The organism is Paenibacillus sp. FSL H3-0457, from assembly GCF_037981725.1.
Classification (GTDB): Bacteria; Bacillota; Bacilli; order Paenibacillales; family Paenibacillaceae; genus Paenibacillus; species Paenibacillus amylolyticus.
Map to the genome: position 1 here is coordinate 2191518 of NZ_CP150283.1, position 57671 is coordinate 2249188.

Consider the following 57671-nt stretch of genomic DNA (forward strand, 5'->3'; position numbering starts at 1 on the left):
CTCGCAAAACAGACCCGTGAGGTTGCGGGGAACATGTCTTCATTGCTAGAGAATATTGGTGGACTGACCCTTCAGACTGTTGAGCTGGTTAAGGCAAGCGGAGCGGAGATTGACGACAGTTCGGTGCATGTCACCGCAGGGGGAGCAACGTTCCGACAACTGAACAGTGCGGTGAGAGATTTGTCTCGTATAGCAGAGGAGATCGCCATGGAAGGCGGGAAAGCAGGAGAAGTTGCAGAGCACATTCGTACGAAGCTGGATGAGATGGTTTCGAATGGAGAGTAAACTATAAGGTAGTCAATAAAGCAGGCATCAGCAATCAGATTGATCCATCAAGCAGATCATGAAGGTTAAGGATGTCTTTTTTACATTCCGTTAACATGAAAGTGATACTGTTTTTACAATGAAAGGGTAGGATATTAAAGATGGCCGAGCAGCGATGAAAGATTATCAGTATCGGTCTCAACGTAAAGGGAGTTTCCGTGTCCCTGCAGCGAAGGAGAAGTGAACATCCATGAAGGACCTCATTCACATTGAAAATCTTAATTTATATTATGATACGCATCACGCGCTTAAAAATATATCGATGGATCTGCCGGAAAAAACCGTTACTGCGTTCATCGGGCCGTCAGGTTGTGGTAAATCGACATTGCTTCGCACGTTAAACCGGATGAATGACATGATTCCGGGTGTTCGTGTGGAAGGACAGGTTATGCTGAATGGCTCTGACATTTACAGTAATGAGATTGAAGTGGAGACATTGCGCAAACGAGTTGGCATGGTGTTCCAACAACCGAACCCTTTTCCAAAATCCATATACGATAACGTGGCTTATGGACCTCGCTTGCACGGGGTAACCCAAAAGGCTGAACTGGATCAGTTGGTGGAACAAAGTCTTGTCCATGCTGCCCTATGGGATGAAGTGAAGGATGTATTGAAAAAGTCGGCACTTAGTTTGTCTGGCGGACAACAACAGCGTCTCTGTATTGCACGGGCGCTGGCTGTACAGCCTGACGTTCTGCTGATGGATGAAGCAACGTCTGCACTCGACCCGATCTCCACATTGAAGATTGAGGAGCTAGTGAAAGAATTGCATCACAAGTACACGATCGTTATGGTTACCCACAATATGCACCAGGCGGCACGGGTATCTGGACGCACGGTATTTTTCCTGAATGGTGAAGTGGTGGAGGCAGCTGATACGGAGACGTTATTCTCCACACCGCAAGATTCCCGGACCGAGGATTATATATCTGGAAGGTTCGGTTAAGCGAGCTGAATTGGAATGATCCCGGCATACCCGGAGATGATGGATAAGGAGGACATGAAATCTATGATTCGCAGAAAAGAATTTGATCAGGAGCTTGAAGAGCTGCGTACCTTGCTCAAACAAATGGGTGAACATGTAGGAGCAGCATTGGATGGTGCTATTGAGAGTTTACAAACGATGAACGCGGAGAAAGCTCAGGTCATCATCAAGAATGATGCGAATCTGAATGCCCTTGAAGACAAAATTATGGAACTTGGCTCCAAACTGATCATCACACAACAACCGGTGGCAAAGGATCTCAGACGTATTATCGTGGCATTCAAAATCTCCAGTGATCTGGAGCGTATGGGAGATCTTGCGCTCGACGTGGCGAAGGTGACACTCCGTATGGATGGACAGAAGCTGATTAAACCTTTGGTGGATATCCCGCAAATGGCAGAAATCGTGAAATCCATGATTGATGAATCCATCGAATCTTTCCTGAAAGAAAACACAGACCTGGCCTACAAAATGGCTCAGACAGACGATCAGGTCGATCAACTGTACAGCCACATGATCAGTGATCTCTACACGTTAATGTCAGAGCATCCTAATCAGGCTTCTCAGGCTATGCTGCTGATGATGGTTGGACGTTACATTGAACGGATTGGCGATCATGCAACCAACATTGGTGAGAGCACGGTATACCTGGTGACAGGTAAACGTCCGGATCTGAATCAATAGAAGAGCATTGCTTTGGAATTGGGGAATCAGTACTGATTAAGTAATGCAATCATATGAATGGAAAAGGACTTTCTCTCAGGTAGGCTGTGTACAGCTGTCTGTGGAGAAGGTTCTTTTTTGTGATTAAATGTGAAGTGAAAGAGGCTATTCTTTTTGATGTGACAGGTGGGTATGGTATCATGAGAGTAGATGTAATTTGAAGAGGTTGACCATATAATACGCGAGGTGCTGGAATGGACAAGTTTATTCTCATAGATGGAAATAGCATTATTTACAGGGCGTTTTTTGCAATGCCGCCTCTGACCAACTCGAAAGGTCTGCATACCAATGCGGTATATGGCTTCACTACGATGCTGCTGAGATTGCTTGAAGAGCATAAACCTACACATGTCATGGTTGCATTTGATGCAGGCAAAATCACGTTCCGCCACGAAGGGTATCAGGAATACAAGGGTGGACGGGAGAAAACACCACCAGAGTTGTCAGAGCAATTCCCTTTGCTCAAAGAACTGCTGAAAGGACTTGGCATTGCTCAGTTTGAGCTGGCTGGATTTGAAGCGGATGACATCATCGGAACGTTAACCAAACGCGCAGATGAAGCGGGTAGACAGGTGCTCGTTGTATCGGGTGACAAAGATATGCTGCAGCTTGCTTCCGAACATGTACATATCGGGCTGACGCGTAAAGGGGTAACCGATATTGAGCTGTATGATCCTGCTCAGATTAAGGAGCGTTATGGCCTGACGCCGTTGCAAATCATTGATCTCAAGGGTCTGATGGGCGATGCGTCCGATAACATTCCGGGGATTCCAGGGGTTGGAGAGAAAACAGCGTTGAAGCTGCTGCACCAGTTCGGATCGGTAGAGAATGTGCTGAACGGCACAAGTGAACTGAAAGGCAAGATGAAAGAAAAGATCGAGGCCCATGCCGAAGATGCCCGGATGAGCAAACAACTCGCGACGATTCACCGGGAAGTTCCGCTGGAGCAGACGTGGGAGGATATGCAATTCGCTGGATTAAAAGAAGAAAATGCGGGCCCTGCATTGGCCAAGCTGGAATTCAAATCCTTGCTCGAACGCCTGTCGTTCAGTGGCAGCATCGGTTCTGAACAGGAAGCGGTCCCTGCTGCCGAAGTTGAATCCTCCATTGCAACAGAGGGCAACATCAGTGAGCTGTTCAGTTCACTGGATTCCATTGATGTCCTCCACGTGGAGACACATGGGGATAACCCGCACCAAGCGAAATTGATTGGACTTGCTGTAGGTTCCGCTGGAACGTATACGTTCATATCTCCCGAATTGCTTCATTCCGAGGCTGCGGCTCCAGTGCGGGCATGGCTTGGTGATTCAGAGCAGCCGAAGCGCGGTTATGATCTTCATCGTGTGGACCTGGCCCTGCATGCGCATGACATTGAATTCGCTGGTGCGTCATTTGATGTACAACTGGCAGCGTATTTGCTTGATCCAACGGAATCCAATCAGACGATTAGTGGACTCACGACCAAGTATGGTCTGCCGTCGCTCGTAGAGGATGACACGGTTATGGGCAAAGGGGCCAAGTACAAGGTACCGGAAGTGGAGATCTTGGGTGATTTCCTATGTCGGAAGGCTGCTGCAGTAGCAGCCATTATTCCACTTCAGGAGCAGGTGCTGGAAACCGATGAGATGAATTCACTGTTCCATGAACTGGAGATGCCGTTGTCACGTATATTGGCGGACATGGAGAAACAGGGCATCAAGGCCAATACAGCCGATCTACAGGCTTTGGGCAGTGAGTTTGAAGAACAGATCAGCAGGTTGATGGCTGAGATCTACAAGCTGTCAGGAACGGAATTTAATCTGAATTCACCAAAGCAACTGGGTGAGATTTTATTTGATAGACTGGGCTTGCCAGTGGTGAAGAAAACAAAAACGGGTTATTCCACAGATGCGGAAGTATTGGAGAAATTGGCTCCTTATAATGATGTGGTCAAGCATATTCTGCAATATCGTCAGCTTGCCAAGCTGCAATCCACTTATGTGGAAGGATTGCTCAAAGAGATATCCAATCGGGATGGCAAGGTGCATACGTATTATCGTCAGACCATTGCTGCAACGGGACGACTTAGCAGTCAATTCCCGAACTTGCAGAACATTCCGATTCGGATGGAAGAAGGTCGCAAAATCCGGAAGGTATTTGTTCCTTCCGAGCCAGGATGGTCCATTTTGGCAGCAGACTATTCCCAGATTGAACTGCGAGTACTGGCCCACATTTCGGACGATGAGCGCTTGAAGGAAGCGTTTGTCAACGATATGGATATTCATACAAAGACCGCTTCGGATGTATTTGGCGTGAATCCTGAGGATGTGGATGGGGATATGCGTCGTTCCGCCAAGGCAGTTAACTTTGGTATCGTGTATGGAATAAGTGATTATGGCTTATCACAGAACCTGCATATTACACGTAAAGAGGCTGCGCAGTTTATAGATCAGTATTTTGAAGTATTCCAGGGTGTCCGCCGATATATGGATGACATTGTGAAGGAAGCTCGTCAGGATGGTTACGTCAAAACGCTGTTGGAACGTCGTCGCTACCTGCCAGAGATTAATGCCAGTAACTTCAATCTGCGTTCCTTCGCAGAGCGTACGGCGATGAATACACCGATTCAGGGAACAGCGGCAGATATCATCAAGCTGGCCATGGTACAGATGGATGAAGCGCTGCGGGAACGCAAGTTGAAGAGCCGTATGTTGCTTCAGGTGCACGATGAACTTGTATTCGAAGTGCCTGCGGATGAATTGGAACTGATGAAAGAGTTAGTCCCTTCTGTTATGGAAAAAGCATTGGAACTGTCGGTTCCGCTGAAAGCCGAAGTCAGCTTTGGTGATAACTGGTACGAAGCGAAATAAATCAAGTGCTGCGCGGTTTTTCCGGTATTTTACAATAGGCCCTTCCATGTTTGAGATATAAGAAAAGGGTCCCGCTGAGCGCCATCTTCCGTTATAATATAGGGGAGGTGAGAACATCATGCCGGAATTACCGGAAGTCGAAACAGTCAGAAGAACATTGAATCAACTTATTGTGGGCAAAACGATTGATCATGTTACCGTTAGCTTGCCGCGGATTATTCAGCGGCCGGACGACATAGATGCATTTGCAATGGAACTCGCGGGACATACCGTCATTGGGGTGGAGCGCCGCGGCAAGTTTTTGCGTATTTTGCTGGACGGGCTGGTGCTTGTCTCCCATCTGCGGATGGAAGGAAGGTACGGTGTGTACGAGCAGCATGAAGATGTGGAGAAACATACACATGTGATCTTCCATTTTAATGATGGTACGGAATTGCGTTATAAGGATGTGCGTCAATTTGGTACGATGCATCTGTTTAATGCAGGTGAGGAACTGGTGTCCAAACCTCTGCTGAAGCTGGGACTGGAGCCGCTTGATCCAGCCTTTACGGTAACTGCATTCCGCGAGGCGGTTGGCAAGCGTACAACCAAAATCAAGGCTGTACTTTTAAATCAGGCATATGTGGTTGGTATCGGGAATATTTATGTGGACGAGGCTCTATTTCGCGCAGGTATCCATCCCGAGACCATCGCCAAGACACTGACCGAAGCTCAGTTAACGGTGCTTCATGAAGCGATTGTGGCTACGTTGCAAGATGCAGTGAATGCAGGTGGATCTTCCATCAAGTCCTATGTGAATGGACAGGGTGAGATGGGGATGTTCCAGCATCAACTGAAAATCTATGGACGCAAATCAGAACCTTGTACAACTTGTGGTACGTTAATTGAAAAAACGGTGGTTGGTGGCCGTGGCACGCATTTTTGTCCGAACTGTCAGCTGCTGTAACATGAACTGAATGAACGAAATGATGAAAACATAGCACCCTTGGATTCCTCCCTCCATATACTGATATGGCAGAAATAAGCGGGCGTATACCCATACTGGCATCTTCAGTTGGCACGAGTACCGCACAGAGGAGGAGTCCGGGGTGCTGCATCATTTTATTTCATTGCTGGCGCTTGCTTTGGCGCTTAGTTTAGATGGTTTTGGAGTCGGGATTACATATGGGTTACGGAGGACTAAGATTCCCCTGTTATCTATCGCTGTTATTTCGATCTGTTCGGGATTGGTTATTGCCTTGTCGATGCAAGTAGGTGTGTTGTTGTCCCATGTGGTGTCACCGGATATCGCTTCGATCGTGGGAGCCGTTATATTGATAGGTATTGGTGCATGGTCACTGTTGCAACTAATTCGAAAGCAAGGCAAAGAACAGCTGGAAACAGACACTGGAATGGGTGAGGCAGCAGAAGCAAAGGTAACTGGAGTGGGAGAAGCACAAGAGAGACTGTCGGCTTCAAAGGGCAGGAATCAGGTGCTCGCACTGGATCTGGAGCAGTCGGCTTCAAATGGATCACTGGAACGAATGGTATTTACACTGGAGCTACGCAAGCTGGGCGTTGTCATTCAGATCCTTCGCAGTCCCTCCAAGGCGGATATGGATAACTCGGGGAGTATATCTGCTCAAGAAGCGATGTGGCTGGGTATTGCCCTGTCTCTGGATGCGTTTGGAGCAGGTTTGGGAGCGGCACTTCTGGGATTCCCTACACTATGGACAGCACTCATTATTGCACTGTTTAGTGGGGCTTTTCTGTCACTCGGCATGAAGGTTGGCCTACGATTCTCAGCTCTGCGCTGGATGCGAAGACTGTCTGTATTGCCAGCGCTATTGTTAATGATTATGGGAATAATGAAGTTGTTATGAGGTGAAACGATGAATATAGGCTTAACCGGCGGGATCGCGACAGGCAAAAGCAGTGTTTCCGCCTATCTCGCCAGTAAGGGAGCGTTGCTCATCGATGCAGACGTTATTGCCCGGGAAGTTATGATGCCCGGGCATCCCGTGTTGGCCGCCGCTGTTAAGCGGTTTGGACAAGCCATACTGAACGAAGATGGAACACTGGATCGGAAAAAGCTCGGAAGTATTGTTTTCGAACAACCAGAGGAACGAAAGGCATTGGAGGCTATCACACATCCGGCGATCCGAAGAGAGATGCGCGAACGGGCTGCTGCATACGCGTTGCAACATCCGGATAAACTTGTGGTATCTGATATTCCTTTGCTCTACGAATCAGGTCTGGAGGACGGTTTCGAGGAAGTCATGCTTGTATATGTCCCGAGATCGGTGCAACGAGATCGCTTGATGAGTCGGGATGGAATGACTGCAGCACAGGCTGAGGCTCGAATGGATGTACAGATGGATATTGAGCGCAAAAAACAGCTGGCTGACATTGTCATCGATAACAGCGGCTTATGGCCTGAGACGGAACAGCAAATTGACTCATATCTACAGCGTAAGGGTTTGTTATGAGAATATTGCGTAAGAAACGTGTATTGCTGTTGATGTTTGTTTCCTTTGTACTGGTGTTATTTCTGAATACAAACTGGATGGCATGGTTCTATCCCATACATTATAAGGAAGAGATCCGTGCCCAATCTCAGAGCTATGAGGTTGATCCGTTTCTAATTGCTTCCATTATCAAGGTGGAGACCAATTTCAAGACAAGCAAGGAATCCAAACGAGGTGCCATTGGGCTCATGCAACTGATGCCGGACACGGCGAACTGGATACTGGAACAAGCCAAAATTCCCGACACTTCGCTGGAGGAATTAAAGCACGAGCCAGAACGAAATATTCAGTTAGGCACATGGTATCTGCGGAATCTGTCCGATCAATTCGATGGCAATGAAGCAGTTATGATCGCTGCCTATAATGCGGGTCCAGGCAAAGTGAACAGTTGGCTTAGAGATGGTGTATGGGATGGCTCGTTCGATACAGTGAAAGATATTCCGTTTGGTGAGACGCGTCACTATGTACAAAGAGTCATTTACTATTATAATCAGTATGTAAAGATCTATAATACGTTCTAAGTATATAAGTAGAAGCACAGAGCAGGCCGGTTGTTCACCGGCCGCTCCATGCTCCTCTGTGTAGCGTATTACGATGCAGATATTATTGGTATTGACCTGCCAATTGCTGTTCTGCAATTGTTACCAGACGCTTCGTGATGTATCCACCGATCGAACCGTTCTCGTAAGAAGTCATGTTACCTTGGTATCCGTCTTGTGGGATGCTGATTCCGAGTTCTTGAGCAACTTCATATTTCATTTGCTCGAGTGCTGCGGAAGCTTTAGTTACCACCAAGTTGTTGGAGTTACCATTGCTTTGTGCCATTGCTGTTCACCTCCTCGCGGGTTGGTAAAAGTATTATGTGTCGGCAATGCGTTTTTCATTACAAAATCAGTACAGGGAATATGTGGTAAAAAGTAAAACGTGGGAAGTGATCTGTTTTGAAGTGTCCTTATTGCGGTTATATGGGTACCAAAGTGCTTGATTCGCGTCCGGCCAACGAAGCAAAATCCATTCGTCGTCGCCGTGAGTGTGAGCAGTGTGCCCGAAGATTTACAACGTTTGAGATGATTGAGGAGACTCCACTGATCGTCATTAAGAAAGATGGCAGTCGTGAAGAGTTCAGCCGGGACAAAATTCTCCGTGGGCTTATTCGTGCCTGTGAGAAACGTCCAGTCTCCGTAGAGACCCTGGAGATGATGGTATCTGAAGTGGAGAAATCTCTGCGTAATACAGCCGATGCTGAAGTTGAGAGTCGCCAGATTGGTGAGTTATTGATGGAACAGTTGTTTCCGGTCGATGAAGTGGCGTATGTCCGTTTTGCGTCGGTATACCGCCAGTTCAAAGATATCAATATGTTCATGAAAGAACTGAAATCCCTGTTGTCCAAAGACGATCTGGAGGATTAGTGAAGTTGGTAAAGGGAGAAGAGCAGTCTGGAGTTCCAGTCCGTGTGTACCAGAGAAATCGGTTGTTCTTCTCCAATCACTTTGGATCTTAAAAAGTGATTGACAGCGAAAGCTGGATTTTATATGATATAGGAGTCGCCTGTGGAACATAGCAGTGTTGGACAAGTTATCTATTTCATATCCTGGGGCCTTAGCTCAGCTGGGAGAGCGCATCGCTGGCAGCGATGAGGTCAGGGGTTCGATCCCCCTAGGCTCCATAATCAAGAATGCCATCACATTATTGTGATGGCGTTTTTTTGTGCGTGAAATAAATCAGAACATGCATTAATTAATTAATTAATTAATTAATTAATTAGAATTTTTTGGACTTGGGGATGAATATTCTAGATGCAAAAATAGAGGGTTTAAAGTCCTGACTGTGGAGTTGTCAAAAAAAGTACAGTTTGAAAACAAGCAGCCCCTTCCGGCTGGAAATTGACCAACCGGAAGGGGCTGCATTTATCTGTATACGCTTTCATTTAGCCAGATATTCGACGAATCTTACAAAGATCGTGGCTACTTCGGCGCGGGTGGCGGTGGCTTTGGGAGCAAAAAAGTTGCCCGGTTTGCCTAATACAATGCCGTTGCCTTGCAGCGCCTGAACGGCTTCCAACGCCCAGGAGCTGATCTCACTCTGATCCGTGAAGGACTTAGCGTGGCTTTCAGGTATCTCATAGCCCTTGTACTTCATATAGTTGTACAGTATCACCAGCATTTGCTCGCGTGTCATCGGTGAATTGGGGTCAAACAGGTCTGCGTTTGTACCGTTGACTATGCCTTTTTCGGCCGCCCACTCGGTTGCCGCCGTGTACCACTGTCCGTCCGTCACGTCGTTAAAGCGGGAGCTCGTGTAGCTGGAGAGGTTTACGTTCTCAAGATTGGCCAGTACCTGCACGAACATTGCACGCGTCATTGCGGTGCGGGGTGAGAACGTCGTGGACGTCGTGCCGTTGAAAAGATCGTATGTGTAGGCGAAATTTATATCGTTGTAGAACCAGTCGTCCATGTTGGCATCCCTGAAAGGATTGCCCGATAGCACGAGGAAGCCCAGTGGGGTGGCGTCATCAAACGCCAGCTCCGTACCCTCACGGATGTTCAGCGACATGCCGTTATCTAAGCTAACTTTTGCGCCGCTCGGTCCTACCACAACCGCTCCGCCGCTCCGTATCTTCGATCCGCCGTGGATATCCACACGGTTGCCGTTGGGCAGGTTCACATGCGCGTCTTTGCCGCCTACTGTAACCGTACCGTCGCTCGCTATCGTCGAGCCTCCCGAAATGGTCACTGTGCTGTTGCCGCCGGGGAGTGTCACTTCGGCGCTCTTGCCTGCCGGAATGGTTACCTTACCGTTTGAGTCTATCGTTGTGCCTTCGGGCACCTTAATCTTCGTCCCGCCTTTGGTCGCAATCTCGCCGCCACCGGGAAGGGTGGTGTTGCCGTTTTTGTCTGTGATCGCGGGTTTATCCTTCGGTGTATTCACTGTGTAGGTCGACTTTAACGTTCCAGCGTCTGTCCCGGTGCCCGTATTGTCGGTGTTGCCCGTATTACCGGTGTTGCCGGTATTTCCGGTGTTGCCCGTATTGCCGCCAGAATCAGGCACAGTGGGAGTCGTCGTCTTCATCGGCGTCGTCGTTGCACTGATCTCCGCGCCGTCGCCCTTTGCATTCACCGCGATGATGGTGAAGTTGTAGCCTTGGCCGTTTGTCAGGTTCTTAAAGGTATATTTGGTCTCCGTCGCATCCAGTGTGACCGGCGTCACGTTGCCATACCATACCTTGTAGCCCAATATCGCACTGCCACCGTCGTCAGCAGGGGCGGTCCAGCTCAATGTGACCTGTCCGTCACCCGCTGTCGCCTTGAAGCCGCTCGGAGCACCGGGGACGACCGGTTTTCTCTGCGAGAACATCCAATCAAAGACGTCTGTGTAGTCATTGTTCCAAACCGGCAAGTTAGAGGACTGCGCCGTGGGAGCTATGCTCCAATCCCCCATAGTTATCTCGTTGTAAAGAACCGCCGCTTCAACTTCGTGCGCTATGTAATCAGCCAGAACAGGTGTGTTGGCCGGATTAGGCCTCAGATTTGGCTGATCAAATTGATTGTAGGGCCATGTAAGGACCTCATTACTCTCAAAGCGCGAAGCCCTCGCGTTGATCATTTTCGGCATATTGTTATTGATGAAGTTATTGAGGTTAGTCTGGTAGCCTCCAGCATTATGAGCATTTAAAAACATCCAATAGGCCAGGTTGTTGTGAGCGTCGTTGTCCTTAGCATTCGGTGAACCGCTTACCGGGGCCATAGGTGCGGCGGCGGCGAAGAAGCCAGGGTGGCTGTTAACTAAGTTGTTTGTATACTGGCCGCCCCATGAGAAGCCCGCCGCGTAAACACGATTAGGGTCTACTTCGCCGCTGGCAATCAGGGCGTCTATGACCTTCTTAACATTCTCTGTTGAGGGAACAGATACGCCATTATAGGAAATATTCAGTACATGGCTGGCGTACTTGTCAGGATTTTTCTCCATTTTTTTCATTAGAGCGACCGAGCCGTTGGCGGATTTCATGGCCGCTTTTTGGTCTGTCGCAGCGTTTGTGCCGCCGCGTGACATGCCGTGGGTATAAACATACAGCGGCAATCCTTTGATCACTTTACCGTCTTCATCCTTGTGAAGGTAGAGCGAGTGATTGACCGAATTGTCCGTGAATGTTGTAAACTTGTCAAGGATCGGATTCACAACTTTTTCCTGTTCAAAAACCACGTTGCGAAGTGGACTCCCTTCTGTCAGTACGATCTCTCCGTTTGGGACGATGTTGTAAACCTGCTTTGTCGAGTTACTGCTGCCATCCAGCGTTGTTTTGCCGCCGCTCGCTGAATAAAACTCAGACTCAACTACGATGTAACGGCCACTTGCCAGTCCGTCCTGATAATCCGGTGAATTGCTTACCGGCCCCAGATAGCCGCGTACCTTCGGTTCGTCATTAGCGTATACCCTTGTGATCTTGCGCGTCCCTTCAAAGGTCACCGCTTCGCCGTTCAGGGTTGTGTTCCTGGCTGACAAGGTAAACAAGCCCGAATTAAGCTCGGAGCCTAACGCTGCCTTCCCCTCGCCTAAGTCGATGATGACAGCCGTTGTGTACTCGCCACTGGCGAAGTTGTCATCCCATACGATAAAGGGAAGTATCCCCGCGTCCGGATCGTTTTTGAATGTTACGTGAATTGTATGGTCAGCCTCAATATTCGAAAAGGTATAAGTGCCAGCAGATAGAGTCGCGGTCTCGCCGTCTACCGTTACGGTATCCACCATTTTGCCGGAATCGGGGGCAAACGTAAATTCTTTGTTAGAGTCCCGATCTACTCTCAGAACATCGCCGGGTGGGTTCGGCGTTATTCGGCCGCCCGGTCCCGCAGTGGCGGTGATTGAGAATCTGGTGTCCACTTCATTGGCTAAAGAGAGCTGCAGGCTGTCTGTAAATGAATCAGAGCTGTTATAAGCTGCGTCTGGAACTCCAAAACTGGAAACGACTTCATAGCGGTCACCGCCTTTTTCCGTTGAGTTATTAATATAAACCTCAAAGGTAAGCTTGCCCTCCTCCAAGGTCAAGGTTCTTTTGGGTATTCTCATCTCCACGATATATCCTGTTTCCGTGATCTGGGTCCATGCAGCTCTGCCCGGAGCGGCCTGCCCTGAGAACACGCCCGTCGCGCTGACGCGCCATTGGTTTGAGCCTCCGGTTCCGGTGCCGACATAAAACTCCAGGCTGTCGTACTGGTGATCTCCGCCAGCTCCCTGATATAGATTACTGTCATTCACAACTACTCTGGAATACAGGTAGTCATAGTCCCAAAGGATTCTGGCTGTGCCCGTGGCATGGGGTCTGGGATCGGCGGGCACAGTGCTTTTGTTGATGTGATGCTCCATGGTCTGGCCCCAGAGTGGATCGTTTGACCCGAGTTCGGGAGTTCCAAAAATGGCGGTGGGTGTTTCATTCGCTTCTGCGTTCTCGATGTTGTCAGTGGCGGCTGCATAGCTCGTAGGCATTAGCGACGCCACCATTACCAAGCAACAGAGGAACGCGAGCATTCTGCTAAATCGTTTTGGCATAAATGAAAATCCTCCTTATTTTTCGATGCGGTGCGCCATGGCTTACCGCATCGTATTCGGACACGTTGTCCATATAACAAGCGCCCAACTATATATATTATGTTTATCAGGCGTTCAATCCTTTAATTTACCTATAGAGTATATTAAGAATGAAAACGATTACTTCGAAGCATAGGGATAGTGTTGAAGTTTGCGGGAATTGCAATAAAAAAATCCACCTTATGAACAAGATACTACATTGAATTGGAAGTGTTGAAGACGTAATATGAGAAGAAATGTAAGCGCATTCTTTTTTTAAAACGTATCTCTATTTCCTTGAGCGAGGTGGTCTGGTTTTAAAGGTGAGAGATATGGGTTGTATGCTTCTGAAAATTAATCGAAGGGAAGAATGCTATGCGGAAGCAAATTACAATCCTAATGTTAGTTTTACTTATGACCTTCAGTAGCTGGTTTAATCTTGTTCTGCCATTTAGCAATCAAGCTTCAGCGGACACGATAACACCAACGATGTTGGCACATTATCCATTGCTTGAGGATGTACAGGATATATCAGGTAATGAAAAGCATGGAACGGCCGTAGGAGACATTACGTACACCGATGGTCTCACTCTGCCTGGGGGAACAGATAGTAATACAAACTACGTTCAGCTTCCTACTGGTTTGTTTGATAATCAAGAAAATACAACGATATCTGTATGGATCAAGAGCAACACTGGAAGTGGGAACTACTCAGCATTATTCTACGGCACTCCAGCAGCTGGCAATAACTTGCCAACGAATTACTGGATGTTTAATCCATCGAATCCAGGTGGTGATTTTAAGTCAGTATTTACGAATAACAATAATGTTGACCAGCCTTGGACGACTGAGGTAGGGGTATCAGGCACTTCAACGACACCGTACGAAGGTCAATGGGTGCACTATACGACGGTCATTACAGAACGCTCTATTACAGGTTACATTAACGGTGTAAGTATAGGCACGACCGCCAAAGAGAAAACAACAGCAAGTTTTGGTACTGATTTGCATGCTTACATCGGTCGCTCCAATTATTTAGGGGATGCTACTTTTGCAGGCAGCTTTCAAGATTTAAGAATTTACGGAGAGGCACTAAATAATGAAGATATCGCTGTAGTATATGAACAATCGTTTAATGAAAAGCAAATACAACAAGGCAAAATAGAGCTAACGTTAGGTGATATATCGGCAGTTACAGAATCTCTTGAACTGCCTACTCAAGATAAGAATGGCGCAATGATCTCATGGACTTCTAGTGATGAGAGTGCGATTAGTCCAACCGGGGAAGTGTTCTTACGAGAAATGGAGCAACAAGTGACGTTAACTGCAACCATTTCTTTGGGTGGAAGCCAGGCAACGAAGGAGTTTATTGTTACCTTACTACCTAAGGATGACTCTATTGAGCAGATTGCCGTTAAGAGTGTCTTGCTTAATGAATCTACATTTATTTTATCAGTGGGGGACAGCGAGACATTAGTAGCTACTATTTCACCTTCAAATGCAACGAATAAAAGAGTTATCTGGACATCTAGTGACTCCAGTGTAGCGATTGTCAATTCAACGGGTAAAGTTACAGCTGTTAGTGAAGGTACAGCCACAATTACGGTACAGACGGAAGATGGAGAGTTTACAGCTACATCAGCCCTTACCGTTAAGGGAAAATCGCTAAAAGATGATCTTATTCTTCATTACAACATGAAGACGACTGAAGAAGTAGACGGTCAACTCGTACTGAAGGATGTTGCCAATAAGGCAGTTACATTTGACGGAATATTTAGAAATCCAAACAATGGACAATTCATTTCAAACAGTGAGGTTGGCTTTGTTTCCTTCAATGGTGGAAGCTCTACATCTAATAGTGGGCATGTTGAGATTCCTAAGGGCTCAAATGGACTAGATCTACTACACGGTCTGAATGAGATTACAGTATCTTCAATCGTGAACTGGACGAATGATGGGACGAATCGCTGGATCTTCGGTTTCGGTACTGTATTAACACCAGAAACGAACAAATATTTCTTCGTAACACCACGTCACGGTAGTGGATCAGGTAATATGATTGCCACAGGTATCTCTAAAAATGGCTGGCCGAACGAAGCATTAGTTACAGGTAGCGCAAACTCAAACCTTATCGGTGGGCAGTGGAAGCATGTAACGGTGTCCTTGTCCGAAGCTAGCAATAGGATAACGTTATTCGTGGATGGAGTTAAGGTTGCTTCGGGTAATGCAAAGGGACTAAAGCTGTCAGAAATTATTAATCCGGATGCTACTTTCTCTGGCTTTATCGGTAAATCAATCTTCTCAAACGATCCATACCTTCAAGGTAGCGTAGCTGATTTTCGAGTATATGATCGCGCGTTGACAGAGCAAGAAGTAGGAGAGTTATATCAACAAGAAGGAGCAACTCACATCTCCAAAATACGTCAGCTCACTGTTGATGATGCAGCGAATCAACTTGACATCAGTCGTTACTTAGGTGAAGGCAATAAGAGTACCGATAAGATAACGAGAAACGTTGCATTACCAACAAGCGGTAAAAACGGCGTGAGTATTACTTGGAGTTCTAGTCATCCTACTGTCATTTCTAACCATGGCACTGTACAACGTCCAGCTGTTCAAGCAGGTAATGTTCAGGCAGAGCTTACGGCTACTTTAACGTATCAAGGCGTATCAACTACAGCTGTATTCCCTGTTACGATCTTGAAGCAATTCGATGATCAGCAGAAGGTTGATCTGGACGCTGAACAAATAGAGATCTACAATGCTGACAACGTTAAAGGTAACTTACGTCTTGTTGCTACAGGTGAACAAGGCTCCACAATTACATGGGTATCTAGCAGACCGGCGGTTGTGAAAGGAACGGCTGAAGCGGCTGGTGACGCTACACAGCTAGGCTGGGTAAGCCGTCAAGCTACGGATACGCCCGTTACGCTAATAGCTACAATTACAAATGGTGCAGCTTCTAAAGAGCTAACTTTTAACGTTACGATTAAACAAGCAATTGCGCCAGTACAGCATGATGCTTACTTCTTTGCGTACTTTACAGGTGAATATGAGGGTGGTGAAGAGATATCCTTCGCTACAGCTGAAGATCCATTGTTCTGGAAAGGGTTGAATAATGGTAAGTCGATCCTTCAATCGGATATGGGTGAAAAAGGACTTCGTGATCCATTCGTTATTCGGTCACCAGAAGGTGATAAATTCTATATGCTGGCAACCGATTTGAAAATGGGCGAAAGTACAAATTTCGACCAAGCTCAAATTACGGGTAGTCATTACATGATGATTTGGGAGTCGGAGGATCTCGTTCATTGGAGCGAGCAGCGTATGATCGAGGTTGCTCCTAAGACTGGAGGAAATACGTGGGCACCAGAAGCTATCTATGATCCAGTAACTGGAGAGTATATCGTATTTTGGGCATCATCGATGAAAAATACAGAGACATATGGTGATTATAACGGAAGACCTGCAGGTCAGTACAATGTGATGTACTACGCAACAACAAGAGACTTCTACAACTTCTCGGAGCCAAAGGTCATGATTGATGAGTCACTTCCGACCATTGATACAACGTTTATTGAGCATAATGATATGTTGTACCGATTCACCAAATCAGAAATGAATACTAAAGTGTATGTGGAGAAAGCACCAACTTTTTACTATGACAAGGACAATATTGCAGCAAACGGCCTTCAATACGACGCTGTTCTTGGTACACGTGATAATAAACTTGGCTTGATCGGAAATAATGGAAACAACGAAGGGCAAACGATTTTTAAGGATAATAATAAAGACAAATGGTATCTGTTCCTTGATTCATGGCCATATCATGTTCGATATACAACAGATCTGGATAGTAGCACGCAATATATGAACAATGTATTAAGTAGTGATAAATATGCACTGCCGCCAGGACCACGACACGGGACGGTAATTCCAATCTCACGTGCAGAGTATGATGCTTTGCAAGAGAAGTATGCATGGAAAGGTCCGGCACCATCAACAGACCCGGTTGTACATTACTCATTCGATGCAAATACAGTGAATGGTACAACGGTGAATGATATTTCTGGCAACGGTCATCACGCAACACTAGTAGGTGGAGCAACGATCAATGAAGAGGATCGCATTGGTAAAACGGGTGGTGCACTAGAGCTTAATGGATCAACAGGATATGTGAAGCTGCCAGATAACTTGATTCAATCCTTGAATCTTGAGAAGGCTACGTTCTCTACATGGGTTCAAATGGACAGAAATCAAGCAAATCAAAGAATATTTGATTTTGCTTCCGACACAGGCAGACAGGTTAACCGCAACACCATGTACTTGAGCACACAAGGTGATACAGGTAGTCTAGAGTTTGCTGTCGTAACACCTTTTACAGAGAAATTTAGCAATGACAGCACGCGACTGGGATCAGAATATAAATATGCGGTGAGAAATTCCGGGTTATTACCAACGAAGACTTGGCAGCATGTTGCAATTACAATGGATGAATTTGATGCCGTATTGTATGTGAATGGTCAAGAGGTTAAACGTAGCTCGACATTTAACGTTGAGCCGAGAATGTTACTGGAAACAACGATGAATTATATTGGTAAATCGAGAAACAGCTCTCATAGTTTATTTGATGGTAAATTGGATGATTTCCGTATTTATAATCGTGCATTATCCGTTGAAGAGATTACAACATTAGCTGATGAAGACGTGACTCCTCCAGTAGAACAGCCATCTGGGGCAGAGCTCATTCTTCACTATGATATGAATGATATCGATGGTGCGACGGTTATTGACCAAACAGGAAAATTCAACGGAAAATGGATGAATCCGTCTAAAGCAGAATGGATTCGTACTCAAGATGCTGGTGTACTAAGCTTTACTGGTGGCACAACTAACTCTTATGTAGAACTACCACAAGGAGTGCTTGATGGATTAACGGATATGACCGTTTCATCCATTGTGAACTGGAGCGGTAAAAACGCTGCGGAGTGGTTATATGCATTAGGAAGACCGAACAATAATACACACTATACGTATTTCACACCACGTTATAACGCTAACGGTCTGGCCCGTTTAGGTATCGCGACGAATGCCTGGAATAATGAGTCTTCAACTTCGACCACGGGCTTAAAGAACAATGAATGGAAAGTAGTTACGACCGTTGTTTCAGGCACGGATGGTACACTAACGCTTTATATCGATGGTGTTGCTGTTGCATCAGGTTCAACGAATGGAATGACACTAGAACAAATAAAAAATACTTCAGGCAGTAGTGGAACCATCGGTAAGTCATTTTATCCAGCTGATCCATTCTTCGGCGGTATGATTGCAGACTTCCAAATCTATGATGGTGCTATGACTGCGGCAGATATTACATCACTTAAGGCCCATTCAGATCAGAAGATTGCTTTAATGGAGGGCATGCTTGTATCGGCTGCGACGGAGAAATTAACGATTCATGATCTTCTTGCTGCTAATGCATCAAAAGATACGATTATAAGCAATGTAACATTGCCAACATCAGGTGCTTATGGCACAACAATAAGCTGGACTTCAGATAAGGGGAATGTCATCTCAACTACAGGTGCCGTAACTAGACCAGCTAACGCAACAGGTGATCAAGTTGTAACGTTAACAGCAGTATTTACAGATGGTACAGAGAAAGTTAACAAAACTTTTCAGTTGACGGTTAAGGCATTGCCAAACGATGTCACTTCTGTAGATGAAGCAAAAGCAGCACTAGTCGTTCATAACATTAATGATGTAAGAGGTCATATATCATTACCAACATCTGGACTATATGGAACAACGATTACTTGGGCTTCTGTTCTACCAAACGTTGTTTCAGTTACTGGAGAAGTAAAACGTCCGGCACACGGTAGTGGAAATGTAGACGTGAAGCTTACAGCTACGATTAAGTTGAATTCAGCATCCACGACGAAGGAATTCATTGCGAAGGTGAAGGAACTGCCTGCTGATGAAAATTATGCGGGATACTTTTTCACATATTTCACTGGAGAAGGTACTGCAACAGGTGAGCAAGTTTACTTTGCACTAAGTAACGGCAATGATCCGTTGAACTGGCGAGAATTGAATAATGGTAAACCTGTATTAACCTCTACCTTAGGGGAGAAAGGGGTACGTGATCCGTTCATTATTCGTTCGCCTGAAGGTGATAAGTTCTACATGATCGCTACCGATCTGAAAATTAACGGCAATGGTAACTGGGGTAGAGCACACACATGGGGCAGTCGTTCCATTATGGTTTGGGAATCGAATGATCTAGTCAATTGGACAGATCAACGCATGGTAGAGGTTGCACCAGAAGAAGCGGGTAATACATGGGCACCAGAAATTATGTACGACAATACAACAGGTGAATATATCGTATTTTGGGCATCAAGAATGTTTGATGATGCATCCCATACAGGTGATGCTTATCAAAAAATGATGTATAGCAAGACAAGAGATTTCTATACGTTTACTGAACCGCAAGTATATCTGGATTATGGATATTCAATCATTGACACAACGATGATTGAGCATGAAGGAAAAGTGTATCGCTTTACGAAAGATGAGCAAAACAACGGAGATCCTGCTCCATTTGGCAAGATGATCTTCCAAGAGGTCGGTGACTCGATCTTAGATCCAACCTTCAAGATGATTAATCAAGGCGTTGGTAACATCAAATGGGTCGAGGGTCCAACGATCTTCAAATCGAATACCGATAAAAAATGGTATTTATTCGTAGATGAGTTTGGTGGAAGAGGTTATGTTCCATTCGAGACAACAAATCTTGCATCAGGTGTCTGGACATTATCTTCTAACTACAACTTACCAGCTAGTCCGCGTCACGGAACGGTAATTTCAATTACACAAAGTGAGTATGATGCACTCAACGGGAAGAACGTACCCGTTAGCGGAATTAGCTTGGACAAAACGACGTTGTCCATCGTAGAAGGTCAATCAGGGCAATTGACAGCTACGGTAACACCAGCTAATGCAACGAAAAAAGCAGTGACATGGAGCTCTAGCGATACAGCTGTAGCGACTGTAAGTGCGACAGGTCAAGTAACAGCGGTGGCACCAGGAACAGCAAGGATTACAGTAACTACAGTGGATGGTGGTTTATCATCTAGCGCTACGGTAACGGTAACACCATTGGTTGATGGAACACCACAAGCACCAGGCAGTGGTAATGGAAATGGTGGCGGTGACGGTAACATCCTTGCACCTACAGTACCAACAGCTCCAGGTGGAAATGAGCCAGTGGTCATGGACAACGGTCAAATACACATTAAGCCGGTCGTAAATGAGAGCGGTGCTTCTAAAGTGAAGTTAAGTGCGGATACGGTGAAGCGTGCGCTTGATCAAACGACAGGCGGTAAGCTACACATGCAAGTTGAAGCTGATGCAAGCTTGAACGGGCTAACGATTGAGCTCGCAGTAGATGCGCGCTTAACAAGTGGATCTTCTACGATAGATCGCATCGAGATCAACACAGGCTCTGCAGTTGTAACAGTGGCAACCGAACTGCTTGGAACAGGAACAAGTGCGGGAAAAACGTTAGGATTGTCGATTAAGAAAATTGCAGCTAATCAACTGCCAGCTGGCGCACAAGCTCAGCTGAACGGTGAGGTCGTATACGATATCGAGCTAACGATTGATGGTAAGAAACTTACAGAGTTTGATGGCAGAGATGATCTCGTGATTGAATTGCCATACACACTAAAGGCTAACGAAAATCCAAACAACGTCGTTGTATACGATGTGAAGGACAACGGAGAGCTAAGAGTGGTGACGAATGGTAAATACAATGCAGCGACAGGAAAAGTAGAGTTCAAGCCAACGTATCTGAGCAAGTATACGGTAGCGTATGTTGCAACGAGCTTTAAGGATGTGACCCAAGATTGGGCGAAGGATGCGATCTCAGCATTGGGAGCAAGAGGCATTGTGAAGGGTGTAGGCAACGGCGAGTTTAATCCGAATGGTCAAGTGACAAGAGCAGAATTCATCACCATGCTGATGAAGTTGTTTGAGCTATCGGATGAGAGGGCAACGACAAGTTTTAGTGATGTGAAGCAAGGAGAATGGTACCATGGAAATATCGCAACCGCGCAGAAGCTGGGGATTGTGAATGGGAAACCAGATGGACGATTCGGAGTTCATGAGAACATTACGCGAGAAGATATGGCGGTTATGGTATACAAGGCTGTCCAAATTAAGCAACTAGCGTTAACAAGTGGTGAAGCTACAGCCTTCAAGGATGAAGCACACATCGCAAGTTATGCGAAGCAAGCGGTAGAGACAATCCAGGGAGCAGGCATCATAAACGGTGTAGGTAACGATGAGTTTGCACCGAGGAAGAATGCCAGCCGTGCAGAAGCAGCAGTGATGATCTTTAATTTGTTGGGCTTGATGTAGACACATTAAGTATAGAGAAACGCCATCACATTACGTGATGGCGTTTTTATTTGGAATACTGGGGAACTCAGTGTACAAGGAAGAGTTTTTGTTCTCTATTCAGAGGTACGCGCTTTATGCCTTGTCTCAATTAATTTGAATACGTCATCCACGTCGAGGGAAAACATCATGCTCTTGCTCGTTATCGGCTGGAAGTGGAATTCCAGCTTTTCTTTGCCGAATTGCTTCTCTAACTCCGTCCACTGCTCCGTTGACAATAATAGAAATGCCAACGTGTCACTGCCCAGGGATTCCATAAACCATCGAATCTGATATTGGGGAGCGATCATCTCCTCCATAGCCCGAACGGCACTGTCCCGATCAGTCCAATCATCGGCGAACGGAATCGTCAGCGTACGCTCGTCCGAACTTAACACGATATCGACGCCCCTTGGTTTGTCGATTTGGATAATTTTACACTGGATTTGGTGAGATTCCGGCAGTTGGCCGTTAAAGTAATGGATGATATCTCCCTCGTCTTCTCTCCAATCAATCCAGATTAACGACTCGTACTCGAAAAACTGTTCTATGACGTCTTCATCGGACGAATGTTTCAAGACATGGATAATCGGTTGAAGCGTACTCATTGTCATCCCATCCCTTATATAAAGTTGATATATACTCTATATTATCCTATAAGATGATCAGTTCTGAATAGGGCAACAGACATACTGCTTTTCGGAAATAGAACTACTCTCATCTTTCAATTCGATGTTATGATAATGGAGAGTTGTCTTTTAAGTTTAATTTTTAAAAATAGGAGCATGTCAATTATACATATGGAGGTAATAACGTTTGAGTACTCACTATTATTTCAGTTGGTTTAATGATTTTTTTCCAGAAAAGCTGGTCGGGCGGTTACATGAGGATATCACAGATAGAAAATCGCTTGTGATGATAAGCGCTAAGCCGTCTGATTATGAAGGAGAGCAAGTGAACTTTGAGGATATTACGGAATGGACTTGGTTAACGCAGGCTAACCTTAGTTTTGATGAATATCACTTCATTGATTATCGTATGCAGAAAGAAGAGGCTCATCAGTTGATTCGGAACGCTTCTGTCATTTTTATGTGTGGAGGATATCCTGTTCAGCAGCACGAGTTTTTGGCGGAATATGAACTATCCGATATTATTAAGAACAGTAACGCCGTTATCCTCGGTGCAAGTGCCGGTGCATTAAATATGGCTGCAAAATGGATATCTTCGGCTGATACTAATCCTAAGGATGAAACAACTACGTTTTATGAGGGTCTGAGCTTTAATCATTTTGCCTATGAATCTCATGCTAGACGCGACTACAGCACGTTTGTTAAAGGATACCTGTTTCCACTATCTGAACAGATGAATGTTTATGCGGCAGAGCAGGAGAGTGCTATTCGTGTAAAGGATGGTAAAATGGATATCTTAGGCCCTGTATATTTAATTTCTGAATCTAAAATTCAGAAATTGATGGAAACGCTCTGATATACATACGGTTTGTAAACAGCTGCAGAGAATGAGCATTTTTAGACCGCCTTCAATGGCGGTTTTTTTAGCTTTAAAGGTTTTGGATGCTCCTAGGGAATCAAAAAAATCTGGGTATAACAGCGATAGGAAAGTTATTCTGTCATCTGAGTGACCTGTGTAAAAAGGAAAAATTAGCTTGTTGCCTCTACCATCTTTTTCGGAAATGTAGCCAATCAACAATCTCATAACTTTACCCTGATATCGGATGGATTTTTCCCCTAAGATTATCGGTATAGGCCAGATTTCCATCCGTCGTGATTACGGCAGCCTCGATATCCTTCATATTATTAACTTTATGAATAATGGAGACCGCATCTAACCCAAATAATTCTGTAGTATATATATCGCAGTCGAGCGATCTATCCGCAATAATCGTTAAAGAAGCGATATTACTTTCGATTGGATAGCCTGTTCCGCTGTTAAATATATGATGGTACTGACCCCCTTTCTTCTCTAAAACTCTCTCGTATATTCCTGATGTAACGACGGATTGCTCCCGTATACTAACGAGTGCTGCTGCATTTCCTCTAGGTAAAAAGGGATTTTGGATTCCAACTTTCCAGTGATTGGACCCGGTGGGAGAATCGCCATGAACCAGAACATTGCCGCCCATATCGACCATAGCTGATGTAACTCCGTTTTTCTTGAAAAATGACATAACTTGATCGGCAAAATAACCTTTAGCAATCGCGCCAAGGTCGATTTCCATGCCTTTTTTGAATAAATGAACCGTTTGCTGCTCATCGTCAAGCTGTATATGCTCCGGATTCAAGAGTTCCAGCACTGCTTTAATCTCTGTATCCTCCGGCACATGTGCCTCGCGGAAACCAATTCTCCACAATTTGATCAAAGGCCCTATCGCAATATTTAAAAATGAATCTTTATTCAGGCTGTGTTCTTTGCCTATCTTAATAAGATCATACAGTTCCTTGTCTACTCTAAGCGGATGTGATGCGGCTTCTTTTTTTAGCATGGCAAGCTGCGATTGCTCACTGTTGGCACTAAACACTTGTTCATAATGGACAAGCATATTCACGGCTTCCTCGGCAAGCTCTTCAGCATCTGTCCCCTTGATATAGAGGGATATGTTAGTTCCCATAAGCGGTATCGTTCTCGTAAAAGGTTTCATGATAGCCTCCTATATTGCACATTGTTGTCCGTGATTGAGAAAAGTATGGATGAGGTCATGATCCACGCTATTCAGCTTTTTTGCTCCATGATGGGCTATAAAATAATCCAGACTCATCTTCTCTAGAGGGATTGGATAGATGTTATATTCCGAAGGGCACTCCTTGATATGGATGCTTTCAGGCACAAAAGTCAGACCTAAATTATGCTTTGCAAGCTTGAGTACAGTGTAGATTTCATTGCTTTCCATAACGATATTAGGCTGTACCTTATAGACACTGAGCAATTGATCAATCTGTTTTCGGATTGCCGAACCTTTGGACGTTAGAATAAGCTTTTGATTCAAAATGGTGCTGATCTCAATTGTCCCCTCCGGGATGACTGCAACATTCTCTTGATATAATTCGCAGCAACGCGGAATGATGGCCTGGTAACTGTGCCTGCCCCAGTTAAACGAGTTCAAGTTAGGGGAGATACTGCTTGAATTTTGCCCGATCCAGAAGTCCAGCTCATTATTTTGGAGACGTTTCTCATTTTTTTCAGGTAAATCCTCGACAAGATTAATTTTATAAGCAGGATGAAGCTTGAGAAAATCTGGTAAAAAAAGGGGCGTTAAATAAGAACCAAGGCTCGGAAGAATGCCGATCCGTAACACTTTGTTGTCGATCTCCGATACATATGAGATTTCCCTTATAAGCTTGGCGTAGCTATGTTCAAGTGACGTTAGGTATTGATAATATATTTTCCCCTGCTCGGTTAATCGGTACGGAAGTTTGTTGCGAGTGATTAGCTCACAGCCCAACTCAATTTCGATTTTCTTGACAACCTTTGTGAGGTAGGGCTGAGATATGTAAAGGGATTGTGCGGCCCTTCTATAGTTGCTGTATTTTAATAGGCTGTCAATGTAACACAAGATATCTTGAGATTCTAACTTAGACATGTTCCTCACCCCTTGTGAAAAAAGTAACAAACTTTGAATTTGAGGTGATTATAACAAATTAGTTATCAAACTGCAATGAATAACTATTAGATCATTTGAGCTTTGATATGTTAGAGTTAGGCCGAAAGAATCGAGCCTGACAGTAACGAACATCATCTCGAATGACAGAGAGGGGATTACGATGAACTATTTAGCTATCGTGGGCACGAATTCGGATGTGTCAACGAACCGGACGCTACTTCAATTTATGCAAAAGCATTTTGCTAGTGAAGCCCAGATTGACTTGTTTGAAATTAAGGATTTGCCTGCTTTTATTGAAAAAGATGAATTAGAGGATGCTGAAGTTGATATTCCTTTGAAGGTACAAGAGTTATTAGATCAAATCTCTAAAGCGAAAGGTGTCATTATCGCTACTCCCGAGTATGACCATGCGATCCCTGCCGTTCTGAAAAGTGCGCTGGAATGGATCAGTTACACCACTCAAACCTTGAAAGACAAGCCTGTTCTGATTGTGGGTGCTTCACATGGTGCGCTCGGTTCTTCCAGGGCACAAGCGCATCTTAGACAAATCCTGGACTCACCTGAGCTTGGTGCAAGAATGATGCCTAGTAGCGAGTTTCTTTTGGGAAAATCCCAGAGTGCATTTGATAGCAGTGGTAATCTCATTGACGCTCAAAAAGTGGCCGAGCTTGACGAAATCTTCAATGAGTTTGTTTTGTTTACGGAGATCACTACGGAACTGTTATCCAAAAGGACGTTGAAGAAAAAAACGAAAAAATTTTCCTGGCAAGAGTAGGGGGCTAATCACAATGAAAATCATAGCAATCGTTGGCACAAATGCAAAGAAATCGTATAATCGCAAGCTGCTTCAATTCATACAAAAGCATTTTGAGTCCAGAGCAGCCATTGAAATCCTCGATATTACAGATGTTCCGATGTTTAATCAGTCCGATAACCAAACAAACAGTGTAATTATACAATCGTTTAATGAAAAAATTATCGCAAGTGATGGTGTCATTATTGCGACACCAGAATATAACCATTCCATCCCTTCATCCCTTAAAAGCCTGTTGGAATGGTTGAGCTTTGAAATCCATCCGCTGGCTGGCAAACCCGTGATGATCATAGGTGCGTCACAGGGAACACAAGGTTCCTCGCGTGCACAACTGCATCTTCGTCAAATCCTGGATGCACCAGGTGTCGAAGCTAACGTGATGCCAGGGTATGAATTTTTGCTTGGTAGCGCACATAAAGCATTTGACGAATCAGGCAACCTGAACAATGAAGGAACGATCGATTTCCTGGAAACATGTTTCCTGCGGTTCCTTCGGTTTGCCAAAATTTCAAATCAGCTGAACGAAGAAGAAGAATTCACTTATAATCCCGGTGTGTATGAGATCAATGCTATAGGTCACAGTGGCAATCTTCCGATGAAGGTATCCTTTAGTGAAAATAGAATTGAAAGCATCGATATCGATTCGAAGGGTGAAACCGAAGGCATCGCGGATGTTGTTTTTGTAAGAATTCCGAATAAAATCATTGAGGGACAGACGCTGAATGTAGATGCTCTCTCAGGTGCTTCTGAAACCAGTAATGCTGTCATCAATGGTGTAGCCAAAGCGGTTAAACTTGCCGGAGTGAATCCTGACATTCTGAAAAGACGTCCAAAACCTGCAAGCAGCCAGATGAAAGAGGACGAAGAATATATTTGTGATGTGGTCGTAGTAGGTGGAGGTGGCGCAGGACTCAGTGCTGCTGCTACAGCTTTACAACAAGGAGCAAGTGCGATTGTGCTTGAGAAATATCCTGCTGTTGGGGGAAATACGATCCGCTCAGGTGGTCCTGTCAATGCTGCAGATCCTGTATGGCAACAACAGTTCACTGAGAATCCAGGGGAAAGACAGACGATTGAGAATTTGTTAAGTACCGATGAGAGCTTGATCCATCCAGAATATGTAGATGATTTCCATGCACTCAAAGAAGAGTTTACTGCGTATCAGGATAAGTTCGGCACAGAAAAGGCTTATTTATTCGACTCCCCACTTCTTCACAGAATGCAAACGTATTTTGGGGGCAAACGTACAGACCTGAATGGGAGCATGATCTATGGACAATACGATCTGGTTAAAGTACTTACAGACCGTGCCTTGGAAAGTGTAACGTGGCTTGAGGATATCGGGGTTGAGTATGATAAGAGTATCGTATTTGCTCCAGTGGGTGCCCTTTGGCGTCGTGGCCATAAACCTGTCAAAAGTTATGGCTCTGCCTTTATCATTGCACTTAGCAAATATGTAGAAGAGCATTCAGGAAAAATTATTACAGATAGCCCGGTCAAACAATTGATCATCGAAGATGGAAAAATAACAGGTGTTATCGCAACAGGTGTCAATGGTCAGAACATAACCATTCATGCCAAAGCCGTTGTGCTTGCCAGCGGCGGTTTTGGTGCAAATACACAGATGCTCAAGGAATATAACACATACTGGAGCCATATTGACGATGATATCAAAACAACAAATTCCTATGCGATGACTGGTGATGGAATATCGCTTGGTAAGAGTGCAGGAGCAGCGCTGACAGGCATGGGCTTCACTCAAATGATGCCGGTAGCCGATCCGGATACGGGCGAGCTGTTCAGTGGATTGCAAGTACCTCCTGAAAACTTTGTCATTGTTAATAAAAAGGGAGAACGATTTGTTAATGAATTCTCTGGACGAGATGTCTTAACCAAAGCTGCTATCGAGCAGGGAAGTTTATTTTACCTGATTGCGGATGACGAGATCAAGAAAACGGCAGCGAACACAAGCCAGGAAAAGATAGACCGTCAAGTCGAAGAAGGTACCTTGTTCAGAGCCGATACCATAGAAGAACTGGCAGTGAAAATCAAAATGGAACCTGAAGTTCTTAGAAATACGATTGATAAGTATAACTCATATGTGGATGCGGGCTTTGATCCGGAGTTCCATAAGGATACGTTTAGCTTAAAAGTCGAGAAGTCTCCATTCTATGCCACACCTAGAAAACCGGCAGTTCACCATACCATGGGCGGAATTAAGATCGACACCCAAACCCGCGTATTGGATGAAAACGGTCAGCCGATTGCACATCTGTATGCCGCTGGAGAAGTTGCAGGAGGTATACATGCAGGCAACCGTTTAGGCGGTAATGCCTTGACGGATATCTTTACTTTTGGGCGAATCGCTGGTAAGACTGCTGTTGATGAGATGAATGATTAGAATGTAAAATAAGAAATATAGATCACTCTAGATTCCATATGTAAAAACCCGCTTAACACAAGGATTTTCGAGTGTTAAGCGGGTTTTTTCGATGTGGAAATGGTTTGGTTTTGTGGTGGTGGCCACACGAATGTTCTCAGACCCCAAACCAAGCCCGGTGAAGGGCATATACACCTTCTGTAATATCCTCAATACTCAATCCACCAAAACCAATCTGAACCATGGATTGCTCCGCTTGAGCTGGTTGCGCCCAAAAGGGGGATACCGGGTAGACCTGAACACCTTCCTTCTCAGCAGTAGCAATCAGCTTGTGTTCATCCATTCCGTTATGTACACGCATCAAAATATGAAGTCCTGCATCCTCACCAACGATGGTAACTTGAGCACCCATCATCTTCTGAATCATTGAAATAAGTGTGAATTGCTTCTGTCGATATACCTTCCTCATCTTGCGAATGTGGGCTTCCCAATGTCCATTACTCATAAACAGCTCTAGGGTGTTCTGCTGAAAAGGAGAGACTGTTTGATCATATAATCGGTAGTCTTGTTTACGGTGTAGCTCTACCAGGGCATGTGGTAGAACCATATACGCAATACGTAATGAAGGAAGAAGGCACTTTGAAAATGTCCCCAGGTAAACGGTTCGCTGTTGAGTATCCAGGCTTTGCAGGGAAGGTATCGGTTTGCCGACATATCTGAACTCACTATCATAATCGTCCTCAATAATGATCCCATTCTGATCTATTGCCCATTTCAGTAATTGCATTCTCTTGGCCAGCGGCATGACCATTCCATAGGGGAACTGATGTGACGGTGTAATGTAGACGATGCGGGAATTGCTTTTGTATAACTTATGGATATGAAGTCCATCTGCTTCCAGCGGAATCGGGTGAATGTCCAAACCTTTATGTTGAAAAACCGTCCGAACACCGTCATATCCCGGGTCTTCCATCGCGATACCATGACTAACGTTACCTATTAATCCAGATAACACACCGAGCAGGTATTGAACACCAGCTCCAATTATAATTTGATCAGGTGAACAATTTACTCCCCTAGAGCTGTGCAGGTAATTTGCAATTTCAGATCGAAGTCCCGGTTCTCCAAGAGGATCCCCATAAGAGAACAACTTCATTTGGTTCTGGAGCAAGCTCTGATTGGATAACTTGCGCCAAGTAGCAAATGGAAAATGCTCAGCATCTACGTCACCATAACGAAAATTGTATCGAATCTCTGGGCTATCCTGAATACTGTTTTCCAACCAATCCTTACTCACTACATGGGACAAGGGCAATGCTTCCAGCTTCAAATCCATTATGTATAAGCCACTTCTAGGTCTGCTCTGGACATAACCTTCGGCTAATAACTGTTGATACGCCATATCCACTGTATTACGGCTAATGTGGAGGTGGCTGGATAGTGAGCGAATAGAGGGAAGTCGAGTATCGGCTGATAACTTTCCGTTCAAAATATCTTTCTTAATATAGTGATAAAGCTGAGAGTATAACGGGTCTCCAGACTCTCTGTTCAACAATAATGTCAACTCAATCATGCTAATCCTCCTCGTTGCCAGAACTGACCCTATGATTTTGTTGAGAGTTGTCACTACTTATGGGGTCAATCGATGGTTACAATTATATCAGTTCCGGTCGAATTGAAAAGATATCAGTGCACTGGATTACTTTGTTGTAGGAGGAGAAGGAATGAACAAACCTATAGATGTTATGGAACGAATAGAAAATCCGTCAACACAAGCGGTGGAAAACTTCAATCAACACCCTGGTTTCCGCCGTATGTTTGCCCCAGACCAATTAACAATAGGGCTGTTCTTACCACTTAAATTTTATAAAGGACACATGGATGTTCTAAAAGGTCAAGCTGACCTCGTGGAAAGCATTGATCAACGAAACTTTGCAGCCGTATGGGTGCGAGATGTTCCTCTATATGATCCTGGCTTTGGAGATGCTGGACAAGTATTTGATCCATTTGTCTATCTAGCCTATCTTGTTGCAAGAACCCAAAACGTCTCCCTAGTAACAGGAAGCGCGATCTTCACGCTTCGCCATCCGATTGATTTAGCCAAGGCAGCTGCATCCATTGATGTACTCTCGGGCGGACGACTTGTGTTAGGGATTGCTTCTGGCGACCGACCTGCTGAGTTTCCGGCATATGGGATAGATGGGGAGCATCGTGATGTGCGATTCCGGGAGACGGTGGAGTTTTTCCGTGAGCTTATACAGGATAGAACTGGCGCAATTCAATCTTCTCTTGGTCAATTGAAAGGGCTTGAATTACTCCCGAAACCAGCAGCTGGTGGTATTCCGCTCGTTGTGACAGGCTCAAGCAGGCAGTCTTTAGATTGGATTGCGAAGAACAGTGACGGCTGGCTTACGTATCCCGAAGCAACGGCAAACGAATCCGGTCCTCAGATGCTTGGCCATAAGATTAGTGCTTGGCGTGAAAAAATACCTAATGGCATGTTCAAGCCGCATATGACCAACGAATGGATTGATCTTGTGGAAGATGCCAATTATCCGCGAACACCGCTTCGTGGCGGATACATATTACGTACAGGTCGGGCAGGTTTGATTCAGCTTTTGGAGGAATGGCGAGCGGTGGGAGTTAATCATGCTGCACTAGGCATTCATTTTTCGAGTCGGCCTCCTGCTGAGGTGATTCAGGAGTTGGCAGAGGAAGTATTGCCGCTCTTTCCTACGCATGTGAGTCCGAAGCCGTTGTTTACAGGGTGGTAGAGCATAAAATTATTGCCTGATGACACAGATGGCTTTTCTCCGCATTTCTGTTAACGATCAGAAGAGGATCGATCCGCTGACAGCGATAAGGTCAGGGGTTTGATCCCCTAGGTACCATAACGAAAAAGACGTCATTACGAAATATATTATGGCGTTTTTTTCGTTATGGATTGTTCAGGTAGCGAATGCGTAGCTTAGTCCGCGTGCGTGCATGAAGCTGTAAATCGACTCGATACAGCAGATCAGGAATGATGCCAAAGGTATGACATAGTCTTTGTGTAAGCGTTTTAATTTAATATAGACAAGGGATGCCGACGGTGATAATATTATTTCTATAAGAAACAATATTGTTCTTATCAAATATAATTATAAGGACTTCATTCTTAAGTACACGAATAACGCCCTGTGCTAAAGAATTTTAATTGTTTGGTGCTTGAGCGTAACGAGAGGGATGGGAAATATTATGAGTATAATTGAAACAACAATCGAATCTTTTGACGGTACTCGGCTATATTCTAGTAAAAATTTAGTTAGTGATGCAAAAGCCGCTGTCGTTATTGTTCACGGACTAGCTGAACATGCAGGGCGCTACGATTATTTGACAGAGAAGCTGAATCAGCGTGGGTTTAGCGTGTATCGCTTCGACCATCGGGGTCATGCCAGATCCGAGGGACAGCGTACGTTCTATAAAAAGTTTGATCATCTTATTGAAGATGTCCATGTCATTGTCGAGGCGGCATTGCAAGAGAGCGGCGATCTTCCGCTGTTTGTCATCGGACATAGTATGGGCGGTTTTGCAACCTCGTCCTTTGGAACGAAATATCCAGGCAAGGTCAAAGGCATCGTACTATCCGGAGCGCTCACTCGTTACAATACAAAAGTTGCCGGAGAACTGCCGATGGATCTTCCTACAGGCACGTATTTCCCTAATGAGCTGGGCAGTGGCGTATGTAGTGATCCCGCAGTTGTATCCGCTTACGCGAATGACCCACTGGTTGAAAAACAGATTTCTGTAGATTTATTTAACAGTCTGGGAAATGGAATAACATGGCTCAAGGAGAACGCCAAGCAGTTTACAGATCCCGTGCTTGTACTGCATGGGGCCAATGATGGACTGGTCAGCGAAAAGGATTCCCGTGACTTTTACGGCGATATCGCTTCAACAGATAAAACACTCAGAATTTATGCTCATCTGATGCATGAGATCTTTAATGAACCGACTCGTGATGATGTGATTGAAGAAGCAATTACATGGATTGAAAAACGAATCTGATTTCAGTAGAGTAAGAGAGAATCTGAATATGAAAGGGATTACGCATGAAATTAGATTGGATGGGCGACCATCGGGAACTGATTGAGAAAATTATCAAATACGGTAATGCGTACTCAAACACGTATAAGCTGCAGCGAAGTTATGGTACAGACATGATGTTCTCGGCTTCACAGATTCAGACGCTGGAATACATTCTGGAAGCCGAGGACAAGGAAGAGAAGATGTCGGAAATGGCAGCACGCCTGGGCGTAAGCCGCAGTACATTTTCCAAGAACGTGAAGAATCTGACGGAAAAAGGGCTGCTCGAAAAATTTCATTTAAGCGGCAACCGCAAAGACATATACGTCAAACCTTCGGAGAAAGGTCGCGAGGTATATGCGAAGTATACCGAATTTGTAAGGGAGCTTTGTTTTGATGAGATTTTCAAGTATGCAGATCAGATTTCAGAAGTGGATAAGCAGAACTTTGTTCGCATCATGGATCTGTTTGCCGATGTGCTCGTCTGGTATGGTGAAAAAGAACAGGAAGCGCGTAAGTTAATCAGAATTGATTCCTCTGAAACATGAACCTTGAAATTAAGGGCAACAGCCCATTCCCTCCGCGAATGTCCGTCATACAGTATAAAGTGCTTGATGCAGCAGAGGCTGTAGGACAATTATTCAGCAGGGAGTGGGACGTGTGAAATCATCAACAAAGCTTACCGGACGGGTTATTTATAAAGGAGATCCGGGATATGAAGCGGCGCGCAAGAACTGGGACCCGCATACGGACAAATTTCCCAAAGTGTTTGTATTTGCCCAACGGACGAAGGATGTATCCAATGCTATCCGATGGGCTCGTGAAAACAATGTACCGATCAGGCCGCGGAGCGGCAGACATGCGCTTGAAGTGAATCTTTCACAGGTGAATGGCGGTATCGTGATTGATGTGAGTGATCTGAATTCCATCAAGCTTGATAAAAAAAATGGAACGGTTGTTGTTGGAACAGGAAACCGAGTGGGAAGAATTGCAAATACCCTTGCCAAGCAAGGTTTCATAGCTCCTTTTGGTGACAGCCCTACTGTAGGAATCGGTGGAATTACATTAGGTGGGGGAATTGGGCCTCTCCAGCGTACCATCGGTCTTATCAGTGATAACCTGCTTGAGGTGGAGATGGTGGACGCCAAAGGAAAAGTGATTCGGGCCAATAAAAATCGTAATTCGGATCTCTTTTGGGCCTCGCGTGGAGGAGGCGGTGGTAACTTCGGAGTATACACCCGCTACAAATTCAAAGTGCGCCGTGCTCCAGCGAAAGCAACTGTATTTAAAATCACCTGGCCATGGGCTCAATTCGAAAAGGTACTCAAAGTATGGCAGAGGTGGGCTCCCTCTGTGGATACAAGACTGGGCAGCGAGTTGTCCATCGGACCGAAAAAGGGTGGCAATGTCGTCATGGAGGGGCTTTTCCTAGGGTCAAAAACAGAGGCTCTCCGTCTATTGCAGCCGATTACGAGTGTTGGCACACCGACAAGTTCCATTGTTCGTTTGTTACCTTACACGGAAGTTGTGAAGTTTTTATTACAACCTGATCCAACCGAGACTCAACGGTATAGCAACCAGTTCTCGTCCGGTTTTGGACGAAAACCATTCCCCGACAAAGCCATCAAATCGATGCGCGCATTCTTGGAGAACCTGGAAGAGGGGCCAGGCGGATTCTATTTCCTCAACTGGGGCGGAGCAGTAAGTCGTAAATCACCTAGATCAACCGCCTTCTTCTGGCGTAAAGAGAAGTTCTATGTGGAATGGACCAGTACGTGGCTCAAACCATCCCATGCCGCCAAAAATATCGCACTCGCTCGTAATACTCGCAAGAAATTGCAACCATACATTGTGGGTTCCTATATCAACGTTCCAGACCAAGGGATCAAGAATTCCGGTCCAGTGTACTATGGAGCCAACTATGCCAGACTGCGGAGAGTCAAAGCCAAGTATGACCCGAAAAATGTGTTTAACAATCCGCAAAGCATTACTCCTGCTCGGATAGTGTAGTCCATGTTCAATTGTTCAATGCCTCTTCAATGAGTGAAGAAAACACGCCTTAATTGGCGTGTTTTTTTGTTGAAGTGACTTATTTTCAAAAGGAAACTAAAAAGTCGCCCTCGGTCATATGACCAAGAGCGGCTTCTTCACATGTTAAATACGCACGGCAGTTAAAGCGCTATTAAGCTTTAACTTGTTCTCCAGCAAATACTTCAACGTTCATTGGAGCGGCCATGAATGCTGCTGCTTGTTGAACAAAAGCTTGGAAATGCGTGCTTGTGTTATGGGAAGCTGTAGCAGCTTCATCTTTCCACAGCTCGATCATCGTGTATTGTTGTTCGCGTTCTGTGCTTTTTGCCAAATCGTAGCTGATGTTACCTTCTTCTTGACGTGTTGCAGCAATCAGTTCTTTCGCAGCTGCGAGGAATGTTTGCTCTTGGTCCGGTTTAACTTGCAGATGAGCGTGAATGATAATCATAATGTAAAACCTCCATATTGTGTTTGTTTGGAATGTGTTAAGAATGTATGCTTATTGATCATATAATCGTGACTTACAGGGAAACCGTCCCTGATATTATGCCCAAGTTGTGATTGTTTCTACAGGCAGGCGGTAGGATGGGTGACCTTCTTTGGCCGATTTACCGATCGAGATCAACATAACCGCTTGATAACGCTCTTTGTCCATGCCAAATGCTTCTGCAATTTGATCTTTTTCGTAACCACCGATTGGGTTAGTATCATAACCGTGAGCACGTGCTACAAGCATTAATTGCATGGAAGCAAGTCCAGCGTCGATCATATTAACTTCGCGAATAGCGGAAGCAGGCATATTTTCATAATAAGGCAATACTTTTGATAGTTGCATATCTTTAACTTCTTGTGGCATATAACCGAGTTCTACGGCTTTGCCAAAAATTTCTTCCATATGTTCCGCGTTTTTCATGTCAATGAATACGCCAATGACTGCGGAGGAAGTCAACACTTGATTTTGATTAAATCTCGCAAGTGGAGCAAGCTTTTCTTTACCTTCAGTTGTATCTACAACCAGAAAACGCCAAGGCTGCAAATTGATCGAAGATGGTGCACGGGAAGCTTCTGACAGAATTTCAGTCATTTCTTCACGGCTAATTTTCACTTCAGGATCGTAAAGTTTAACAGAACGACGACCGTAGGTGATTTCGTTAAAATCATTGGTTTTTTGGAATTTGCTTTGAATTGTACTCATGCATGGATCTCTCCTCTATATATGGGTTTAGAAATTGTTCTGCATACGTTCCAGGAAATCGGCGAGTGATTGAACTTCGTCTTCACTGAAATCCTGTAAAATCTGGTTGATAAAATTGGTCTTCTCAGCTTTGTAGCCTTCAATCTGCTTCCGACCGTGGTCCGTCAAACGAACAAAAGTGACCCGATTATCATCGGGATTCTTACGTCTTGTAACCATCAGGTCCGCCTCAAGCTGTTTCAAGTGGCGTGTAATCGCAGCACTATCAATGTTAATGATTTTCTGCAACATGGATTGGTTAATCTCATCGACCTGATCCAGCTCATGCAGAATTTCAAAGCGAGAGGAACTGATACCTGTACAGCGTTCGAACTTGGGACTGAGTTTGTTACCCAACACGTTCAACAGATTGATGATTTGTTCTTCTTTGGAAACAATACGTGTCATGACTAGACCTCCCGGGTGAATCTGAATCATGAACAACGGCGTATGTTAACCAATGATTAATGTTGCAGTATACAATGCCATTGCCTAATGATTATTTGGATGCTCTCGAATCATTGATGTATCAATATTTGATGCGTCAATCATTGATGGCTCAATTAATATATCATGCCTTTTATGATTTTGCAACAGGTTAGAAAATGTTGCTGATTCTAGCGTTATTATCCCGCTACGTATACATTGCAGTCCAAATATGTTGTCCAAATGGATAAGTTAATATTGATTGTGCATGTTATTGAGAATTGTTATCAATTGATTTATAATGAAATGAAATATACATAATGAGCGAAAATTACAGGCAGTCATAAGAGCAGCAAGAAGGTATGTCGATGTAATATGGCGGGAGGGAAAGTACAGCGGATATGAATTTGAATGATCACATCAGGTTGTGGAATCATGTTTTTGTCAAAATACTGGATGTACGCCAAAACGCTTTGCATCCTGGGGAGAAGTTGAAGAATTATCAACTACCAGCAAGTACCTATTTATATATCACCGACGGAAGTGCACGGATACGAATGGATCAACACAGATACATCGTGGAGGGATTCCACATCATTCATGGAGGCAAGCAGGCGTATTTAAACATGGAGACGGATTCGGGCGTGGCGTATTATATGATTTTGTACAAAGCCATCCTAGCCTTGCCCTGTGGGATGGAAATTCAGTATCTGATGGACCATGAACGTCCGTTTCAGGACCAATATGCACTTGTACCAACCCGTCCGCTACACATGTATCAGTGTATGGAGGAATTGAAACAGGAGTGGGAGCAGTCTACTAAGCTTGCAAAGTTACATGCCAAAACCTTATTTCATCAATGGGTATATCTTTTATTGACAGACTTACACGAACAATCCATTCAGCCACATAAACCGGATACGGTCACACAGGCTATTGAATATATGAATGCTCATCTCCATGAGCCCATAGCTCTTGACGTAATGGCAGAAGCAATGGAATGCAGTGTGGGGCACTTGTCGAGGCTGTTCAAACAAAAGTTAAACATCAGTCCCATCCAGTATCTTGGACAGATTCGAATGGAGAGGGCCGCACATCTTCTGGTGCATACCAGTGCAACGCTGCAACAGATTGCAGAACAGATCGGCTATCCGGATGCACATTCACTGAGCCGTAGCTTCAAAAAAATAAAAGGGCTTTCTCCAATTCGCTACAAAAAAGGAGTAAGCCAACGGTTAAACAAGTCGAAACACCCATTGGTATTGAACAACAAGCAAGATTTGCCCAGTGTAATGCAAGAAAATGCCCTTCATTCGTTACATTCCCATCTATATAATGATATTGATTATCAATATCAAAAGAGTGTTGGAGGGGAATTAATAATGCAAGGAAAATTCAAAATGACAGCACTAAGCATGATGTTGTGTCTCACGCTATTGCTCACGGCCTGTTCCAGTCCAGCGCCGTCTGCAAGTGGTACGCAAACAGAGACCAATGCGACTACTACACAATCGGGTAACCAGGCAACGGAGGCAGGGAAATCGACTGCACAGCCGGAGACGCGGACCGTCTCTACAATGAGGGGAGATGTGGTAATCCCGGCCAATCCGCAGCGTGTTGCTTCAGATCAATATATGGGCTACCTGCTGAAACTGGGCATAGTACCGGTTGGTGTAAGAACATTTATGCTGAACGAAGGATGGATTGAAAAGTCTGGCATTGCTGCTGATGTTATAGCGGGTATTGAGGATTTGGGAGGAGAGTTCCCAATGAATCTGGAGAAGTTAGTGTCACTTGAGCCGGATCTCATCATCGGTTCCATTGATAAAAATATTGAGGATTACGAAAAAATTGCAACGACCGTCTTTTTACCTTATTGGGAAGGCGATAAAACTTCTGGTCCACTGGAAAAGCTGCGCCGGATTGCTGGTGTTTTTGGAAAAGAGAAGGAAGCAGAGCAATGGATCACGACATATGAAGAGAATATCGAAGAGACTAAGAAGCAGATTGATGGTGTAATTAAAGAAGGCGAGACTGTATCCATCATACAAATAGGGTACAAAGCGTTGTATGTACTTGGTGCAGAAGGCGGGAACTATGGTAGTTCCACGATCTATGAGATGCTGAAACTGCCTCCAACTCAGCAAGCACTCGAAATGAAGGATGGATTCGAGACGATCTCCCTTGAAGTACTGCCTGAGTATATGGGAGATCATATCTTCTTATATGGTTCGGGTAGTGAGGACGCCAAAGAGATCCTGAACAGCGAGGTTTGGAAACGTCTGCCTGCTGTGCAGAAAGGACAAGTCTACGCCTATGGTTCCTTGGATGGTACAGAGGATGAGTTCGTCATGGAAGATCCCTATTCACTGGAGTTGCAGTTGGATAGTATAAAGAATTTACTATTGGGAGCTGAAAAATAGAGTGTAATCAGTTCACATAGAATCAGATCCAAACGGGGAGGTGACGTCATCATGGAGGAAAATGATTGGATCAAACAACTGGAGCGACTACATTTTTCTGCTGTTCACGTCTGCCATTACTCTAGCAATCCGGGGGCTGTTCAGCGTCGGATCTGGAAAAGGTTCGCCATTTGCAGGGTCATCGCGGGCAAGGGATCTTTGTCTATGGATAACATTGTACATACGGTATCTCAAGACGAGTGGTTTTTGTTGAAGCCAGGAATGCATGTGGAGTTTCAGACGGATATGGAAGCACCTGTCCGATATCAGATCATTTTATTTTCCTGTGTTACACTTACCCGGCGTCGGAATGCTTGGCATACCGAGGCATTTGATCTCCCTGTGACGGGCAAGCTTAATGTTCCTTCCATTACACGTGATATTCAGGAGATGATGGATACCCTGGTGAGTGGAAAACACTCGTTTACGAGTCTGGAAAAGACGCGCAGGAAACATCTTTTGCATCAGTTGTTGATTCAGTTAATGATGCACGTGAATGAAGCAACACCCCCTGTGGCGGGGATGGATTTGGCACTTGATTATATGACGCATCAGTATAGGGAAGACATTCGAATTGATCAGATGGCCCGCATGGCAGGGCTCAGTGTGAATCATTTTATAAGAACATTCAAACGACAATTAAATATGACCCCGATTGAATATATCCTGAAACTACGTATGGCAAAGGCCAAGCAGCTGTTATTTTCTTCAGATAAAATTAAGGAAATTGCGGAGCAAGTGGGTTATAAGGACGAGCACTATTTCAGCAGAGTTTTCAAGAAAAACGAAGGAATCGCCCCAACGTTGTATATGAAAAATAAAGTGAATCGCATTGCCACCTTGTATTACGGGTTGGACGATTATGTGATAACGCTCGGTTTGAGGCCAGTATCCGCTTTATCCTATGGTCAGAGGGTGGCTCGTCATGTTGCCATACCTGCGCTTCAAGCACACAGTCATCAGGGACTTATTCTGGATAGCTTCAATCAGAACTATGATGATTTGAGGCGAGTCCAACCGGACCTGATCATTACAAGTGATCGTTTGGAGCCAAATGACTCCCTGAATCGTATCGCGCCTACCACCATGCTGGAGCATACCAACCATTTTGGCGAGAGGCTTCTGTATATGGCGGACATTATGGGTCGCACCGAACAGGCCGTACAGTGGATAGAACAACATGCTGAACTGAGCCGGGTTCTTCGAGGACGCATTCAATCGAGGTGGGGGAAACAGAGTGCCATGTTCATCCGGGTGACTTCTCATTTCTACCGAATGTATGGATTGAACAACCAGACAGGGGCGCTATTGTATGATGATCTGGGATTTTATTTGCCTCGTGATTTTCCGGAACAACAGTGGGCTGTAGAGAGCAAAGTTTGCGATTTGCAGTTATACGACGCGGATCATGTGTTTGTAATGGTCGATCCCACAGAAGACGCACGTGCTCAACTGAGGCAATTACAGCAATCCAGTGCATGGTTGGCATTAAAGGCTGTTCAAGAAGGCCATGTATATAATGCAGGAGATATTTTTTTCAAAACGCTGGGTCCCACCGGACGCATGTGGGCCATGCGATATGTGGCAGAGCAACTTGGGGTTACCTTACGGTGATATTGTGCAAGAGAAGAGAGTGGAATAATCCATGGTAAGCCTGTATGCTTTTCCCTACTATAGTGATAATGATTATTATTATTAAATAGTAGAGGGGATTTACTACAAATGGTAAGACAGAGAGCAACAACGATGATACTGTTGGCCCTGCTTGTGCTCGTTCTGACGGCATGTAGCAAGGCATCAGAAGTAACAGAAGCAACGCCTCCGCAACAGGATACACCTGTGGAAGAGAGTGGTACGCAAACGATTGAGCATCTTAAAGGAACAACGGTTGTACCGCAAAAAATAGAGCGTATGGTGGTATTATCTGCTGCTTACATCGATCACATGTTGACGATTGGTGAGAAACCAGCAGGCGTTAATGTAGAAGTTCGTTACGGAGGAGATTATTTGCCTTACTTTGCAGATCAGCTTGCCGGCATTCCAACGGTAGGGTCTGCAGACAGTCCTAACCTGGAGGCTATCCTTCAGATTGATCCGGATGTCATCGTTATTGAGAGTCGAACTGCGGAGAGTACGTATGATCAGTTGGAGAAAATCGCTCCGACGATTGTACTTGGTACTGAATGGCTGGATTTTGTTGATGATACAACATATTGGACACAGGATCTGTTGACCATTGCCGGGATGTACAACAAAGTGGATCTGGCAAAAGAAAAGATAGCCGAGGTAGAGCAGCAGGCGAAGCAATTAAAAGCGAAGATCGAACAACTGGATCAAAAAAAGTTGGCTTATCTGCGTGTAAGAGAGAAGACCTTACAAATTTACGCGGCAAAAGGACATCCAACCAACACACTTTTGTATCATGATCTTGGATTTGTGCCAACGACTGTGACACCTGCCGAACAACGTGAGGATTTGTCCATGGAGAAAATTGCAGATGTGGATGCTGATTTCGTAGTTCTGGAGATTGACCCGAATGCCGATGAGTATGTAAACAACATCAACGCAAGCTCACTCTGGAAGGCAGTGCCGGCTGTCGGTGCAGATCAGGTCTATACGACAGACTCGTTCTGGTTGTTTAAGGGCTGGGGAGCGATTGGGCGAAGCGAGATTATCAACGAAGTTGAAGAGATGATTCAATAGATGAGACATTATCCAAGACATGATTATTCAGAGATGTCGGAAGTGTTACAGCAATTTTTTGTGACGACGATCCAAGTGGACTGCGATGATTCCAAGTATCCTTTCCGTGTGAAGGATCTGCTGAATGAAGAGAAACGAAACTTGATATTGCGTGAACAGGCTATGCAGCAAGGGCTTCAATTGGGCGGAAGAGGAAGTGCGGCCGTCGGTACACTTTTTGCCAAACGTTACTCCGTATTCGTGATGTCCGTAATTTCAGCATTCAGTCTATACGATACTATACTTAGCGTTGCAGACGATGATGTGCGGTTTGAATTGAATGGTGCAGGTGGCATGCGATATGAGACTCTGCTGGAGAGAACCTCTCTGGAGGGTGAAGATCCTGTTCAGCGCAGGTCAGAGAGTGGCTTGCTCAAGAAAAGAGTGCTGCTACATCTGGAACCTGTCCTGCGAGCGGTAGCCGTCGCTACAAGAGCGAGCGATAAGGTCATGTGGTCTCTGGTTGCCCATAATGTGCAACAATTGTATGCACGTATGATCAATGATCAGAGCATTTGGAAGACAGATGAACGGCTTGCAAAGATTCAAGAAGATCAAAGCCTCTGGCTGGATCGGCAAAACGATAATGCATGTACATTTGCCAATGAGCTGCAGCGCTTCGAACATTCCGGGTGGCAGGGACCTCCGTTCCTGCTACGCCGATATTGTTGTTTGGCTTATCTGGTTGGAGACGGAAGTCATACACATGGGTATTGTGACAGTTGTCCGAAGCTGGATTCGGAATCCCGATTGCGTAAACTTCTTCAGCAGTGAACAGACACTCTTGTACCGCATGGTACGAATCTGTTTCAGACAAACCATGTTCTCTTCGGTTTCCAGTGGATAGAATCTATGATCGACAAGTTACACAACCTGCAGCGGCTTGAGCCAGCGTCTGCGGGTTTGTTGGCTTTGTACAAGGTCACGATACCTTTGCATCGAGGGATAGTATTCGTTATACTTCAAGCTATTGATCAATTAATCACTAACTATTGGAGGGCGGATTATCATGGCAAAGGATAAAGCAGCGTCGGTTAACCGGCGAAATGATATTATCTCTGCAGCAATTGACGTCTTCGCGGAAATTGGCTATTATCGTGCGACTACAGCCCAGGTGGCTGAACGGGCACAGATCTCACAGCCGTATATATTTCGTTTTTTCAAAACAAAAGAAGCTTTATTATTAACTGCAATTGAGGTCTCATGGACACGGGTGATTGATTCGTTTCGAATTGTGGTGGAGATGGCGACACCAGATCAGTTAGAGAATGATCTCATTGAAGCCTATGATAAGATTCTGGAATCGCACAAGAGCGAGATCTTGCTTCAGATGCAGGCGCAAACGATCCGGGAGGAAGTCATTCGTCAGGCTATGCAAAAAGGCATTAGTGATGTAAGAGCCATGGTACTGGAAGCTTTCACCGTTGCAGGAATTGCTGAACCGCTAAAAAGAACCATGATTTTTCTGGCAATCGGGATGTTGTGTAATGTATCTAATGCACTGGATATGCCGGAGCTGAAGGAACGATAGAGAGGGAGGTAAAGTCCCTTTTTGAATTTTAGTTATTGATCAATCACTAAATAGATGAAAGAGGTCGATCCACGATGAAAAGAGCTATTGTGATTGGAGCCACAGGTGGAACAGGTGTAGCAATTACGGAGGAATTGATTAGACGAGGGATTTCAACGATCGCATTTGGGCGCTCCCGTCAAAAGTTGGAGCAACTTGCGGTAAAATTGGGATATCCGGATCACCTGCTAATTGCAGTTGGAGATGCATTTCGGTCGGAGGATATTATTGCTGCTTCCCAGGGTGCCGATGTCATATTTCATTGTGCGAATGTCCCTTATAACGAGATGGAGAGCAGGCTGATTCCGCTCGGTGAATCTGTGATGGCGGCGGCAGAACACTTGGGTCTGAACGTGGTTGTTATAGACGGAATCTATCCCTATGGCAGAAGACAAATGAAGGAAGTAACGGAAGAACATCCGAAGCAGCCACATACCCGCAAAGGCAAGACACGACTTGCCTATGAACAGATGTTATTCAGCACAAGATGGAGTAGAACTCAGGTGATGATCGTTCGTTTGCCAGATTATTATGGCCCATCGGCTAATCAGGCTTCCTATCTGGGTTCAACCCTTGAAGCGATAGCAAAAGGAAAGATGGCTTTTTTTATCGGGAATATGAACGTGCCGAGAGAGTATATTTATTTACCGGATGCTGCGGTCATGGTGGTGGAGCTGGCAAGCAGAGAGATGACGTATGGACAGAATTGGAACATTCCTGGATCGGGGTTCATCTCGGGTCATGACATCGTGCGATTGGCACAGAAGGCTGCGGGAAGAAGCAAACCTGTGATGGCGTTAGGAAGAGTGGGATTGTCTTTGATTGGACTAGGTGTACCCGTTATGAAAGAAATTGTAGAAATGTTATATCTGACTGAGGAACCCCTGATCCTGAGTAGATAGAAGTATGAGGAACGGATTGGCCCGGTTGTGGCAACATCTTTTGAGGAAGGAATTGCGTTGACGATTAAGGAGTTGGAGTTGCAGGGGGAGTAGAGGGGAATATATTTTTTGGAGAAAAGTAATTGATTGATCACTAACTGTGAAGGTTTCATAGGTATATTGAATAGGGGGCGCACAAAGCTAGTCCAGGGCATAGAGTGTACTATTGTAAAATGCGGGGATTTGACGTGGTGTACAAGGAGGGGGGATTCTCTTGTGAGCGGTATATCCAAAAGGAAACGCAAAATTTCCTTAATCAGTACAGGTAAACGGAAAGCAAAAAAATCAAAAAAGCACTCTATCCCAAAGAAGAAGAGTAAGTCTTGTAAGAAAAGCAGACGTAAATGCAAAAAAAAGAAAAGTCACAGGATTCCCTTCCTTCGCGGCCCACGGGGTTATCAGGGAATGAGAGGATTCACTGGAGCAACAGGTGCTACTGGGTTAACTGGAGACCCTGGGTATCCCGGCATATGGGGAGCAACCATTTTAACAGGACGGACCGGAGTAACCGGAACCACGGGAAGTACCGGAATAACTGGAGTCACAGGTGCAACAGGAGCTACCGGACTGATGGGCACCACAGGTGTGACTGGTACTACAGGATTTACAGGTCCGACCGGTCCAACGGTTGAGGCGGGAGCAACTGGATCTACAGGAAGCACAGGAGTTACAGGTGCAACGGGTACAGGATCGACTGGAGTCACAGGAACAACCGGCGCAACTGGAATTACCGGATTTGGTGTTACAGGCGTGACCGGTGCTACAGGAAATACCGGTATAACCGGCTTCACAGGTCCAACTGGAGTTGCAGGATTAGCTGGGGCTACCGGGTTCACTGGAGCAACTGGTCCAACTGGGATTGGTGTGATGGGACTAACGGGATCTACTGGTGAAACAGGATTCACAGGAGTTACAGGTTCGACTGGCCCAACCGGAGCGACGGGTCTAATAGGTATTACGGGTGCGACTGGATTAACGGGAAGTACTGGCGAAATTGGAATCACAGGCCCGTCTGGAGCAACAGGAACAACTGGTATTACTGGAACCACAGGTATCACAGGTATCACTGGAGTTACAGGCGCTACAGGATTTACTGGGGCGATAGGAGCAACGGGAAGTACGGGTCCAACTGGAAATACTGGCATAACCGGCATGACAGGGATAACAGGTGCGATCGGCGCAACTGGTGCCACTGGGGAAACGGGACTTACTGGTACGACAGGCCCCACTGGGGGGATCGGGTCTACGGGAGTTACTGGTGTAACCGGAACTACAGGAAGCACTGGTACTTCTGGAACAACAGGCACTACGGGGGCAACTGGATTAACGGGTGTGACGGGAGCAACCGGCGAAACAGGCATCACTGGCGTTACTGGAAATACTGGTGCTTCAGGGATTACTGGATTTACGGGCAGTACAGGTGCGACCGGCACGACTGGTTTGACAGGATTCACCGGAGCGACAGGAAGTACTGGTGAGGCGGGGCTAACAGGAGTTACAGGTACGACTGGTCTAACGGGACCCACCGGGGTCACCGGCGAAACAGGAACAACCGGAACTACAGGAAGTACTGGAATAACAGGTAATACTGGTGAAACAGGATCAACAGGTACGACCGGATTACCTGGCGTTACGGGTACCACGGGTGTAACCGGTTCTACTGGAATTACAGGCCTCACGGGAATTACTGGTGTGACAGGACTCACTGGGGCCACTGGTATAAGTGGTGTCACTGGTGAAACAGGATCAACAGGTACTACCGGATTACCTGGCGTTACGGGTACCACGGGTGTAACCGGTTCTACTGGAATTACAGGCCTCACGGGAATTACTGGTGTGACAGGACTCACTGGGGCCACTGGTATAAGTGGTGTCACTGGTGAAACAGGACCAACAGGTACAACCGGAGTAACTGGCGTTACTGGAATTGCGGGCACAACAGGAACGACTGGAATAACAGGTGCAACAGGTATTACTGGATTTACAGGCAGTACAGGTGCGATCGGAGCAACTGGTGCCACTGGCACAACCGGAGTCACAGGTACGACTGGTGTGTCAGGACCCACCGGGGATACAGGAGTAACGGGAACTACCGGTACCACAGGAATAACTGGCGTTACCGGAGCAACTGGCGCCACTGGAGAGACGGGTCTAACTGGGAACACCGGCACTACTGGAGAAACGGGTACCACCGGAGTTACAGGTGCTACAGGATCTGCTGGGGCGATAGGGGCAACGGGAAGTACAGGTACAACCGGCGTTACAGGCATAACCGGCATAACCGGCATAACCGGCAATACTGGTGTAACAGGAGCCACAGGAATTACTGGAGCAACTGGAACTACTGGAGCAACTGGAACTACTGGAGCAACTGGAACTACTGGAGATACAGGTCAAACAGGGGTCACAGGAACGACAGGGTTAACAGGGGTAACCGGAATCACCGGTGAGACTGGAGCCACAGGGATTACAGGTACAACTGGACTAACTGGCATTACTGGAACCACGGGTATCACAGGCGTGACCGGAGCTACCGGACTGACTGGTGTCACTGGGGAAACGGGTCTAACAGGATTCACAGGCACGACAGGAGCGACGGGACCGACTGGGGCGACTGGAGCAACCGGAATTACAGGTATCTCGGGAGTGACTGGCGTAACCGGAATGACGGGAATTACGGGAGCGACCGGGGCCACTGGTGTCACTGGAGAGACGGGTCTAACAGGAGGTACAGGTGCAACTGGTATTACAGGTCTTACGGGTGCGACTGGGACCACAGGAATCACGGGTACAGCTGGTGTAACTGGCCCAACAGGTGAAACAGGAATCACTGGAGTTACAGGCCCTACTGGAGCAACCGGCTCAATCGGAACTCCTGGAGATACAGGTCCAACAGGGGTCACAGGTACGACTGGTGTGACGGGATCGACCGGTGCAACTGGAGAAACGGGAATTACAGGTGCGGCTGGACTAACTGGCAATACCGGAACCACGGGTGTCACAGGAGGTACCGGAGCTACAGGAATTATGGGAGCGACCGGAACCACTGGCGTTACTGGGGAGACTGGTCTAACAGGGAACACAGGTGTAACGGGACCAACCGGCACGACTGGTTTAACTGGCGTAACGGGACTTACTGGTGTGACCGGAACTACTGGCACTAGTGGTATAACGGGAACAACTGGTATTACAGGAGTAACCGGAGCAACAGGTGTCACTGGAGAGACGGGTCTAACAGGAGGTATAGGTGCAACTGGTATTACAGGTCCGACTGGTGTGACGGGACTGAACGGTGCAACTGGAGAAACTGGAATTACAGGTACAACTGGACTAACTGGCATTACTGGAACAACGGGTATCACAGGCGTGACCGGACTGACTGGTGTCACTGGGGAAACAGGTCTAACAGGATTCACAGGCGCGACGGGACCGACGGGATCGACTGGGGCGACAGGAGCAACCGGAATTACAGGTATCTCGGGAATGACTGGCGTAACCGGAACGACAGGTGTTACTGGAGAAACAGGGTTCACAGGAATTACTGGAACGACGGGAGCAACTGGCGTCACTGGAGAGACAGGAGCAACCGGCTCAATCGGAACTACTGGAGATACAGGTTCAACAGGGGTCACAGGTACGACTGGTGTGACGGGCCCTACCGGTTCGACTGGCCAAACTGGTGAAATAGGACCAACAGGCACAACGGGTGCAACTGGTATTACAGGTCCTACGGGTTTGACTGGAGAAACAGGAAGTACAGGTGCCACGGGAGTAACCGGCGCAACCGGAACAACTGGTGCAACTGGGCTAACAGGAGTCACTGGTGTCACCGGGGCTACAGGTGTAACGGGATCTACCGGTTTGAATGGCCCAACAGGAGAGACAGGACTAACAGGTATAACTGGAAGTACGGGTACGACGGGAACAACTGGTGTTACAGGAGCAACCGGAGTTAGTGGCATAACAGGAATTGCTGGTGTAACCGGTGAAACGGGTACGACTGGAGCAACGGGAAGTACGGGTACTACGGGAGCTACTGGTGTAGCAGGCACAACTGGTATCACAGGGGAAACAGGTCTAACAGGAATTACTGGTCCAACTGGTGTTACGGGATTAACTGGAGCCACGGGCACGACAGGACCAACAGGACCAACCGGAGCCACAGGTGTGACTGGCATAACTGGAGTCACAGGTACGACTGGAGTTACAGGAGCTACGGGGAGTACGGGTTCCACAGGAATAACTGGCGTATCCGGGCCGACTGGTGCTACTGGAATTACTGGCCAAACTGGTGTGACAGGATCAACCGGAGTTACGGGAGTAACTGGACTTACTGGATTAACTGGGGAGACGGGTCTAACCGGGATTACAGGTGCGACTGGTGAAACAGGAATAACCGGCACGACCGGCGTAACTGGCATTACGGGTGTGACTGGAGCTACTGGAATTACCGGCGCCACCGGCACAACTGGCCAAACTGGTGAGACGGGAGTAACTGGACTTACTGGACTTACTGGGGTTACAGGTAATACTGGAATTTCTGGAACGACGGGAGCGACTGGAGCCACTGGAGAGACGGGTCTAACTGGGGTCACAGGTACGACTGGTGTGACGGGGCCCACCGGGACTACTGGAGCAACAGGAACCACGGGCATTACAGGAGTGATGGGTGTAACAGGCGCTACCGGCACGACAGGTGCAACAGGACCAACCGGAGCCACTGGTGCGACTGGCATAACCGGAGTTACAGGTACGACTGGTACTACAGGGGCAACCGGTCCAACGGGTATTACTGGTGACACAGGAATAACCGGCACGACCGGCGTAACTGGCATTACGGGTGTGACTGGAGCTACCGGAATTACAGGTGCCACCGGCACAACTGGCCAAACTGGAGAGACGGGTGTAACAGGGGTCACAGGTACGACTGGTGTGACGGGACCCACCGGGGCTACTGGAGCAACCGGTCCAACGGGTATTACTGGTGAAACAGGGCCAACCGGCACGACTGGCGTAACTGGTGTTACGGGCACAATTGGTGCGACCGGAGCAACAGGCGTCACTGGAGAGACGGGTCTAACTGGGAGCACAGGAGCCACAGGAATTACTGGTGCTACAGGTCCAACAGGGGTCACAGGACCGACAGGTGAGACGGGTCTAACCGGGATTACAGGTGCGACTGGTGCTACTGGAATTACTGGGGTAACTGGATTTACAGGTGTTACAGGAGCCACTGGCACAACTGGCCAAACTGGAACGACAGGAGCAACAGGCGTCACTGGAGAGAGGGGTCTAACTGGGAGCACAGGAGCCACAGGAATTACTGGTGCTACAGGTTCAACAGGGGTCACAGGAACGACAGGTGAGACGGGTCTAACCGGGATTACAGGTGCGACTGGTACAACAGGTGTAACGGGACCAACCGGTGCGACCGGAGCCACTGGGGCAACCGGAACTACGGGAGTTACTGGCGTAACCGGCACGACAGGTACAACAGGACCAACCGGAGCCACTGGTGCGACTGGCATAACCGGAGTTACAGGTACGACTGGTGCTACAGGGGCAACCGGTCCAACGGGTATTACTGGTGAAACAGGAGCAACCGGCACGACCGGCGTAACTGGCATTACGGGTGTGACTGGAGCTACTGGAATTACAGGAGCCACCGGCACAACTGGTCAAACTGGAGAGACGGGTCTAACAGGGGGCACAGGTACGACTGGTGTGACGGGACCCACCGGGGCTACTGGAGCAACGGGAACTACGGGTGCGACTGGTGCCACTGGCACAACTGGCGTAACTGGTGTTACGGGTACAACAGGTACAACAGGTACGACTGGAGCCACTGGGATCACAGGTGTGACTGGAGCAACAGGAACCACGGGTATTACAGGAGAGACGGGTGTAACAGGCGTTACAGGCACGACCGGCGCGACGGGAACAACAGGAAGTACGGGAACAACAGGAACCACGGGTATTACTGGCGTGACCGGAGCAGCTGGGGCTACAGGGCTCACAGGTGTATCAGGAGCCACAGGCACAACAGGAATTACGGGTATTGCGGGTGTGACCGGTGCTACAGGAACTACAGGTACAACGGGTGTAACAGGTGCCACCGGAAGTACTGGTTCAACAGGAGTTACAGGTATAACTGGCGCGACCGGAACAACTGGAGAAACAGGAATAACGGGAGCTACAGGACTAACTGGTGTAACTGGGACAACAGGAACTACAGGTGCAACTGGGGTTACAGGCATCACAGGAGCAACCGGCCCGACTGGACCAACTGGGGCTAATGGAATTACGGGGGTAACCGGTGTAACGAGTGCAACCGGAGCTACGGGTGCCACTGGAGCAACAGGCATAACAGGAACTACCGGTGCGACTGGGGCAACGGGGCAGACAGGAGCCACGGGCCCAACCGGCCCCAATTTTGCAACACAAGGGTTCTCGGCATTCCTGGCTACACTTTCGACAGCAACCAGCACTCAGTTAACCAACTGGACGACTACGGCTCCCTATTACGGTAATGCCAACTTCAATGCAACCACAGGAAACTATACCGTCCCGGTAACCGGAAGATACTCCATTGTGGCCACGATCAATTATGCAACGACTGCAGCGATTGCCCTATCTCTGGGTGCAGGCGTTAACCCAGCCTTTCTTGTACAGAGAACATCCCCAACGGTAACGACACTTGTCAGTGGTTTGTTGCCCGTCCTAAATGTCGCGATTACGCTACTTACACTGCGGGCAGTGCTGGGAAGTGGTTCAGTGACTTTGGCAGTGGAAGTCGCATTGAATGCGGGAGATGTGATTGGACTGTTCTATGCTGCAAACGGGTTGACGATTACATTGAACCTTGGCAGTGGTGCTACAAATGGCATTGTGTGGTCTGTGCATGAGATCACCTAAACACTTCTCAACGGATTGCGCCTATGGACAAATTCGTAAAGTTGTAATAAGTTAGTTTGAAGATATTCGAAATATCTTTTGGCAAGTGGAATAACAAGTGAGGTGGATTTCATGATTCCTATTTTGGGACGCATTAACGAATTAAGTCGAAAACAACGCAGCAGCGTCGGTTTGACAAAAGCAGAAAAAAGCGAGCAGCAGGAGCTTAGAAAACAATATTTACAGGCTATTCGAGGTCAGGTGCTGACAACCATGCTGGCAGTATCCGTTGTGGACCCACTGGGTCATGATGTGACCCCTGAGAAATTAACCAATGAAAAATTGCAGCGCCGTGAACAAGCCGGCCAATAGCATTCCTTTAATAAGACAGACCAAGGTTACATCTTGGTCTGTCTTTTTTTTTTTCTGCAAATCATCCGTTCAGCAGGAACTGCATTAATAATCCAGTTAGAGTTTCGTAGGAATTAACAAGCATGTTAGATATTTTTAGTATTGATGACAATAAATCTACCGCGAACTTCAAAAAATCCCCGATAACTCATATAATAACGCTAATATATTTCAGAAACACAAAGAAAAAGCACAATTACTCTCAATATAACTGACAACAAACTTACATCAAATAATCAAAGAAAGACTAGTTCATATATGTATCTCGAAAGGGTTGATGAATCATGAGCCTGGAAGCTTTAAATGAACGTGTGAAGAATGATCTGGCTTATTTGTCATTTGGTGGCGCGAACTGGGTACGTCCAAGAGAACATGCGGATGGTCATGTCTATGATGTCGTCATTGTGGGTGGAGGCCAGAGTGGATTAGGAGCGGCATTTGGACTTCTTCGTGAACGGATCTCCAATATTGTGGTCATTGACGAGAATGCATCGGGGCTTGAAGGACCTTGGGAGACTTATGCACGTATGGTTACTTTGCGCACACCCAAGCATCTGACTTCCATCGATCTGGGTATCCCCTCGTTAACCTTTCGCTCATGGTGGGAAGCACAGGTAGGGCCCGAAGGTTGGGAAGAGGTAGATAAAATCCCGCGTGGAGACTGGATGAATTATTTACGCTGGTATCGGAAAGTGCTGAATCTGCCTGTGCTTAATGAGGTAGAATTGACGCTGGTTGAGCCTATGGAGAACGGAATACATCGACTTCATGTGAACAAGGCTGGATCTCAGATGGATGTTATACTTGCTCGCAAAGTAGTGTTTGCTACGGGAATACAAGGTGGTGGAGAGTGGCATGTGCCATCCATGATTGCCGATAGATTACCTCGGGATCGGTATGCACATACGTCGGAAGCAATTGATTTTGATCGGTTAAAAGGTAAAAGGGTTGCTGTACTTGGCGGCGGCGCTTCTGCATTCGATAATGCCAGTTATGCCCTTGCCACCGGTGTGGCAGAAGCTTATGTATTTGTCCGGCGGGAACAACTGCCTAGTGTTAATCCCATTCGTCAGATGGAACAATCCGGTATGATAGAGCGATACCACGCTCTTCCGGTTGCTGATAAATATGAAGTGATCTCTCATTTCTTCAAATTCAATCAACCCCCAACCAACGATACGTTTAATCGTGCGGCAGCCTGGCCTGGATTCGAACTACATTTGAATTCGCCTTGGCTGAGTGTAGAAGCAACAGACCAAGGCGCGATTGTGCATACCACACAGGGAGCATATGAGTTTGATTTTCTGATTATTAGCACAGGTCTTCTCAGTGATCCGGCACTCCGTCCTGAACTGAAGCTTGTGGAGCCATACATCGCACGTTGGGAGGATTGTTACCAGGCTCCGCCAGAGCTTCGCAATGCGTTGCTGGACGCACATCCATACCTGAGTTCCGGGTTTGCAATGACAAGCAGGAGTGAACAGGGTGAGAAACCGTTGCACGGACTGTTTGTATTCAACTACTCTGCACTTGCCAGCTGTGGTCTGTCGGCATCGGCAATATCGGGGACCAAGAGCGCGGTGCCGAAACTGGTCTCTGCCATAGCGGATCAATTGTTCCTCGATGATCGGGAGATTATTTTGCAACAATTCTATGCGTATGAAGAACAGGAATTTACGGCTACGTGGGTGAAAAGTGGTGCCCTCGCTGAGTAATCGCACTCTATAATATTGTGAACGTGTGGCATCTGATGCTGCACGTTTTTTTGCTTTTTATATGATGAAGGTTACACTTGCCTTTAATTTGTTGTAAAATGTCGGTTGGAACATGTTAAAGGCAGGGATAATAGATGAATGAAATGAACTATGAACAATTTAGAGCCCATTTGAAGAAAGCGTCGCGTAAACGAAATGTACCTTTGATTAAGATCGTAGCATTTCAAGAGAAATACATGAAGATTGAAGAAGTTCAATTTTACGATGTGGAACAAAATCATATGAGTGTTCGGGCTTGCAATACGTTGTGGATGCATCTGGAGAATAAATCTTTCCGTAATATGGTGTCCCAACATTTGCAGTTTTATAGAGATATGGAGAACCTGGGTCGGCATTCCTTTGAGAATCTGATCAAAGAACTATATGATACGTCTGTTCCTGTGCTGCTCGATTACAATCCCGCTCATTATTACACCTTGGGGCAGCTCGCTGAGATTCTGGTCATGGACGAGGAGAGGTTAATTGAACAATTGGAGATGGGCCGCTTCAAGGGTGCTTTTATTAATGAAGATGGCAAATGGCTTAAACCCAAACCGGATGCTATGGTTGTAGAGTCATAAACGTCATGCAGTTCCCATGAACAGCAAAATCCTGCAACGCCGCGCATCCAGCGCTGGAGGCTGCAGGATTTTTAATGAAGATTTGAAGGGCACGGAATTCCAACTTTAAGAACATGAAGTAAGAAAGGGACAATTGGACAAGAAAATAAGTCGAAAGATGCGGGTTTTTGAATGTTTTTAAATTATTTTGAATGAAAGTGGTTGTTTTTTGAGTGAATTATGATACTATAGAAGCAGTTGGAGGAATGAAGATGCTGACTGAAGAACGATATGCTGCAATTATAGAGCGCTTACATTTACAGGGAATTGTGAAATTGCAAGAGCTTGTTGATGTGTTGGGTGCTTCTGAATCAACGATTAGGCGTGACTTGATCGATCTTGAGAGTCGTCAGATGCTCAAACGCATCCACGGCGGTGCCGCACTGGTGAATGAAAAAACGCTGGAACCGGGCATGGAAGAAAAAACGTTCAAAAACATTCAACAAAAAACGACGATTGCCCGTTTGGCTGCACAGGAGATCGAAAATGGCGAATGCATTTATCTGGATGCAGGAACGACAACGTTAGCCATGATTCCTTTTATTGAAGCTAAAGACGTAACGGTTGTTACCAATGGACTTTCACATGTTGAGGCTTTGGTAAGCAAGCGTATTCGCAGTTATTTGCTCGGAGGTATGATGAAAATTCATACAAAAGCAGTCATTGGCAGTATCGCATTACAGAACATGGATAATTTCCGTTTTGATAAATGTTTTCTTGGAAGCAACGGAGTTGATCCCGAAATGGGGTATACAACACCGGATCCGGAGGAAGCCTTGATTAAAAGGCGTGCACATCAATTGTCGGGAAAATCTTATGTGCTGGCTGATTCCAGCAAAATAGGGGAAATTACTTTTGCCAAATTGTTTGATTTGGAGGAGGCCGATTTGATTACCGAGCAGATGCCAGAACATTGGCGGCATGGAATCGCCCAGAAAACTAAAATAATTGAGGGATAACGATGATATATACGATAACACTTAACCCGTCCATTGATTACATCGTGGAAGTGGATGAGCTGAAGCTTGGCGGATTGAATCGAATGAATCGGGATTTGAAGCTCCCTGGCGGCAAAGGCATTAATGTCTCTCGCATACTGAATCAACTTGGAGCAGATAACACGGCTATTGGTTTCCTTGGTGGATTTACTGGACGTTTCATTAATGACAAGTTGCAAGAAGATAACATTCGGACAGACTTTGTTACGATTGCAGACGATACTCGCATTAACATCAAGCTGAAGCATGGAGAAGAGACAGAGATTAATGGTCTTGGACCTGCAATAAGTGCCGAAGAGGCGGAGCAGTTGCTTCACAAATTGTCTTCGTTGGAAAAAGGAGATATTGTCATTCTCTCCGGAAGTGTACCGCCTTCACTTGGAACGGATTTTTATGATCGTCTCATTAAAGTATGCAAGCAAACGGGTGCCGAATTTGTGATTGATACAACTGGCCCTGCGTTAATGGAAGCTCTTGTACATGAACCATTGCTGGTGAAGCCAAATCATCATGAACTGGCTGAACTGTTCGGTGTAACGATTAATACTCGCGAGGAACTGGTGTTATACGGGCGTAAGTTGCTGGAAGCCGGTGCCAAACATGTGTTGATTTCCATGGCAGGCGAGGGTGCATTATTCATTACCAAAGCCGAAGTTCATCATGCGAATGTGCCAAAAGGCACTGTGAAAAACTCGGTTGGTGCCGGTGACTCCATGATTGGCGGATTCGTAGGTACCTATGTACAGAGCGGAGATTTGCTGGAAGCTTTCCGCACCGGGGTTGCATCTGGAAGCGCGACTGCGTTCTCGGATGATCTGGCAACACGCGAACTGATTGATGAATTACGCAATCAAGTAACCATTACAGCGATCTAGTCTAACGGCAATATAAAAGGTTTTTACTGTAATTGTAATGTAGTGAGGCCTGCCTAGGCAGGCCGACTGAACTTAAGGGAGTGTACCGAGATGAGAATAACAGACTTGATGATCCAAGAAACGATGATCATGGACCTGCAAGCCACAACCAAAGATGAGGCTATTGATGAACTAATTGCAAGCCTGAACCGAAGCGGACGAATCAATGATCCGGTCCTGTTCAAGGAAATGATCTATAAAAGAGAAGCTGAATCCAGCACAGGTATCGGTGGCGGAATTGCAATGCCACATGCCAAAACAACAGCGGTGAACGAACCAACAGTTGTATTTGCCAAGAGTAGAAAAGGACTTGATTTTGAAGCATTGGATGATCAGCCAGCTCATGTGTTCTTCATGATTGCGGCTCCAGAAGGCGCAGGTAATACCCATCTGCGTACGCTTGCAGCTCTTTCCAGGTTGTTGATTGATAGCGATTTCATCTCACAATTGATGAGTACAGATACACCTGCGGAAGTTAGTGCATTGTTTGATGCCAAACAGGCAGAAGCAGCGGAGAAGGAAGCAGCCAAAGAAAAAGCAAAAGCTGAAAAAGAAGCAAATGCCGCATCCACTTCTACTACTGGTCAGCAACAGAATACTTCTGGTGTGATTGTAGGTAATGCCAATTCGGAAGATTTTGTTGTTGCGGTTACAGCCTGTCCAACCGGTATAGCTCATACGTTTATGGCTGAAGATGCACTTAAAAAGAAAGCTCAGGAAATGGGCATTAATATTCGCGTAGAGACAAACGGCTCTGAAGGAGCGCAGAATGTTCTCACTGCTGATGAGATCGCTCGTGCTAAAGGGGTTATCGTTGCCGCAGACAAAAATGTGGAGATGGCACGTTTCGATGGCAAACCGGTATTGCAAAGACCGGTGAGTGATGGAATCCGTAAATCCGAAGAGCTGATTCGCAAGGCCGTTAACGGTGATGCACCGATCTATCGCAGCCAAGGCGGAAATGCGAAGGAAGAGGGCGCAAGCACTGGCAAGATTAGTGTAGGTAGCAAAATCTATAAAGATCTGATGAATGGTATCTCGCATATGCTGCCATTCGTTGTAGGTGGCGGTATCCTGCTAGCAATCTCCTTCTTGTTCGAACAGCTTGCTAGCCCTGAGAATCCGATTGTGCAACTGCTTCAAACGATCGGTGGCGGAACAGGTGCGTTCCACTTCCTGATTCCGGTACTTGCCGGATTTATCGCGATGAGTATTGGTGATCGCCCAGCCCTGATGCCTGGTATGGTCGGTGGATTGATGGCGGTTAACTCAAACGCCGGTTTCCTTGGTGGTTTGGCTGCCGGTTTCCTGGCGGGTTATGTAGTTATTGGTCTCCGTAAGTTGTTCAAAGGATTGCCAAAAGCGATTGATGGCTTGAAACCAATCTTGCTGTATCCGGTATTTGGTTTGCTGATCGTAGGTGCCATCAGTTTCTATGTCTTTGATCCAATCTTTGGTTCCCTGAACACCTGGCTTGTAGATGCACTGGGTAATCTGGGTACAGGTAATGCGGTATTGTTGGGCTTGTTGCTTGGTGGTATGATGTCCATCGATATGGGGGGACCGTTCAACAAAGCGGCTTACACATTCGCTATTGGGGTATTCACATCCAGTGGTAACACAGACGGTGCATGGATGGCAGCGGTTATGGCAGGCGGTATGGTACCTCCTCTGGCGATTGCACTTGCAACAACGTTCTTCAAATCCAAATTTACAGAGCAAGAACGCAAATCAGGTTTGACTAACTATGTACTTGGATTCTCTTTCATTACAGAAGGTGCAATTCCATTTGCTGCGGCTGATCCATTGCGTGTATTGACTTCTTGTATTCTGGGTTCCGCTGTTGCTGGCGGATTGACACAACTGTGGCACATTAATGTACCAGCTCCGCACGGCGGGATCTTTGTTGCAGCACTGGCGAACCACGCACTGTTGTTCCTGCTTGCTGTTGCGATTGGATCTGTGATCTCCGGTCTGATTCTGGGATTGTGGAAGAAGTCACCAACGCTTGTGAAGTAATAAATATAAGAAACATCTCCTGGGTGAAACTCACTTGGGGGATGTTTTTTATTTCAGCTTTTTGGTTAGGTAGTGGAAAGTTGCCTCCGGATTTGTGTAAAATGCTTATTTAGCTTTTACATTCATCTATGGTAAAATAAATATAATTATATTTTGAAACTATGTTTTGTCTAATGAAACTTATGCAGGAGGAATTGGAATGTCTGATGTAATCAAAAGTCAGGTGCAGAAGCAGTTTGCGAAAAATGCTGGTAAATACGTGACGAGTTCGGGGCATGCCAAAGGTGAGGATCTCGCGTTGCTCGTGGCTTTATCTCAAGCCACTCCGGATATGAATGTGCTGGATATCGCCACTGGGGGAGGGCATGTCGCCAACGCTCTGGCTCCA

At 46.2% G+C, this 57671-nt stretch carries 39 protein-coding genes, 1 tRNA gene and 1 pseudogene (2 of these 41 cut by a window edge); 32 read left to right on the forward strand and 9 right to left on the reverse strand.

Annotated features, from left to right (window positions below):
- The 8 genes from MHH25_RS09920 to MHH25_RS09955 form a co-directional block, all read left to right on the forward strand.
- Window positions 1-285 carry the 3' portion of a methyl-accepting chemotaxis protein gene (locus MHH25_RS09920; RefSeq protein WP_340019900.1) on the forward strand. It extends 897 nt beyond the left edge of the window, so 285 of the gene's 1182 nt are visible here — the last part of the coding sequence; its start codon lies off the left edge, out of view; it ends in the stop codon at window positions 283-285.
- Between the two features lie 229 nt (window positions 286-514).
- On the forward strand, window positions 515-1270 hold the full coding sequence (pstB, locus tag MHH25_RS09925; protein WP_036609821.1) for a phosphate ABC transporter ATP-binding protein PstB: 756 nt from the start codon (window positions 515-517) through the stop codon (window positions 1268-1270).
- A gap of 63 nt (window positions 1271-1333) precedes the next feature.
- Complete coding sequence (gene phoU, locus MHH25_RS09930) at window positions 1334-1993, forward strand: phosphate signaling complex protein PhoU (protein ID WP_036609819.1); 660 nt, start codon at window positions 1334-1336, stop codon at window positions 1991-1993.
- A gap of 233 nt (window positions 1994-2226) precedes the next feature.
- Complete coding sequence (gene polA, locus MHH25_RS09935; protein ID WP_340019901.1) at window positions 2227-4881, forward strand: DNA polymerase I; 2655 nt, start codon at window positions 2227-2229, stop codon at window positions 4879-4881.
- A 118-nt stretch (window positions 4882-4999) separates the two neighbouring features.
- Window positions 5000-5827, forward strand: coding sequence for a DNA-formamidopyrimidine glycosylase (mutM, locus tag MHH25_RS09940; RefSeq protein ID WP_036669994.1), 828 nt, complete (start codon window positions 5000-5002; stop codon window positions 5825-5827).
- 100 nt (window positions 5828-5927) lie between these two features.
- Complete coding sequence (locus MHH25_RS09945) at window positions 5928-6743, forward strand: manganese efflux pump (RefSeq protein ID WP_340020482.1); 816 nt, start codon at window positions 5928-5930, stop codon at window positions 6741-6743.
- Window positions 6744-6752: 9 nt separating this feature from the next.
- Window positions 6753-7349, forward strand: a complete 597-nt coding sequence (coaE, locus tag MHH25_RS09950) for a dephospho-CoA kinase (protein ID WP_340019902.1) — start codon at window positions 6753-6755, stop codon at window positions 7347-7349.
- A complete protein-coding gene (locus MHH25_RS09955; protein ID WP_036609809.1) occupies window positions 7346-7909 on the forward strand; it encodes a lytic transglycosylase domain-containing protein in 564 nt (187 codons plus the stop codon). The genes coaE and MHH25_RS09955 overlap by 4 nt, the downstream gene beginning before the upstream one ends.
- 82 nt (window positions 7910-7991) lie before the next feature.
- On the opposite strand, the gene MHH25_RS09960 is transcribed toward MHH25_RS09955, so the two are convergent.
- Window positions 7992-8213, reverse strand: coding sequence for an alpha/beta-type small acid-soluble spore protein (locus MHH25_RS09960; protein WP_017689472.1), 222 nt, complete (start codon window positions 8211-8213; stop codon window positions 7992-7994).
- Window positions 8214-8329: 116 nt separating this feature from the next.
- Between MHH25_RS09960 and nrdR the strand changes: the two genes are divergently transcribed.
- Window positions 8330-8797, forward strand: a complete 468-nt coding sequence (gene nrdR, locus MHH25_RS09965; protein WP_036609807.1) for a transcriptional regulator NrdR — start codon at window positions 8330-8332, stop codon at window positions 8795-8797.
- A 184-nt stretch (window positions 8798-8981) separates the two neighbouring features.
- Window positions 8982-9054 (forward strand) — tRNA-Ala (locus MHH25_RS09970).
- Between the two features lie 257 nt (window positions 9055-9311).
- On the opposite strand, the gene MHH25_RS09975 is transcribed toward MHH25_RS09970, so the two are convergent.
- Window positions 9312-12932 (reverse strand): S-layer homology domain-containing protein, encoded by a 3621-nt coding sequence (locus MHH25_RS09975; protein ID WP_340019903.1) that lies wholly within the window; start codon window positions 12930-12932, stop codon window positions 9312-9314.
- 393 nt (window positions 12933-13325) lie between these two features.
- On the opposite strand from MHH25_RS09975, the gene MHH25_RS09980 reads away from it, so the two are divergent.
- Complete coding sequence (locus tag MHH25_RS09980) at window positions 13326-21374, forward strand: immunoglobulin-like domain-containing protein (RefSeq protein ID WP_340019904.1); 8049 nt, start codon at window positions 13326-13328, stop codon at window positions 21372-21374.
- A 95-nt stretch (window positions 21375-21469) separates the two neighbouring features.
- Here MHH25_RS09980 and MHH25_RS09985 read toward each other — a convergent pair whose 3' ends face one another.
- Window positions 21470-22000, reverse strand: a complete 531-nt coding sequence (locus MHH25_RS09985) for a hypothetical protein (RefSeq protein WP_340019905.1) — start codon at window positions 21998-22000, stop codon at window positions 21470-21472.
- Between the two features lie 208 nt (window positions 22001-22208).
- Between MHH25_RS09985 and MHH25_RS09990 the strand changes: the two genes are divergently transcribed.
- Window positions 22209-22877 (forward strand): Type 1 glutamine amidotransferase-like domain-containing protein, encoded by a 669-nt coding sequence (locus tag MHH25_RS09990; RefSeq protein WP_036609801.1) that lies wholly within the window; start codon window positions 22209-22211, stop codon window positions 22875-22877.
- Between the two features lie 232 nt (window positions 22878-23109).
- On the opposite strand, the gene MHH25_RS09995 is transcribed toward MHH25_RS09990, so the two are convergent.
- Together MHH25_RS09995 and MHH25_RS10000 are read right to left on the reverse strand one after the other, a co-directional pair.
- Window positions 23110-24048 carry an FAD:protein FMN transferase gene (locus tag MHH25_RS09995; RefSeq protein ID WP_340019906.1) on the reverse strand — a complete coding sequence of 313 codons (939 nt, stop codon included), beginning with the start codon at window positions 24046-24048 and terminating at the stop codon, window positions 23110-23112.
- Window positions 24049-24057: 9 nt separating this feature from the next.
- Window positions 24058-24987: a LysR family transcriptional regulator gene (locus tag MHH25_RS10000; RefSeq protein WP_340019907.1), complete on the reverse strand. Its 930-nt coding sequence runs from the start codon at window positions 24985-24987 to the stop codon at window positions 24058-24060.
- Window positions 24988-25168: 181 nt separating this feature from the next.
- Between MHH25_RS10000 and MHH25_RS10005 the strand changes: the two genes are divergently transcribed.
- Both MHH25_RS10005 and MHH25_RS10010 read left to right on the forward strand, forming a co-directional pair.
- Window positions 25169-25783 (forward strand): NADPH-dependent FMN reductase, encoded by a 615-nt coding sequence (locus MHH25_RS10005; RefSeq protein ID WP_340019908.1) that lies wholly within the window; start codon window positions 25169-25171, stop codon window positions 25781-25783.
- A 13-nt stretch (window positions 25784-25796) separates the two neighbouring features.
- Complete coding sequence (locus MHH25_RS10010; protein ID WP_340019909.1) at window positions 25797-28223, forward strand: flavocytochrome c; 2427 nt, start codon at window positions 25797-25799, stop codon at window positions 28221-28223.
- A 136-nt stretch (window positions 28224-28359) separates the two neighbouring features.
- On the opposite strand, the gene MHH25_RS10015 is transcribed toward MHH25_RS10010, so the two are convergent.
- Window positions 28360-29775, reverse strand: a complete 1416-nt coding sequence (locus MHH25_RS10015) for a PLP-dependent aminotransferase family protein (protein ID WP_340019910.1) — start codon at window positions 29773-29775, stop codon at window positions 28360-28362.
- Window positions 29776-29926: 151 nt separating this feature from the next.
- Between MHH25_RS10015 and MHH25_RS10020 the strand changes: the two genes are divergently transcribed.
- From MHH25_RS10020 to MHH25_RS10035, 4 genes are all read left to right on the forward strand, one after another.
- Window positions 29927-30976, forward strand: a complete 1050-nt coding sequence (locus tag MHH25_RS10020) for an LLM class oxidoreductase (RefSeq protein ID WP_340019911.1) — start codon at window positions 29927-29929, stop codon at window positions 30974-30976.
- A gap of 463 nt (window positions 30977-31439) precedes the next feature.
- Window positions 31440-32249: a lysophospholipase gene (locus MHH25_RS10025; protein WP_340019912.1), complete on the forward strand. Its 810-nt coding sequence runs from the start codon at window positions 31440-31442 to the stop codon at window positions 32247-32249.
- Window positions 32250-32293: 44 nt separating this feature from the next.
- On the forward strand, window positions 32294-32815 hold the full coding sequence (locus MHH25_RS10030; protein ID WP_340019913.1) for a MarR family winged helix-turn-helix transcriptional regulator: 522 nt from the start codon (window positions 32294-32296) through the stop codon (window positions 32813-32815).
- Window positions 32816-32927: 112 nt separating this feature from the next.
- On the forward strand, window positions 32928-34277 hold the full coding sequence (locus MHH25_RS10035; RefSeq protein WP_036609785.1) for an FAD-binding oxidoreductase: 1350 nt from the start codon (window positions 32928-32930) through the stop codon (window positions 34275-34277).
- Between the two features lie 172 nt (window positions 34278-34449).
- Here MHH25_RS10035 and MHH25_RS10040 read toward each other — a convergent pair whose 3' ends face one another.
- The 3 genes from MHH25_RS10040 to MHH25_RS10050 all read right to left on the reverse strand — a co-directional run bounded on the left by MHH25_RS10040 (window position 34450) and on the right by MHH25_RS10050 (window position 35940).
- Window positions 34450-34746 carry a putative quinol monooxygenase gene (locus MHH25_RS10040; RefSeq protein WP_340019914.1) on the reverse strand — a complete coding sequence of 99 codons (297 nt, stop codon included), beginning with the start codon at window positions 34744-34746 and terminating at the stop codon, window positions 34450-34452.
- A gap of 96 nt (window positions 34747-34842) precedes the next feature.
- Complete coding sequence (locus MHH25_RS10045) at window positions 34843-35493, reverse strand: nitroreductase family protein (RefSeq protein WP_036670026.1); 651 nt, start codon at window positions 35491-35493, stop codon at window positions 34843-34845.
- Between the two features lie 27 nt (window positions 35494-35520).
- Window positions 35521-35940, reverse strand: coding sequence for a MarR family transcriptional regulator (locus MHH25_RS10050; RefSeq protein WP_036609779.1), 420 nt, complete (start codon window positions 35938-35940; stop codon window positions 35521-35523).
- 419 nt (window positions 35941-36359) lie between these two features.
- On the opposite strand from MHH25_RS10050, the gene MHH25_RS10055 reads away from it, so the two are divergent.
- The 14 genes and pseudogenes from MHH25_RS10055 to MHH25_RS10120 form a co-directional block, all read left to right on the forward strand.
- On the forward strand, window positions 36360-38381 hold the full coding sequence (locus tag MHH25_RS10055) for an AraC family transcriptional regulator (protein WP_340019915.1): 2022 nt from the start codon (window positions 36360-36362) through the stop codon (window positions 38379-38381).
- 51 nt (window positions 38382-38432) lie between these two features.
- Complete coding sequence (locus MHH25_RS10060; protein WP_340019916.1) at window positions 38433-40034, forward strand: helix-turn-helix domain-containing protein; 1602 nt, start codon at window positions 38433-38435, stop codon at window positions 40032-40034.
- Between the two features lie 108 nt (window positions 40035-40142).
- Window positions 40143-41123 (forward strand): ABC transporter substrate-binding protein, encoded by a 981-nt coding sequence (locus MHH25_RS10065; RefSeq protein WP_036609773.1) that lies wholly within the window; start codon window positions 40143-40145, stop codon window positions 41121-41123.
- The gene (locus MHH25_RS10070) at window positions 41124-41936 is read left to right on the forward strand and encodes a (2Fe-2S)-binding protein (RefSeq protein WP_036609771.1); all 813 of its coding nucleotides are present in this window, start codon (window positions 41124-41126) and stop codon (window positions 41934-41936) included. It abuts the gene before it with no gap.
- A gap of 235 nt (window positions 41937-42171) precedes the next feature.
- On the forward strand, window positions 42172-42693 hold the full coding sequence (locus MHH25_RS10075; RefSeq protein WP_036670036.1) for a TetR/AcrR family transcriptional regulator: 522 nt from the start codon (window positions 42172-42174) through the stop codon (window positions 42691-42693).
- A 74-nt stretch (window positions 42694-42767) separates the two neighbouring features.
- A pseudogene (locus MHH25_RS10080) lies at window positions 42768-43727 on the forward strand (NAD-dependent epimerase/dehydratase family protein).
- A gap of 351 nt (window positions 43728-44078) precedes the next feature.
- On the forward strand, window positions 44079-50588 hold the full coding sequence (locus MHH25_RS10085) for a hypothetical protein (protein WP_340019917.1): 6510 nt from the start codon (window positions 44079-44081) through the stop codon (window positions 50586-50588).
- A 111-nt stretch (window positions 50589-50699) separates the two neighbouring features.
- On the forward strand, window positions 50700-50939 hold the full coding sequence (locus tag MHH25_RS10090) for a DUF896 domain-containing protein (protein ID WP_047842338.1): 240 nt from the start codon (window positions 50700-50702) through the stop codon (window positions 50937-50939).
- A gap of 323 nt (window positions 50940-51262) precedes the next feature.
- Window positions 51263-52693, forward strand: a complete 1431-nt coding sequence (locus tag MHH25_RS10095; protein WP_340019918.1) for an NAD(P)-binding domain-containing protein — start codon at window positions 51263-51265, stop codon at window positions 52691-52693.
- Between the two features lie 134 nt (window positions 52694-52827).
- On the forward strand, window positions 52828-53313 hold the full coding sequence (locus tag MHH25_RS10100) for a hypothetical protein (protein ID WP_100529034.1): 486 nt from the start codon (window positions 52828-52830) through the stop codon (window positions 53311-53313).
- 251 nt (window positions 53314-53564) lie between these two features.
- Window positions 53565-54311, forward strand: coding sequence for a DeoR/GlpR family DNA-binding transcription regulator (locus MHH25_RS10105; protein WP_100529033.1), 747 nt, complete (start codon window positions 53565-53567; stop codon window positions 54309-54311).
- A gap of 2 nt (window positions 54312-54313) precedes the next feature.
- On the forward strand, window positions 54314-55225 hold the full coding sequence (gene pfkB, locus MHH25_RS10110) for a 1-phosphofructokinase (protein ID WP_100529032.1): 912 nt from the start codon (window positions 54314-54316) through the stop codon (window positions 55223-55225).
- 90 nt (window positions 55226-55315) lie between these two features.
- Window positions 55316-57283 (forward strand): fructose-specific PTS transporter subunit EIIC, encoded by a 1968-nt coding sequence (locus MHH25_RS10115; protein ID WP_340019919.1) that lies wholly within the window; start codon window positions 55316-55318, stop codon window positions 57281-57283.
- A gap of 199 nt (window positions 57284-57482) precedes the next feature.
- On the forward strand, window positions 57483-57671 hold the 5' end (the start) of the coding sequence (locus MHH25_RS10120; protein WP_340019920.1) for a methyltransferase domain-containing protein. Its footprint extends 600 nt past the window's final position; the window shows 189 of its 789 coding nt (coding positions 1-189); its start codon is at window positions 57483-57485; the stop codon falls past the right edge of the window.

Excerpts from the sequence above, each read along its gene's own strand:
- MHH25_RS10090 (WP_047842338.1), top strand. The coding sequence starts at position 50,700 with ATGATTCCTATTTTGGGACGCATTAACGAATTAAGTCGAAAACAACGC.
- MHH25_RS10000 (WP_340019907.1), bottom strand. The coding sequence starts at position 24,987 with ATGTCTAAGTTAGAATCTCAAGATATCTTGTGTTACATTGACAGCCTA.
- MHH25_RS09960 (WP_017689472.1), bottom strand. The coding sequence starts at position 8,213 with ATGGCACAAAGCAATGGTAACTCCAACAACTTGGTGGTAACTAAAGCT.
- MHH25_RS10010 (WP_340019909.1), top strand. The coding sequence starts at position 25,797 with ATGAAAATCATAGCAATCGTTGGCACAAATGCAAAGAAATCGTATAAT.
- MHH25_RS10060 (WP_340019916.1), top strand. The coding sequence starts at position 38,433 with ATGGAGGAAAATGATTGGATCAAACAACTGGAGCGACTACATTTTTCT.
- pstB (WP_036609821.1), top strand. The coding sequence starts at position 515 with ATGAAGGACCTCATTCACATTGAAAATCTTAATTTATATTATGATACG.
- MHH25_RS09955 (WP_036609809.1), top strand. The coding sequence starts at position 7,346 with ATGAGAATATTGCGTAAGAAACGTGTATTGCTGTTGATGTTTGTTTCC.
- MHH25_RS10050 (WP_036609779.1), bottom strand. The coding sequence starts at position 35,940 with ATGACACGTATTGTTTCCAAAGAAGAACAAATCATCAATCTGTTGAAC.
- MHH25_RS10115 (WP_340019919.1), top strand. The coding sequence starts at position 55,316 with ATGAGAATAACAGACTTGATGATCCAAGAAACGATGATCATGGACCTG.
- MHH25_RS10015 (WP_340019910.1), bottom strand. The coding sequence starts at position 29,775 with ATGATTGAGTTGACATTATTGTTGAACAGAGAGTCTGGAGACCCGTTA.
- MHH25_RS10105 (WP_100529033.1), top strand. The coding sequence starts at position 53,565 with ATGCTGACTGAAGAACGATATGCTGCAATTATAGAGCGCTTACATTTA.
- MHH25_RS10025 (WP_340019912.1), top strand. The coding sequence starts at position 31,440 with ATGAGTATAATTGAAACAACAATCGAATCTTTTGACGGTACTCGGCTA.
- MHH25_RS09975 (WP_340019903.1), bottom strand. The coding sequence starts at position 12,932 with ATGCCAAAACGATTTAGCAGAATGCTCGCGTTCCTCTGTTGCTTGGTA.
- MHH25_RS09995 (WP_340019906.1), bottom strand. The coding sequence starts at position 24,048 with ATGAAACCTTTTACGAGAACGATACCGCTTATGGGAACTAACATATCC.
- MHH25_RS10045 (WP_036670026.1), bottom strand. The coding sequence starts at position 35,493 with ATGAGTACAATTCAAAGCAAATTCCAAAAAACCAATGATTTTAACGAA.
- MHH25_RS10030 (WP_340019913.1), top strand. The coding sequence starts at position 32,294 with ATGAAATTAGATTGGATGGGCGACCATCGGGAACTGATTGAGAAAATT.
- MHH25_RS10100 (WP_100529034.1), top strand. The coding sequence starts at position 52,828 with ATGAATGAAATGAACTATGAACAATTTAGAGCCCATTTGAAGAAAGCG.
- MHH25_RS10075 (WP_036670036.1), top strand. The coding sequence starts at position 42,172 with ATGGCAAAGGATAAAGCAGCGTCGGTTAACCGGCGAAATGATATTATC.
- mutM (WP_036669994.1), top strand. The coding sequence starts at position 5,000 with ATGCCGGAATTACCGGAAGTCGAAACAGTCAGAAGAACATTGAATCAA.
- coaE (WP_340019902.1), top strand. The coding sequence starts at position 6,753 with ATGAATATAGGCTTAACCGGCGGGATCGCGACAGGCAAAAGCAGTGTT.
- MHH25_RS10095 (WP_340019918.1), top strand. The coding sequence starts at position 51,263 with ATGAGCCTGGAAGCTTTAAATGAACGTGTGAAGAATGATCTGGCTTAT.
- MHH25_RS09985 (WP_340019905.1), bottom strand. The coding sequence starts at position 22,000 with ATGAGTACGCTTCAACCGATTATCCATGTCTTGAAACATTCGTCCGAT.
- MHH25_RS10070 (WP_036609771.1), top strand. The coding sequence starts at position 41,124 with ATGAGACATTATCCAAGACATGATTATTCAGAGATGTCGGAAGTGTTA.
- pfkB (WP_100529032.1), top strand. The coding sequence starts at position 54,314 with ATGATATATACGATAACACTTAACCCGTCCATTGATTACATCGTGGAA.
- polA (WP_340019901.1), top strand. The coding sequence starts at position 2,227 with ATGGACAAGTTTATTCTCATAGATGGAAATAGCATTATTTACAGGGCG.
- MHH25_RS10005 (WP_340019908.1), top strand. The coding sequence starts at position 25,169 with ATGAACTATTTAGCTATCGTGGGCACGAATTCGGATGTGTCAACGAAC.
- MHH25_RS10040 (WP_340019914.1), bottom strand. The coding sequence starts at position 34,746 with ATGATTATCATTCACGCTCATCTGCAAGTTAAACCGGACCAAGAGCAA.
- MHH25_RS10065 (WP_036609773.1), top strand. The coding sequence starts at position 40,143 with ATGGTAAGACAGAGAGCAACAACGATGATACTGTTGGCCCTGCTTGTG.
- MHH25_RS10055 (WP_340019915.1), top strand. The coding sequence starts at position 36,360 with ATGAATTTGAATGATCACATCAGGTTGTGGAATCATGTTTTTGTCAAA.
- phoU (WP_036609819.1), top strand. The coding sequence starts at position 1,334 with ATGATTCGCAGAAAAGAATTTGATCAGGAGCTTGAAGAGCTGCGTACC.
- MHH25_RS09980 (WP_340019904.1), top strand. The coding sequence starts at position 13,326 with ATGCGGAAGCAAATTACAATCCTAATGTTAGTTTTACTTATGACCTTC.
- MHH25_RS10020 (WP_340019911.1), top strand. The coding sequence starts at position 29,927 with ATGAACAAACCTATAGATGTTATGGAACGAATAGAAAATCCGTCAACA.
- MHH25_RS10085 (WP_340019917.1), top strand. The coding sequence starts at position 44,079 with ATGAGAGGATTCACTGGAGCAACAGGTGCTACTGGGTTAACTGGAGAC.